At 43.9% G+C, this 57671-nt stretch carries 56 protein-coding genes and 4 tRNA genes (2 of these 60 running past the window's edge); 11 read left to right on the top strand and 49 right to left on the bottom strand.

Features of this window, described 5'->3' with window-relative positions; genetic code table 11:
* From rpsD to H1A14_RS11850, 46 genes are all read right to left on the bottom strand, one after another.
* A protein-coding gene (gene rpsD, locus H1A14_RS12075) for a 30S ribosomal protein S4 (RefSeq protein ID WP_194776506.1) crosses the window boundary here: on the bottom strand, window positions 1–581 show its 5' portion. 25 nt of this gene lie to the left of the window's left edge; only the first 581 of its 606 coding nucleotides appear in the window; the start codon lies at window positions 579–581; its stop codon lies off the left edge, out of view.
* Between the two features lie 18 nt (window positions 582–599).
* Window positions 600–998 (bottom strand): 30S ribosomal protein S11, encoded by a 399-nt coding sequence (gene rpsK / locus H1A14_RS12070; protein WP_194776505.1) that lies wholly within the window; start codon window positions 996–998, stop codon window positions 600–602.
* A gap of 15 nt (window positions 999–1013) precedes the next feature.
* Window positions 1014–1391 (bottom strand): 30S ribosomal protein S13, encoded by a 378-nt coding sequence (rpsM, locus tag H1A14_RS12065; protein ID WP_194776504.1) that lies wholly within the window; start codon window positions 1389–1391, stop codon window positions 1014–1016.
* A gap of 4 nt (window positions 1392–1395) precedes the next feature.
* Window positions 1396–1512, bottom strand: a complete 117-nt coding sequence (rpmJ, locus tag H1A14_RS12060; RefSeq protein ID WP_189586007.1) for a 50S ribosomal protein L36 — start codon at window positions 1510–1512, stop codon at window positions 1396–1398.
* Between the two features lie 8 nt (window positions 1513–1520).
* Window positions 1521–1739 (bottom strand): translation initiation factor IF-1, encoded by a 219-nt coding sequence (gene infA, locus H1A14_RS12055; protein WP_194776503.1) that lies wholly within the window; start codon window positions 1737–1739, stop codon window positions 1521–1523.
* 2 nt (window positions 1740–1741) lie between these two features.
* Window positions 1742–2515, bottom strand: coding sequence for a type I methionyl aminopeptidase (map, locus tag H1A14_RS12050; protein WP_194776502.1), 774 nt, complete (start codon window positions 2513–2515; stop codon window positions 1742–1744).
* Between the two features lie 2 nt (window positions 2516–2517).
* Window positions 2518–3834 (bottom strand): preprotein translocase subunit SecY, encoded by a 1317-nt coding sequence (secY, locus tag H1A14_RS12045; protein WP_194776501.1) that lies wholly within the window; start codon window positions 3832–3834, stop codon window positions 2518–2520.
* Window positions 3835–3837: 3 nt separating this feature from the next.
* A complete protein-coding gene (gene rplO, locus H1A14_RS12040; RefSeq protein ID WP_194776500.1) occupies window positions 3838–4284 on the bottom strand; it encodes a 50S ribosomal protein L15 in 447 nt (148 codons plus the stop codon).
* A gap of 2 nt (window positions 4285–4286) precedes the next feature.
* Window positions 4287–4466, bottom strand: a complete 180-nt coding sequence (gene rpmD / locus H1A14_RS12035) for a 50S ribosomal protein L30 (RefSeq protein ID WP_194776499.1) — start codon at window positions 4464–4466, stop codon at window positions 4287–4289.
* A gap of 4 nt (window positions 4467–4470) precedes the next feature.
* Complete coding sequence (gene rpsE / locus H1A14_RS12030) at window positions 4471–4989, bottom strand: 30S ribosomal protein S5 (RefSeq protein WP_194776498.1); 519 nt, start codon at window positions 4987–4989, stop codon at window positions 4471–4473.
* 9 nt (window positions 4990–4998) lie between these two features.
* Window positions 4999–5349 carry a 50S ribosomal protein L18 gene (rplR, locus tag H1A14_RS12025; protein WP_194776497.1) on the bottom strand — a complete coding sequence of 117 codons (351 nt, stop codon included), beginning with the start codon at window positions 5347–5349 and terminating at the stop codon, window positions 4999–5001.
* 6 nt (window positions 5350–5355) lie between these two features.
* Entirely contained in the window at window positions 5356–5913 is a 558-nt protein-coding gene (rplF, locus tag H1A14_RS12020; RefSeq protein WP_194776496.1) for a 50S ribosomal protein L6, read from the bottom strand.
* A gap of 9 nt (window positions 5914–5922) precedes the next feature.
* Complete coding sequence (gene rpsH / locus H1A14_RS12015; RefSeq protein WP_194776495.1) at window positions 5923–6318, bottom strand: 30S ribosomal protein S8; 396 nt, start codon at window positions 6316–6318, stop codon at window positions 5923–5925.
* 84 nt (window positions 6319–6402) lie between these two features.
* A complete protein-coding gene (gene rpsN, locus H1A14_RS12010; protein ID WP_194776494.1) occupies window positions 6403–6672 on the bottom strand; it encodes a 30S ribosomal protein S14 in 270 nt (89 codons plus the stop codon).
* A gap of 2 nt (window positions 6673–6674) precedes the next feature.
* Window positions 6675–7235 carry a 50S ribosomal protein L5 gene (gene rplE / locus H1A14_RS12005; RefSeq protein ID WP_194776493.1) on the bottom strand — a complete coding sequence of 187 codons (561 nt, stop codon included), beginning with the start codon at window positions 7233–7235 and terminating at the stop codon, window positions 6675–6677.
* A complete protein-coding gene (rplX, locus tag H1A14_RS12000; RefSeq protein WP_194776492.1) occupies window positions 7228–7572 on the bottom strand; it encodes a 50S ribosomal protein L24 in 345 nt (114 codons plus the stop codon). Before rplX ends, rplE begins: the two co-directional genes overlap by 8 nt.
* A gap of 2 nt (window positions 7573–7574) precedes the next feature.
* Window positions 7575–7943 (bottom strand): 50S ribosomal protein L14, encoded by a 369-nt coding sequence (gene rplN / locus H1A14_RS11995; RefSeq protein ID WP_194776491.1) that lies wholly within the window; start codon window positions 7941–7943, stop codon window positions 7575–7577.
* A 2-nt stretch (window positions 7944–7945) separates the two neighbouring features.
* Window positions 7946–8209: a 30S ribosomal protein S17 gene (gene rpsQ, locus H1A14_RS11990; protein WP_194776490.1), complete on the bottom strand. Its 264-nt coding sequence runs from the start codon at window positions 8207–8209 to the stop codon at window positions 7946–7948.
* A gap of 7 nt (window positions 8210–8216) precedes the next feature.
* Window positions 8217–8411: a 50S ribosomal protein L29 gene (rpmC, locus tag H1A14_RS11985; protein ID WP_194776489.1), complete on the bottom strand. Its 195-nt coding sequence runs from the start codon at window positions 8409–8411 to the stop codon at window positions 8217–8219.
* 9 nt (window positions 8412–8420) lie between these two features.
* Entirely contained in the window at window positions 8421–8840 is a 420-nt protein-coding gene (gene rplP, locus H1A14_RS11980) for a 50S ribosomal protein L16 (RefSeq protein WP_194776488.1), read from the bottom strand.
* A 23-nt stretch (window positions 8841–8863) separates the two neighbouring features.
* Window positions 8864–9598 (bottom strand): 30S ribosomal protein S3, encoded by a 735-nt coding sequence (gene rpsC, locus H1A14_RS11975; protein ID WP_194776487.1) that lies wholly within the window; start codon window positions 9596–9598, stop codon window positions 8864–8866.
* A gap of 9 nt (window positions 9599–9607) precedes the next feature.
* Window positions 9608–9997 carry a 50S ribosomal protein L22 gene (rplV, locus tag H1A14_RS11970; protein ID WP_194776486.1) on the bottom strand — a complete coding sequence of 130 codons (390 nt, stop codon included), beginning with the start codon at window positions 9995–9997 and terminating at the stop codon, window positions 9608–9610.
* A 2-nt stretch (window positions 9998–9999) separates the two neighbouring features.
* Window positions 10000–10278, bottom strand: coding sequence for a 30S ribosomal protein S19 (rpsS, locus tag H1A14_RS11965; protein ID WP_194776485.1), 279 nt, complete (start codon window positions 10276–10278; stop codon window positions 10000–10002).
* A gap of 2 nt (window positions 10279–10280) precedes the next feature.
* Window positions 10281–11102 (bottom strand): 50S ribosomal protein L2, encoded by an 822-nt coding sequence (gene rplB / locus H1A14_RS11960; protein WP_194776484.1) that lies wholly within the window; start codon window positions 11100–11102, stop codon window positions 10281–10283.
* 13 nt (window positions 11103–11115) lie between these two features.
* On the bottom strand, window positions 11116–11403 hold the full coding sequence (gene rplW / locus H1A14_RS11955; protein ID WP_194776483.1) for a 50S ribosomal protein L23: 288 nt from the start codon (window positions 11401–11403) through the stop codon (window positions 11116–11118).
* Between the two features lie 4 nt (window positions 11404–11407).
* Complete coding sequence (gene rplD / locus H1A14_RS11950; protein WP_194776482.1) at window positions 11408–12037, bottom strand: 50S ribosomal protein L4; 630 nt, start codon at window positions 12035–12037, stop codon at window positions 11408–11410.
* 4 nt (window positions 12038–12041) lie between these two features.
* Complete coding sequence (gene rplC / locus H1A14_RS11945; RefSeq protein WP_194776481.1) at window positions 12042–12674, bottom strand: 50S ribosomal protein L3; 633 nt, start codon at window positions 12672–12674, stop codon at window positions 12042–12044.
* Between the two features lie 256 nt (window positions 12675–12930).
* Complete coding sequence (gene rpsJ / locus H1A14_RS11940; RefSeq protein ID WP_194776480.1) at window positions 12931–13236, bottom strand: 30S ribosomal protein S10; 306 nt, start codon at window positions 13234–13236, stop codon at window positions 12931–12933.
* Between the two features lie 12 nt (window positions 13237–13248).
* A complete protein-coding gene (gene fusA / locus H1A14_RS11935) occupies window positions 13249–15366 on the bottom strand; it encodes an elongation factor G (RefSeq protein ID WP_194776479.1) in 2118 nt (705 codons plus the stop codon).
* 5 nt (window positions 15367–15371) lie between these two features.
* Window positions 15372–15839 (bottom strand): 30S ribosomal protein S7, encoded by a 468-nt coding sequence (gene rpsG, locus H1A14_RS11930; RefSeq protein WP_194776478.1) that lies wholly within the window; start codon window positions 15837–15839, stop codon window positions 15372–15374.
* A gap of 21 nt (window positions 15840–15860) precedes the next feature.
* The gene (gene rpsL, locus H1A14_RS11925) at window positions 15861–16244 is read right to left on the bottom strand and encodes a 30S ribosomal protein S12 (RefSeq protein ID WP_194776477.1); all 384 of its coding nucleotides are present in this window, start codon (window positions 16242–16244) and stop codon (window positions 15861–15863) included.
* A 100-nt stretch (window positions 16245–16344) separates the two neighbouring features.
* Window positions 16345–16671: a DUF3467 domain-containing protein gene (locus tag H1A14_RS11920; protein WP_194776476.1), complete on the bottom strand. Its 327-nt coding sequence runs from the start codon at window positions 16669–16671 to the stop codon at window positions 16345–16347.
* Between the two features lie 67 nt (window positions 16672–16738).
* The gene (gene rpoC, locus H1A14_RS11915) at window positions 16739–21049 is read right to left on the bottom strand and encodes a DNA-directed RNA polymerase subunit beta' (protein WP_194776475.1); all 4311 of its coding nucleotides are present in this window, start codon (window positions 21047–21049) and stop codon (window positions 16739–16741) included.
* Window positions 21050–21098: 49 nt separating this feature from the next.
* Entirely contained in the window at window positions 21099–24974 is a 3876-nt protein-coding gene (gene rpoB / locus H1A14_RS11910; protein WP_194776474.1) for a DNA-directed RNA polymerase subunit beta, read from the bottom strand.
* A 155-nt stretch (window positions 24975–25129) separates the two neighbouring features.
* Window positions 25130–25510, bottom strand: coding sequence for a 50S ribosomal protein L7/L12 (gene rplL / locus H1A14_RS11905; RefSeq protein ID WP_194776473.1), 381 nt, complete (start codon window positions 25508–25510; stop codon window positions 25130–25132).
* Between the two features lie 48 nt (window positions 25511–25558).
* The gene (gene rplJ / locus H1A14_RS11900; protein WP_194776472.1) at window positions 25559–26098 is read right to left on the bottom strand and encodes a 50S ribosomal protein L10; all 540 of its coding nucleotides are present in this window, start codon (window positions 26096–26098) and stop codon (window positions 25559–25561) included.
* A gap of 2 nt (window positions 26099–26100) precedes the next feature.
* Window positions 26101–26799, bottom strand: a complete 699-nt coding sequence (rplA, locus tag H1A14_RS11895) for a 50S ribosomal protein L1 (protein WP_194776471.1) — start codon at window positions 26797–26799, stop codon at window positions 26101–26103.
* Between the two features lie 10 nt (window positions 26800–26809).
* Window positions 26810–27253, bottom strand: coding sequence for a 50S ribosomal protein L11 (gene rplK / locus H1A14_RS11890; protein ID WP_194776470.1), 444 nt, complete (start codon window positions 27251–27253; stop codon window positions 26810–26812).
* A gap of 3 nt (window positions 27254–27256) precedes the next feature.
* Window positions 27257–27814 (bottom strand): transcription termination/antitermination protein NusG, encoded by a 558-nt coding sequence (nusG, locus tag H1A14_RS11885; RefSeq protein WP_194776469.1) that lies wholly within the window; start codon window positions 27812–27814, stop codon window positions 27257–27259.
* A gap of 17 nt (window positions 27815–27831) precedes the next feature.
* Window positions 27832–28020, bottom strand: a complete 189-nt coding sequence (gene secE / locus H1A14_RS11880; RefSeq protein WP_194776468.1) for a preprotein translocase subunit SecE — start codon at window positions 28018–28020, stop codon at window positions 27832–27834.
* An 18-nt stretch (window positions 28021–28038) separates the two neighbouring features.
* Window positions 28039–28109, bottom strand: a tRNA-Trp gene (locus tag H1A14_RS11875).
* Window positions 28110–28221: 112 nt separating this feature from the next.
* Complete coding sequence (tuf, locus tag H1A14_RS11870; RefSeq protein WP_194776467.1) at window positions 28222–29409, bottom strand: elongation factor Tu; 1188 nt, start codon at window positions 29407–29409, stop codon at window positions 28222–28224.
* Between the two features lie 63 nt (window positions 29410–29472).
* A tRNA-Thr gene (locus H1A14_RS11865) sits at window positions 29473–29544 on the bottom strand.
* 34 nt (window positions 29545–29578) lie between these two features.
* Window positions 29579–29651 (bottom strand) — tRNA-Gly (locus H1A14_RS11860).
* Between the two features lie 45 nt (window positions 29652–29696).
* Window positions 29697–29779: transfer RNA gene (locus H1A14_RS11855), tRNA-Tyr, on the bottom strand.
* 168 nt (window positions 29780–29947) lie between these two features.
* Window positions 29948–32521, bottom strand: a complete 2574-nt coding sequence (locus H1A14_RS11850) for a M1 family metallopeptidase (RefSeq protein ID WP_194776466.1) — start codon at window positions 32519–32521, stop codon at window positions 29948–29950.
* 48 nt (window positions 32522–32569) lie between these two features.
* Here H1A14_RS11850 and H1A14_RS11845 point away from each other — a divergent pair, with 48 nt between their 5' ends.
* The 3 genes from H1A14_RS11845 (at window position 32570) to frr (ending at window position 34450) form a co-directional block, all read left to right on the top strand.
* Window positions 32570–33064 carry an acetyl-CoA carboxylase biotin carboxyl carrier protein subunit gene (locus H1A14_RS11845; RefSeq protein ID WP_194776465.1) on the top strand — a complete coding sequence of 165 codons (495 nt, stop codon included), beginning with the start codon at window positions 32570–32572 and terminating at the stop codon, window positions 33062–33064.
* A gap of 105 nt (window positions 33065–33169) precedes the next feature.
* On the top strand, window positions 33170–33880 hold the full coding sequence (gene pyrH / locus H1A14_RS11840) for a UMP kinase (RefSeq protein ID WP_194776591.1): 711 nt from the start codon (window positions 33170–33172) through the stop codon (window positions 33878–33880).
* Between the two features lie 9 nt (window positions 33881–33889).
* Window positions 33890–34450, top strand: coding sequence for a ribosome recycling factor (gene frr / locus H1A14_RS11835; RefSeq protein ID WP_194776464.1), 561 nt, complete (start codon window positions 33890–33892; stop codon window positions 34448–34450).
* 419 nt (window positions 34451–34869) lie between these two features.
* Here the strand turns inward: frr and H1A14_RS11830 are convergent, their stop codons facing one another.
* Both H1A14_RS11830 and H1A14_RS11825 read right to left on the bottom strand, forming a co-directional pair.
* A complete protein-coding gene (locus tag H1A14_RS11830; RefSeq protein ID WP_194776463.1) occupies window positions 34870–35040 on the bottom strand; it encodes a hypothetical protein in 171 nt (56 codons plus the stop codon).
* A 238-nt stretch (window positions 35041–35278) separates the two neighbouring features.
* Window positions 35279–37945, bottom strand: coding sequence for a DUF5686 and carboxypeptidase regulatory-like domain-containing protein (locus tag H1A14_RS11825; RefSeq protein WP_194776462.1), 2667 nt, complete (start codon window positions 37943–37945; stop codon window positions 35279–35281).
* 897 nt (window positions 37946–38842) lie between these two features.
* Here H1A14_RS11825 and H1A14_RS11820 point away from each other — a divergent pair.
* The 8 genes from H1A14_RS11820 (at window position 38843) to H1A14_RS11785 (ending at window position 56880) form a co-directional block, all read left to right on the top strand.
* A complete protein-coding gene (locus H1A14_RS11820) occupies window positions 38843–41824 on the top strand; it encodes a TonB-dependent receptor domain-containing protein (RefSeq protein ID WP_194776461.1) in 2982 nt (993 codons plus the stop codon).
* Window positions 41825–41836: 12 nt separating this feature from the next.
* Window positions 41837–43330 carry a RagB/SusD family nutrient uptake outer membrane protein gene (locus H1A14_RS11815; RefSeq protein ID WP_194776460.1) on the top strand — a complete coding sequence of 498 codons (1494 nt, stop codon included), beginning with the start codon at window positions 41837–41839 and terminating at the stop codon, window positions 43328–43330.
* A gap of 149 nt (window positions 43331–43479) precedes the next feature.
* Complete coding sequence (locus H1A14_RS11810) at window positions 43480–46776, top strand: VCBS repeat-containing protein (RefSeq protein WP_194776459.1); 3297 nt, start codon at window positions 43480–43482, stop codon at window positions 46774–46776.
* A 29-nt stretch (window positions 46777–46805) separates the two neighbouring features.
* The gene (locus H1A14_RS11805) at window positions 46806–47402 is read left to right on the top strand and encodes a hypothetical protein (RefSeq protein ID WP_228527749.1); all 597 of its coding nucleotides are present in this window, start codon (window positions 46806–46808) and stop codon (window positions 47400–47402) included.
* Window positions 47386–50709 carry a VCBS repeat-containing protein gene (locus H1A14_RS11800; protein WP_194776457.1) on the top strand — a complete coding sequence of 1108 codons (3324 nt, stop codon included), beginning with the start codon at window positions 47386–47388 and terminating at the stop codon, window positions 50707–50709. The genes H1A14_RS11805 and H1A14_RS11800 overlap by 17 nt, the downstream gene beginning before the upstream one ends.
* Window positions 50710–50747: 38 nt before the next feature.
* The gene (locus tag H1A14_RS11795; protein WP_194776456.1) at window positions 50748–54029 is read left to right on the top strand and encodes a VCBS repeat-containing protein; all 3282 of its coding nucleotides are present in this window, start codon (window positions 50748–50750) and stop codon (window positions 54027–54029) included.
* 80 nt (window positions 54030–54109) lie between these two features.
* Entirely contained in the window at window positions 54110–55465 is a 1356-nt protein-coding gene (locus H1A14_RS11790) for a vanadium-dependent haloperoxidase (protein ID WP_194776455.1), read from the top strand.
* Window positions 55466–55635: 170 nt separating this feature from the next.
* Window positions 55636–56880, top strand: a complete 1245-nt coding sequence (locus tag H1A14_RS11785; protein ID WP_194776454.1) for an NAD(P)/FAD-dependent oxidoreductase — start codon at window positions 55636–55638, stop codon at window positions 56878–56880.
* Window positions 56881–56894: 14 nt separating this feature from the next.
* Here H1A14_RS11785 and H1A14_RS11780 read toward each other — a convergent pair whose 3' ends face one another.
* Window positions 56895–57671 carry the 3' portion of a M20/M25/M40 family metallo-hydrolase gene (locus H1A14_RS11780; RefSeq protein WP_317174885.1) on the bottom strand. The gene runs 189 nt beyond the window's last position, so only the last 777 of its 966 coding nucleotides appear in the window; its start codon lies off the right edge, out of view — the gene reads right to left on this strand; the stop codon is at window positions 56895–56897.

Genomic DNA, 57671 nt, shown 5'->3' with positions numbered 1-57671 from the left:
AGTTGTTCTTTGATGTTCTCAGGAATCTCATCCCTGGTAGGTATGTTAACAAACTTACCGGTAAGAGAACTGCTATCCCACTCTAACCAAGGATAGCGGTTATTGCCTTTACCTGCTAGGCTTTCTGTAACGATCAAAAGAGATTTGGAACGCTCCCTTACAGAAACCACATCGCCGGGCTTTAGTGTGTAAGAAGGAATGTTTACCACATCGCCGTTGACCAAGATGTGTTTGTGAGAAACCAGCTGTCTTGCGCCTCTTCTGGTTGGGGCAATGCCCAATCTGTAAATGGTGTTATCCAGTCTGGATTCAAGCAATTGAAGCAGGTTTTCACCCGTAATACCTTGTTTTCTGGAAGCAATGCCGAACATTTTGGCAAATTGTCTTTCCAAAACGCCATAGATATATTTGGCTTTTTGTTTTTCAGCCAACTGTATTGCGTATTCAGACTGTTTCTTTCTTCTTCCTCTGCCATGTTGGCCTGGAGGATAGTTTTTCTTTTGTAGCACTTTGCTATGACCTTCGATAGGTTCACCGAATTTTCTAGCAATTTTAGCTTTAGGACCTGTATATCTTGCCATTGTATTTCTACTTTAAAGTTAAACTCTTCTACGTTTGGGAGGACGACATCCGTTATGCGGAAGTGGTGTTACATCAATAATCGTAGTAACATCAAGGCCTACACCTTGTAGGGTTCTGATAGCAGATTCTCTACCTGCACCTGGGCCTTTTACATAGACCTCAATTTTTCTAAGTCCTAAGTCATAGGCTACTTGTCCGCAGTTTTGTGCAGCCATCTGAGCGGCATAAGGTGTGTTCTTTTTGGAACCCCTGAAGCCCATCTTTCCGGCAGATGCCCAAGAGATTACCTGACCGGAATTATTGGTAATAGAGATGATGATGTTGTTAAAGGAAGCTTTGATATGCACTTGGCCTACCGTTTCTACTTTAACAACTCTTTTTTTACCTTTAGCTTTTTCGTTTCTTTTCTGAGCCATAATCTAAATCAAGATTTATTTAGTTGCCTTTTTCTTGTTTGCAACGGTCTTTCTCTTACCTTTTCTAGTTCTAGCGTTGTTTTTGGTTTTTTGTCCACGAACAGGAAGCCCTTTTCTGTGTCTCAATCCCCTGTAACAACCTATATCCATCAATCTCTTGATGTTCAATTGGATCTCTGACTTCAAAACACCTTCTGTCTTGAATTCCTCAGCAATTAGATTCCTGATAGCGGTCGATTCATCATCGTCCCACTCACCTGCTTTTTTATCATAAGAGATACCTGCCTTTGTCAAAATGGCTCTGGCCGAACTTCTTCCTATTCCGAAGATATAGGTCAAGCCGATCTCTCCTCTTTTATTGTCTGGGATGTCAACACCTGCGATTCTTGCCATAATATTAACCTTGTCTTTGTTTAAACTTAGGATTTTTCTTGTTGATGACGTAAAGCTTTCCTTTTCTACGAATCACTTTACATTCAGCACTCCTCTTTTTGATAGATGCCTTAACTTTCATGATCTTTTTTATTTATACCGGTATACAATTCTACCCTTGGAAAGGTCATAGGGAGATAGCTCCAATTTGACCCGGTCACCTGGAAGAATTTTAATGTAATTCATTCTCATTTTACCCGAAATATGCGCAATCAATTGATGGCCATTTTCAAGTTCCACTTTAAACATTGCATTGGATAATGCTTCTATAATTGTACCATCTTGCTCAATAGATGCTTGTTTGGCCATATTTAGAATTTAAAATTTTCTTCTATGTACTGGTGTGTGGTGATGATTTCAGTTTTGTCCTCAAATACCACCACGGTATGTTCATAATGTGCCGAAGGTTTCCGATCTGCTGTCCGAATGGTCCAGCCATCCCTTTCCTGCACAATGTTTCTAGTACCCAAATTGACCATTGGCTCTATAGCCAACACCATACCATCCTTCAACAGGGGACCGCTACCTTTTTTCCCATAATTGGGTACTTCAGGCGCTTCATGCAGGTGCCGGCCAAGACCGTGACCTACCAATTCCCTCACCACCGTGTACCCTTTGGATTCCACAAATTTTTGAATGGCATTGCCAACATCTCCAATCCGGTTGCCAAAAACAGCTTTTTCAATACCTAGATATAAGGATTCCTTGGTTGCTTTGAGCAGGGATAAAACTTCAGGGGAAACTTCACCAACAGGGTAAGTATAAGCGCAATCGCTATGAAAACCTTGGTGAAAGACTCCACAATCTACTGAGATTATATCGCCATCTTTCAAAACATAATCACTTGGAAATCCATGAACCACCACCTCATTTACAGAAATGCAGAGGGAAGCTGGAAATCCATTGTATCCTTTAAAAGAAGGTACACCCTGATGATCCCGGATGTATTCTTCTGCTATCTTGTCCAAAAAGGAGGTCTTTACCCCCACTTTAACATTTTTGGCAACTTCCCCATGGGCTTTGCCTAGTATTTCGGCACTGTCTTTTATCAACTGGACTTCCTCAGAAGTCTTGTAATGTATCATTTTTATGCCACGGCGTAATTAGAGGGATTATTCCTCATGTTACCACTCTTCATCATGCCTTCGTAATGCCTCATCAACAAATAGCTTTCAATTTGTCTCAACGTATCCATGATCACCCCTACCATAATAAGGAGGGAGGTACCACCATAGAATTGGGCAAACTGAGCTCCTACTCCTGCTACTATGGCAAAGGCAGGCAAGATTGCCACTACGGAAAGAAGAATTGATCCCGGTAATGTGATCCTTGAAATGATGTTGTCAATAAAATCAGAGGTAGGTGCACCAGGTTTGATACCAGGTATAAATCCTCCGTTTCTTTTCATGTCTTCAGCAATCTGTTCTGGATTGACCGTGATGGCTGTGTAGAAGAACGTGAATAGAATGATCATGATAGCAAACACCAAGTTGTATTGCCAAGAAGTGAAATCAGAGAATGTGGTACCAATATAGTTGGCAATATCACTCTCAGAAGACCAAATTTGTGCGATCAAAGCAGGCAAGAACATCAGAGACTGAGCAAAGATAATCGGCATTACCCCAGAGGCATTCACCTTGATCGGAATATACTGTCTTTGTCCTCCATAGACTTTTCCGCCCACTACCTGTTTGGCATACTGAACCGGAATCCTTCTGGTGGCTTCTGTTAAAGCCACTGTACCCAGTACAACAAAGAACAGAACAGCTCCCTCAATCAGCAGCAACAACAATCCAGAAGTGCCTTTTGATATGGTTTCCGCTATAATTGCTCCGGGAAGGGCTGATATAATGCCTATCATAATCAGCATAGAAATACCATTACCGATACCCTTTTCTGTGATTTTCTCACCTAACCACATACAGAACATGGTTCCTGCGGATAGCAATACCAATGAACTGAACATGAAGAGCGGCTTGCTGACCATAATGGCTTCATTCGGTATGGTGGCAGAAAGATAGCCAACTCCTTGAGCCAAAGTGATCAGAATCGTAAGCACTCTTGTGATCTGATTGATTCTTTTTCTTCCGGATTCTCCTTCTTTCTGGAGTTTCTGGAAATAAGGTACTCCAACAGTCAATAGCTGCAACACGATGGAAGCAGATATGTAGGGCATGATCCCCAAACCAAAGATAGAGGCATTGCTAAATGCCCCTCCTAGGAAAGTATCGATCAGTCCGAATATACCTTCTGCAGAGTCAGACAATTTACTGGGATCTACGCCTGGCAATACGATGAAAGAACCAAGTCTGAACACCACTAGAAAACCTAGGGTATTGAGGATCCTGATCCTTAAATCTTCAATAGAAAAGATATTCTTAACTGTTGAGATAAACTTTTTCATTCTTTAAATCTTGTTAACAGTACCGCCTACTTTTTCGATAGCTTCTGCTGCGGCAGCTGAGAATTGGTGAGCACTTACATTCAATTTCGCTGTAAGTTCGCCTCTTCCTAGGATTTTTACAACATCTTTTTTACCAGCCAACCCATTTTCCACCAAAACATCAAATGTGATGGTATCAATACTGAGTTTTTCGGATAAAGCCTGTAGCGTATTCAGGTTGATAGGTTTGTTTTCAATCCTATTAAAGCTTTTAAACCCAAATTTAGGGATTCTTCTTTGAAGTGGCATCTGACCACCTTCAAATCCAAGCTTGGATTTATAACCAGATCTTGACTTAGCTCCTTTATGCCCTCTTGTAGACGTTCCACCCCTTCCAGAACCTTGTCCGCGACCGATTCTTTTACGGGTTTTTACAGAACCTTCATTAGGTTTTAATGTATGTAATTTCATGATTAGATTTCCTCCACTTTTACAAGGTGATTGACTTTTCTTACCATACCGACCATAGCAGGGGTATTTTCAATCTCCACAGACCTATTGATTTTACCAAGACCGAGTGCAATGATGGTAGCTTTTTGGTCTTTGGGTCTTTTGATGGTACTCTTGGTTTGCGTTACTCTTAGCTTAGCCATCTGTTTATCCGTTAAAAACTTTTGACATTTTCACACTTCGTTGCTGAGAAACCGCAATTGCATCCCTAAGTTGGACCAAAGCGTCAATGGTCGCCTTCACCACATTGTGTGGGTTGGAAGATCCCTTAGACTTGGCCAATACGTCAGTTACACCTGCACTTTCCAATACAGCTCTCATGGCTCCACCTGCAATCACACCGGTACCGGGTGCTGCTGGCTTAATCAATACGAAACCACCACCAAATTTTCCGATTTGCTCGTGAGGGATGGTACCTTTCAATACCGGAACCCTTACCAGGCTTTTCTTCGCATCTTCAATGCCTTTGGTGATTGCGTCAGTTACCTCATTAGCCTTACCTAGACCATAGCCCACTACTCCATTACCATCACCGACTACCACGATAGCAGAGAAAGAGAATCTTCTACCTCCTTTTACTACTTTGGCAACCCGATTGATCGCTACAACTTTTTCTTTGAGTTCTGTATCTGTTGCCCTAATGGGTTTTCTTTTAACTTGGGACATAATAATCTATTAAAATTTAAGGCCACCTTCCCTTGCACCTTCGGCAAGAGCTTTTACATTACCGTGATATAAGTAACCGCTTCTGTCAAACACCACTTCGGTGACACCATTTGCAGTCGCTCTTTCAGCCAATTTTTTTCCTACTTCCTTGGAAACAGACATGTTGGCGTTCATTGCCGCACCCAGTTCTTTGGAAGAAGCTTGGGCCAGTGTATGACCTTTAAGGTCATCCACCAATTGTGCGTATATACCAGTATTGCTTTTAAATACTGCCAATCGAGGTCTTGAATCTGTACCAGAAATCTTCCTTCTGATGCTTTTCTTGATTCTAAGTCTTCTTGAATTCTTATCAAAAGCCATCTCTAATTATTTTTTAGCAGCAGTTTTACCCGCTTTTCTTCTAACCAATTCACCTTTAAACCTTACACCTTTACCTTTGTAAGGCTCGACTTTTCTGAAGGATTTGATTTTGGCGGCAATTTGCCCAACCAATTCCTTGTCTACACCTTCTAATGTAACGGTAGGATTCTTACCTTTTGGGGTTTCTGTTGCCACACTTACTTCACTCGGTAGAGAAAAGAAAATGTTGTGGGAATACCCCAAAGCAAGTTCCAAAACCTGACCTTGGTTAGTGGCTTTGTAACCTACACCTACTAGCTCCAATTCCTTTTTGTACCCTTCACTTACGCCGATTACCATGTTGTTGACAAGGGATCGATACAAACCATGAAGTGACTTGTGTCTTTTGGACTCGGTAGGTCTTTTGAATACAATTTCGTTGTTTTCCACCTTGACGGCGATGTCGGGATTGATTTCCCTGACCAACGTACCTTTGGGACCTTTAACAGTGACAGTATTGTGTTCTGACACGTCTACAGTAACACCCGCCGGTATATTTATTGGTTTTTTACCTATTCTAGACATAACGGTTTTTTAATAAACGAAACAAAGTACTTCTCCACCAATGCCCTCATTTTTTGCTTCCTTGTCGGTCATTACACCTTTGGAAGTGGACAGGATGGCGATGCCTAAGCCGTTGATCACACGGGGCATGTCCTCGTGCTTAACATATTTTCTCAAACCTGGCTTGCTAATCCTTGAAAGATTCACTATTGCATTTTGCTTGGTGGCAGGATTGTACTTCAAAGCTATTTTGATGGTTCCCTGAGGACCCTCATCTTCAAATTTATAGTTCTGAATGTACCCCTTGTCATGAAGCACCTTAGTGATTTCCTTCTTAATATTAGAAGCAGGTATCTCAACGATACGGTGAGAAGCCTTGATGGCGTTTCTCAACCTGGTCAGATAATCAGCTATTGGATCAGTCATATTTATATTAGTCTAACTACATGCCCCCATTCGGGCGTGCAAAGTTACACAATGATTATTAGAATAAAAACTTTTATATGAATTTTACCAGCTGGATTTGGTAACACCTGGAATCTTGCCAGCTGAAGCCATCTCTCTGAAAGTGACCCTGTTGATGCCAAATTTTCTCATATATCCTTTTGGACGTCCTGTCAATTTACACCTGTTGTGCAGACGGACCGGTGAAGCATTTTTGGGAAGTTTGTCCAAAGCCTCATAATCACCAGCTGCCTTAAGATCTGCTCTTTTCTTGGCGTATTTGGCTACAAGACGTTCTCTTTTTCTCTCACGAGCTTTTATTGACTCTTTTGCCATAATTATTCTTGATTATTTTTGTTTACAAATGGCATTCCGAAGGATTTCAACAAAACGAAGGCCTCCTCATCAGTATCAGCAGTGGTGACGATAGTGATGTCCATACCGGATATCCTGTTCACCTTTTCTATGCTGATTTCAGGGAAAATGATTTGTTCGGTTACACCTAAAGTGTAATTTCCTCTTCCATCAAAACCTTTGTCATTGATTCCTTTAAAATCCCTGACCCTTGGCAATGCCACAGTCATCAACCTGTCAAGAAATTCATACATCCTCTCACCTCTCAAAGTAACTTTAGCACCAATAGGCATTCCATCTCTAAGTTTAAAATTGGAGATAGAAGTCTTGGCCTTGGTGGCTACAGCTCTTTGACCGGCAATAAGGGTCAATTCCTCAACACCTTGATCTACTAATTTTTTGTCCGCTACAGCTGCTCCGATACCTTTGTTGATCACAATTTTGGTCAGCTTCGGTACTTGCATCACAGACTTGTATTGAAATTTTTCCATTAATACTGGAATAACTTCCTTCTGGTATTTCTCTTTAATTCTTGGACTAGCCATTGATCACCTCCCCGGTTTTCTTAGAATATCTAGTTAATTTTCCGTTTTCACCTGGCTTTCTTCCTGTTCTGGTAGCTTCTCCTGTTTTAGGATCCACCAACATCAGGTTGCTCAAATGAATGGCAGCTTCTTTCTTCTCAATACCTCCCTGAGGATTGGTCGCAGTAGGTTTGATGTGTTTGGTCACCAAATTGAGCCCTTCTACGATCGCCCTGGTCTTTTTGACATCAACAGAAAGAATCTTACCTGATTTACCTTTGTCATCACCCGCCAATACCTTCACGGTATCACCGGTTTTGACATGAAACTTTGGTTTTTTATTGGTCTTGCTTTCCATGATTACAATACTTCTGGGGCTAAAGAAACGATCTTCATAAACTGCTTTTCCCTCAACTCTCTGGCCACAGGTCCGAATATACGGGTTCCTCTGGGCTCATCGTTGTTGTTCAAAAGAACAGCAGCATTATCTTCAAAACGAATGTAAGATCCGTCTTTTCTTCTGATCTCTTTTTTTGTTCTTACTATCACCGCTTTGGAAACGGTACCTTTTTTCATGTTGCTGGAAGAGAGGGCAGACTTGACAGTCACGACCACTTTATCACCTATAGAGGCATATTTTTTTCTGGTTCCTCCCAAAACACGGATCACAAGTACTTCTTTGGCACCTGAATTATCCGCTACGCCTAATCTCGATTCTTGTTGTATCATGATTATTTAGCCTTCTCTATTATTTCCACCAATCTCCAACGCTTGTTCTTGCTCAGCGGACGGGTTTCACTTATTTTTACGGTATCACCTTCGGTGCACTCGTTTTTCTCGTCATGAACCATAAATTTGGTAGTCTTGGCAACAAATTTACCGTAGATCGGGTGTTTTACCTTTCTCTCTACGGCAACAGTGATGGACTTGTCCATCTTGTTGCTGACTACTTTACCTATTCTTTCTTTACGAAGATTTCTCTCTGTAGTAGCCATTTGATTCTTATTTTGCTAGTTGTTTTGCCCTCAAAGCGGTCTTCAATCTTGCGATGAATCGCTTTGTTTCTCTTATTTTATTTGGATTCTCTATGGGAGAAACGGCATGAGCAAATCGCAATTTTGTCAAATTTTCCTGCTCAGCTACAATACGCTCGGCGATTTCACTGTCTGTGAGTGATCTTATTTCAGAGTTTTTCATAGTTTCAAATTATCCCACGTAATCTCTACGTACTACAAATTTTGTACTGACCGGAAGTTTTTGTTGCGCTAACCTTAAGGCTTCCTGCGCTGTTTCCAAGTCTACACCGGTTGCTTCAAAAAGAATGGTTCCAGGTTTGATCACTGCTACCCAATATTCAGGAGCACCTTTCCCTTTACCCATCCTTACTTCAGCGGGCTTTTTGGTAATCGGCTTGTCAGGAAAAATCCTGATCCAAACTTGGCCTTCTCTCTTCATTGCTCTGGTCATGGCAATACGTGCAGCTTCAATCTGTCGCGACGTAATCCATCCAGGTTCCATGGACTTGATGCCAAAGTTGCCGAAAGAAAGCGTATGCCCTCTCTGAGCGATCCCTTTGACCCTGCCCTTTTGCATTTTCCTATATTTAGTTCTTTTTGGCTGTAACATGATTTCTCACTTATTGGTGAAAATTAGTTATTTCTCTTTCTGCGTCTAGGACCATTGTTATCCCTACGTTTGCCTCCTCTTGCGGCGCCTTTTGGCTCGTTGCTCAATCCCGCATTTGGGGAAAGGTCACGCTTGCCATAGACTTCGCCTTTGAAGATCCAAACTTTGATCCCAATGATTCCATATACGGTTTGGGCTTCAGAAATGGCATAATCAATATCTGCTCTCAATGTGTGCAGAGGAATTCTTCCCTCTTTATACATTTCAGATCTTGCCATTTCAGCTCCGCCCAGACGACCGGAAAGCTTTATTTTGATTCCTTCGGCTCCCACTCTCATGGCAGCTGCGATGGATTGTTTCATGGCCCTTCTGAAAGAAATCCTGGCTTCAAGTTGTTGGGCTACAGATTCACCGACCAATTTGGCATCCAGTTCAGGACGCTTGATTTCAAAAATATTGATTTGAACGTCTTTGTTGGTCAGGTTTTTCAGCTCTTCTTTCAGCTTATCTACCTCTGCTCCTCCTTTACCGATCACCACACCCGGACGGGCTGTGTGAATGGTCAGGGTAATTCTTTTCAAAGTTCTTTCGATGATGACCTTGGAAATACCCCCTTTTGGAATCCTGGCATGTACGTACTTTCTGATTTGCTGGTCCTCATAGAGTTTCTCAGCAAAGTCTTTTCCTCCGTACCAGTTGGAATCCCAGCCTTTTATGATACCTAGTCTTAAACCAATTGGGTTAGATTTTTGTCCCATAGTTTGATTTTAATTAGCGTTTTCTTTAGTTTCTACTTCATCAGCGGTAACGGTGCTATTCAAGGCATCGACTATCAGCGTTACATGATTTGATCTTTTACGAATTCTATGGGCTCTTCCCTGCGGTGCAGGTCTCAACCTTTTTAGCATTCGTCCACCGTCTACGGTTAGGGTCTTGATATATAAATCGGCTTCTTCCAATTTTGCATCAGGGTTCTTAGCCTGCCAGTTGGCCACTGCGGAAAGCAGAAGTTTCTCCAATTTGGGAGCACCGTTATTAGGTGTAAACTTCAGAATGCTCAAAGCTTGGCCTACACGCTTCCCTCTTACAAGGTCAGCCACCAATCGCATTTTGCGGGGTGAAGTAGGGGCATTGTTTAATTTTGCTATTGCTTCCATGATTATCTCTTTCCTTTATCTTTTTTGGCAATGTGACCTCTAAAGTTTCTGGTAGGAGCAAATTCCCCCAGTTTATGGCCAACCATGTTATCGGTGACAAATACCGGGATAAACTTGTTGCCATTGTGCACAGCAAAAGTATGTCCGACGAAATCCGGCGAAATCATGGATCTCCTTGACCAGGTTTTGATCACGGATTTCTTTCCCGATTCGTTCATTACCTCTACTTTTTTGCCCAAGTGATGTGCGATATAAGGGCCTTTCTTTAACGAACGTGCCATAATTATTTCGGTCTACTGATGATGTACTTGTTTGAATATCTTTTGGGAGAGCGGGTTTTCTTACCTTTGGCAAGCAACCCTTTTCTCGACCTTGGGTGTCCACCTGATGAACGGCCCTCACCACCACCCATAGGGTGATCGACAGGGTTCATGGCTACACCTCTTGTCCTGGGCCTTCTGCCCAACCAACGCTTCCTACCGGCTTTTCCAAGCACCACGTTCATGTGATCTCCATTTGACACCACCCCTACAGTTGCCATACAGACACCCAACACCAACCTCATCTCGCCTGAAGGCAATTTGATGGTCACGTATTTTCCTTCTCTGGCCACTACCTGGGCATAGGTTCCTGCACTTCTTGCCAACACTGCTCCTTTACCGGGCTTAAGCTCGATATTGTGAACGATGGTACCCAAAGGTACATTGAACATGTGCATGGCGTTGCCCACTTCCGGGGCAACGGTCTCACCGGAAATCACCGTTTGTCCTACTTGCAAACCTTCCGGTGCGATGATATAAGCTTTGGCACCATCCACGTAATACAGTAAAGCTAAACGAGCAGTCCTGTTGGGATCATACTCAATGGCTTTTACCACACCGGGAACACCGAACTTATCTCTCTTAAAATCAACGATTCTAAGTCTTTTCTTATGGCCACCACCGATATACCTGGCGGTCATTTTTCCTGCGCTATTTCTACCACCTGACTTTTTGATAGGTGCCAGCAGGGATTTCTCGGGCTTTGACTTGGTAATCTCGTCAAAAGCCGGCGCCACCCTAAATCTGGTACCCGGAGTAACAGGCTTTAATTTTTTAACTGCCATGATTCTGATTCAATTAAATTTCTCCGTAAAAGTCTATGATTTCACCTTCAGCAACTTGTACGATAGCCTTTTTAAAGGAATTGGTGAAACCACTTACAATTTTATTTTTGGTGTATCTTGTTTTATGCTTTGCAGCATAACGCATCGTTCTTACGCCGACGACCTTCACACCATACATTTTCTCAACGGCTCTTTTGATTTCTGGCTTAGTTGCGGTTTTTTCTACCACAAACCCATAAACTCCTCGTTCGTTCATCGCAGAAATCTTTTCCGTAATCAAAGGCTTTTTTAGTATATCCATTGTCTTACTTCGATAAAAGGGTTTCTAACTTGTCCAAGGCACCTTCACACAATACCAGTTTGTCGGCATTCAACACCGCATAGGTATTGATGTCGCTTACAGCCAGGACATTGGTCTTAGGAATGTTTCTGCTGGACAGATACACGTTTTTGTCGTAATCCGGAAGAACAAGAAGTGTCTTTTGGCCAGTAAGATTCAGGCTGTTCAACAGAGCCAAATAGTCTTTGGTCTTTGGTGCATCAAAGCTGATGTTTTCCAATACCATGACACTTTCGTCCTTGGCTTTGTAGCTAAGGGCAGAAAATCTGGCCAATTGTTTTAATTTCTTATTCAGTTTGAAAGAGTAATCTCTCGGTCTTGGACCGAATACCCTTCCTCCACCTCTGAAAAGCGGAGACTTGATGGATCCTGCTCTCGCACCACCAGTTCCTTTTTGCTTTTTGATTTTTCGGGTAGAACCTGCTATTTCGTTTCTTTCTTTGGACTTGTGCGTTCCCTGTCTTTGGTTAGCCAGATACTGCTTTACATCCAAATAGATCGCATGATCATTGGGCTCGATAGCGAAAATATCATCTGAAAGGGTGATTTTTCTACCGGTATCTTCGCCGTTATGTTTAAATACTGCTAATTCCATTTGCTTACTTCTCTAGGATAACGAAAGAATTCTTTGCGCCCGGCACTGAGCCGCTCACAAGAATCAAATTCTTTTCAGGATAAATTTTGAGTACTCTGAGGTTCAATACTTTCACCCTGTTTCCGCCCATTCTTCCTGCCATACGCATTCCTTTGAATACCCTGGAAGGCCATGAACACGCTCCGATAGAGCCTGGGTGCCTCTGTCTGTTGTGCTGACCGTGGGTTTGTCCACCTACACCAGCAAAACCATGGCGTTTTACCACACCTTGGAATCCTTTTCCTTTAGAAGTGCCAATGGCATCAACAAAGTCACCTTCTACGAATACACCATCAGGATTTACGGTTTTGCCGAGGTCTACCTGACCTTCAAACTCAATCCTAAAATCCCTGAATTCTACAACTTTCTGCTTCGGCGTGGTGCCGGCCTTTTTGAAATGGCCCATCAGTGGCTTAGGCGTATTTTTTTCCTTACGCTCACCAAATGCCAGCTGAACAGCGTTGTACCCGTCTGATTCAACATTTTTTACTTGCGTAACTACGCAAGGACCAGCTTCTATTAGCGTGCATGCGACATTTCGTCCATCGGCACTAAAAATGCTAGTCATTCCTACTTTTTTTCCTATTATTCCAGACATCTTCTGTTGTATAATATTATTGTACACAGGCGTTTACGCACCTGTGCCCTTTTTAAAGGACTGCAAAGTTAGTAATTTATCATCAGCTAACAAATTACAACTTATATATTTTCAAACATTTACGTAAAATAATCTCCTTAAAAAGCAATTCAACCTAGGCATGGATCGAAAGAAATGAACTGCGTTTTTAAAAATGACAAAATAAAAACCCACACCGCATAAGGTGTAGGTTTTTCACTGATATGTTGTAGGCAGGTCAGACTTTGATTTCTACATCGACACCGCTAGGGAGTTCGATCTTCATCAAAGCATCTACCGTCTTACCGCTGTTGGAATAAATATCCACCAACCTTTTGTAAGTACAAAGTTGATACTGATCTCTGGCTTTCTTGTTCACGTGAGGAGACCTCAATACGGTGAACTTTTCTTTTTTGGTAGGCAATGGAATCGGTCCCACTACAATGGCACCGGTAGATTTCACTGCTTTTACGATCTTCTCAGATGACTTGTCCACCAGGCTGTGATCGTAAGACTTTAATTTTATTCTGATTTTCTGATTCATTTTCGATAGAATTTAGACTTTCTCGCCTTTTACTTTTGCAATCACAGTTTCCGCTATGTTGGTCGGAGTAGGCTCATAATGAGAGAAGGTCAAAGAAGCGGTAGCTCTACCAGAGGTGATGGTCCTCAAGTCAGTAACATAACCGAACAACTCAGACAAAGGGACATCAGCTTTGATTACGCTGGAAGTGCCTTTGGTATCCATTCCTTTCATCAATCCCCTTCTTCTGTTCAAATCTCCGGTAATGGGGCCGGTATATTCATCAGGAGAAACCACTTCCACCGCCATGATGGGTTCCAAAAGGGCTGGCTTACACTTTTTAGCTGCCTCTTTAAATCCGATTCTAGCTGCCAATTCAAAGGAAAGGGCATCGGAATCGACATCGTGGAAAGATCCGTGGAAAAGCCTTACTTTCATGGACTCAATGGGGTAACCCGCCAATGGACCGTTTTTCATGGCCTCGTTGAATCCTTTTTGGATCGCAGGGATAAATTCTTTCGGAATCACACCACCTACAATGCCATTGACAAAGTCCAAACCTTGTTTGATCTCACCTGTCTCAGGATCTTTGTCCTTGGGTCCAAGTTCAAATACGATATCGGCAAATTTTCCTTTACCACCGGTTTGCTTTTTGTAAACTTCTTTATGCTCAACCGAACTGAATAGAGCTTCTTTATATGCCACCTGAGGAGCACCTTGGTTGATTTCAACCTTGAACTCTCTTTTCAATCGGTCTATAATGATGTCTAAGTGAAGCTCACCCATACCTCTCAAGATGGTCTGACCGGTTTCGTGGTCAGTATTGACCTGAAGCGTAGGGTCTTCCTCTACTAGTTTGGCAATGGCCATACCCAGTTTATCCACATCAGCCTGCGTTTTAGGCTCGATGGCATAACCGATTACTGGCTCTGGGAATACCATGGATTCCAGAACTACTTTACGCTTTTCGTCACAAAGGGTATCACCGGTTTTGATGTCTTTAAACCCAACCACCGCAGCAATATCACCAGCTACCAATCTTTCGATTTGGTTCTGCTTGTTGGCATGCATCTGGAATACCCTTGAGATTCTTTCTTTATTTCCTGAACGGCTGTTGAAAATGTAAGAACCGGATTCCAGCTTGCCGGAATAAGCCCTTACAAAACATAGCCTACCCACAAATGGGTCGGTAGCAATTTTGAAAGCCAAACCGGTAAAAGGTTCGTTTTCATCAGGACTGATTTTAACGTCTTTTTCTGAATCCAAAGAAGTAGCAACGATATCATCTTTGTCCATAGGAGATGGCAACAGTTCCATCACCAGGTCCAACATGGTCTGTACTCCTTTGTTTTTGAAAGATGATCCGCAGACCATAGGGACAATTTTCATGTCGATGGTTGCCGCTCTTAGCGCTTTCAATATTTCAGCTTCTGTGATGGAATCGGGATCATCGAAGAATTTCTCCATCAATGACTCGTCGTAGTCAGCAACAGCTTCTAAAAGGTGCTCTCTATACTCGGCCACTTCTTCCTCCATATCTGCTGGAATGGGAACTTCCTCGTACGTCATGCCCAAGTCATCTTCGTTCCAGATGATGGCTCGGTTGTTGATCAGGTCAACTACCCCTCTGAATTTTTCTTCTGCACCAATGGGTAACTGCAAAGGCACCCCATTGCTACCCAATTTTTCTTTGACCTGCTTGCACACATCAAGAAAATCAGCACCTGCACGGTCCATCTTGTTGACAAATCCGATTCGGGCTACTTTATAATTATCTGCCAGACGCCAGTTGGTTTCAGACTGAGGCTCTACCCCGTCTACAGCGCTGAAAAGGAATACCAACCCATCCAAGACCCGGAGCGACCTGTTTACCTCTACGGTAAAATCCACGTGACCTGGTGTATCGATGATGTTGATTTGGTATTTTTGATCTCTGTAATTCCAAAAAACGGTGGTGGCAGCCGAAGTGATGGTAATCCCTCTTTCCTGCTCTTGTGCCATCCAGTCCATGGTAGCTGCTCCATCATGAACTTCACCTATTTTATGGCTTACGCCGGAATAAAAAAGGATTCTTTCAGTGGTAGTAGTTTTACCTGCATCAATGTGTGCAGCAATACCGATGTTCCTAGTGTACTTTAAATCTCTGGCCATTACTATTAAAATCTAAAATGTGAGAATGCTTTGTTGGCTTCTGCCATCCTGTGCGTATCATCTTTTTTCTTCACTGCCGCGCCTTCTCCTTTGGAAGCAGACATAATCTCTCCCGCTAATCTGTCCATCATGGTCTTCTCACCCCTTTTTCTTGCATAGGTGATCATCCATTTGATTCCAAGTGACGTTTTCCTTTCGGGTCTGACTTCCATTGGCACTTGGAATGTTGCTCCACCAACTCTTCTACTCTTTACCTCTACGGCAGGAGTGATGTTGGTAAGCGCTTTTTTCCAAACCTCAAGACCGTTCTCACCTGTTTTATCCTCTACTTTAGCTACCGCATCGTAGAAGATTTTGTAAGCAATACTCTTCTTCCCGTCTACCATAAGGCAGTTCACAAACTTGGTGACCAAAGTATCATTGAACTTCGGGTCAGGAAGAATATATCTCTTTTTTGGTTTCGCTTTTCTCATTATTTCTTAAATGTGTTTTTCTTATTTCTTGGCATCTTTAGGACGCTTCGCACCGTACTTGGAGCGACCTTGCTTACGGTCTTTTACTCCGGCAGTATCCAATGCACCTCGGATGATGTGATACCTCACACCTGGAAGGTCCTTAACACGACCACCCCTAATCAAAACTATGGAGTGCTCCTGCAAGTTGTGACCCTCACCAGGAATATAAGCATTCACCTCTTTTCCATTCGTCAATCTTACCCTGGCTACCTTCCTCATCGCGGAGTTCGGCTTCTTAGGCGTGGTAGTGTACACCCTGGTACACACACCCCTACGCTGAGGGCAAGCGTCAAGTGCTCTTGACTTTGACTTGGTCTCAAGGGTGTTTCTACCTTTTCTTACTAACTGTTGTATAGTAGGCATTAACTGATAAAATTTATTTTGCTTCTTTAAACTGTTAAATTTTGGACTGCAAAGGTAGTGAAATCAATAAAACAAACAAAATTAACGTGTTATATTTTTGTTAGGCTTCACCGGGACTTCCAAAGTTGAGCGGAAACTGCGGGGCAGCTCCTCCGGTTGGAATCTTGCCAAATGCTTGTTCGTATTTTTCAATGTTGTCCTTCAAGGCAGCCAATAACCTTTTGGCATGATCCGGGGTCATGATGATCCGTGATTTTACTTTGGCCTTGGGTACGCCTGGCATAAGTCTGATGAAGTCCACCACAAATTCCGAATTGCTGTGCGCGATCATGGCTAGATTGGAATAAATGCCTTCCGCCACTTCCTCAGGCAATTCTACATTGATCTGCTGATCTCCCCTTGGGGGTTGTTTTTTGTCCTCTTCCATATGCATTTGATTGAAAAAGGCCTGTAAATTACGCTTACAGGCCTTTATTGTATTAGAACCTAAAATCTTATCTGATCACCTCTTTGGCTCTCTTCATAGATTTTTCTTTCTCTGCGGTCAATTTGTCATATTCTTCCTGTGACCCTACGATCATTTTGTGGAAATGTCTCTGACCGGTTCCGGCAGGGATCAAATGGCCCACAATCACGTTTTCTTTCAGTCCCAGAAGTTCATCTCGCTTGCCTCGGATCGCAGCTTCACTCAATACTTTGGTGGTTTCCTGGAAGGAAGCTGCTGAAATAAAGCTTTCAGTTCCCAAAGACGCGGCAGTTATACCCTGTAAGGTAGGTTTGGAAACGGCTGTTTCTGCGTCCCTTACCTGCACTAGCTTGAGGTCTTTCCGTTTCAGACTGGAATTCTCATCTCTAAGCCTTCTAGCAGTGATGATCATACCTGGCTTTAAGGTGCTGGAATCTCCGGCATCCATAACCACTTTTTTGTCCAAGATGGTGTCGTTCTCTTCACGGAACGCCCACTTGTCTACAATCTGACCCTGAAGGAATCCAGTGTCCCCTGCATCCAAGATCTCAACTTTCTGCATCATTTGGGTTACGATAACCTCGATGTGCTTGTCATTGATTTTTACACCTTGTAGTCGGTAAACTTCCTGAATCTCATTGACCAGGTATTCCTGCACCGCCGTTGGGCCTTTGATGGAAAGGATGTCATTTGGAGTAATCGCTCCATCAGACAAAGCCTCACCTGCTCTGATGAAATCATTTTCCTGCACCAAAATATGCTTGGAAAGAGAAACCATGTATCTTTTCTTCACCCCATCTCTGGACTCAATGAAGATTTCACGGTTACCCCTCTTGATGCCACCATAGGTTACCACACCGTCGATTTCGGAAACCACAGCCGGATTGGATGGGTTTCTGGCCTCGAACAATTCAGTTACCCTAGGCAAACCACCGGTGATGTCTCTGGTTTTTCCAACAGAACGTGGGATTTTTACCAGGATCTGACCAGCTTTTACCTTTTCGCCCTGATCTACCGCCAAGTGGGCGCCGACAGGAACGTTATAGGACTTGCTTTCGTCTCCGTATTCCACCACCACTGCGGGGTTTTTGGTTTTGTCCTTGGTATCTATGATTACTTTTTCTCTATAGCCTGTCTGATCATCAGCCACTTCTTTGTAAGTGATGCCTTCAATGACTGCCTCAAAAGCAACCTCTCCATCGTATTCGGATAAAATCACAGCATTGTATGGATCCCAAGTACAGAGAGAATCTCCTTTGGCCAATTTCTGACCGTCCTTGACATTCAGTATCGCGCCGTAAGGCACGTGGTTCGACACCAGGGTCTTACCGGATTTTACATCATTGATTTTGATCTCACCGGATCTACCCATCACGATAGAAACTTTCTCACCATCCTTATTGGTAGTATCGATCCATTTCAATTCTTCGTCAAATTCGACCACTCCGTCAAATTTGGCATTGATACTTGCTTCAACGGAAATGTTGGACGCTGTACCCCCTACGTGGAAGGTTCTCAAGGTCAACTGAGTACCTGGTTCACCGATAGATTGAGCGGCGATTACACCTACAGATTCCCCTACTTGCACCATGTTACCGGTGGCCAGGTTGCGTCCATAACATTTGGCGCAGACACCTCTTCTGGTTTCACAGGTCAGTACAGATCTGATTTCAACTTCATCTATCGGAGATTCATCTACATTTCGGGCAATCTCATCCGTGATTTCCACACCTGCTGGTACGATCAATTCATCTGTGATCGGATGGTAAACATCGTGGACAGACACCCTACCCAGAATTCTTTCGGAAAGCGGTTCCACGATCTCGTCGTTGTCCCTCAATGGCTGAACGATCAATCCCCTCAAGGTGCCGCAGTCATCTTCAGAAATGATCATGTCTTGGGCTACATCCACAAGCCTTCTTGTCAAATAACCTGCATCAGCTGTTTTCAAAGCTGTATCAGCAAGTCCTTTTCGGGCACCGTGGGTGGAAATAAAGTATTCCAATACATCCAATCCTTCTTTAAAGTTGGAAAGAATCGGGTTTTCGATGATTTCTCCAACTGAACCCTGAAGGTTTTTCTGTGGCTTGGCCATCAGACCCCTCATACCGCCTAGCTGACGAATCTGCTCTCTGGAACCTCTCGCTCCTGAGTGCATCATCATGTATATCGCATTGAAACCTTGCTTATCCTCTTCCATCTGTCTCATCAGAATGTTGGTCAGATTAGAGTTGGTTCTGGTCCAGATGTCAATGACCTGGTTGTATCTTTCGTTGTCGGTGATCAAACCCATCAGATAGTTGTTCCATACCTGGTCAACCTCATCTTTGGCTTTGTTGATCAATGGATCTTTTTCCTCAGGAATGATCACATCATTCAGTCCCATAGATAACCCACCTTCATAAGCCATCTTGAAACCAAGATTTTTGATATCATCCAGGAATTGGGCTGTTCTTGCTACCCCACAGATTTTTACTACTGTAGCGATGATCTGCTGTAGCTTTTTCTTGGTCAACAGCTCATTTACAAATCCAACCTCTTTAGGAACAAACTGGTTGAAAATCAACCTACCGGCTACGGTATCGATGATTTTATCTTCCAATTCTCCGCTTTCCGTTCTTACAGAAACCTTACACTTGATGTTGGCATGAGGGGATACCCTTCCTTCATTTAAAGAAATAAGTACCTCTTCCTCTCCATAGAATGTCATTCCTTCACCATCCACTACCTCTTCAGGGGTGGATTTCTTTCCTTTGGTCACATAGTAAAGGCCCAACACCATATCCTGGGAAGGAACAGTAATCGGTGCCCCATTTGCAGGGTTCAGGATATTGTGTGAGGAAAGCATCAAAGTAGACGCTTCCAAAATGGCTTCATGTCCCAAAGGAACGTGTACAGCCATTTGGTCACCGTCAAAATCCGCGTTAAAGGCAGTACAGACGAGTGGGTGCAATTGAATGGCTTTGCCTTCGATAAGTTTAGGCTGGAAAGCCTGAATACCCAATCGGTGCAAAGTTGGCGCTCTGTTAAGCAATACCGGATGTCCTTTCAATACGTTTTCCAGGATGTCCCATACTACCGGATCTTTTCTGTCTACTATTTTCTTGGCTGATTTTACAGTTTTGACAATGCCTCTTTCAATCAGTTTTCTGATGATAAAAGGCTTGAACAATTCTGCCGCCATATTTTTAGGCAATCCGCATTCATGCAGCTTAAGTTCAGGGCCTACCACGATCACAGAACGACCGGAGTAATCCACCCTTTTACCCAACAGGTTTTGACGGAATCGGCCTTGCTTTCCTTTCAGCATGTCTGAAAGTGACTTCAATGCCCTGTTTCCATCGGATCTTACTGCATTTACTTTTCTTGAGTTATCGAATAAGGAATCCACCGCTTCCTGAAGCATCCTTTTTTCGTTTCTCAGAATCACTTCTGGCGCTTTGATGTCGATCAACCTTTTCAATCGGTTGTTTCGGATGATGACCCTTCTGTAAAGGTCATTCAAATCAGAAGTGGCAAATCTACCACCGTCCAATGGCACCAAAGGTCTTAATTCCGGTGGAATGACAGGAACCATCCTGACCACCATCCACTCCGGACGGTTTTCAATTCTGGTTCGGGCTTCTCTAAAGGCTTCCACTACTTTCAGCCTCTTCAAAGCTTCCGCTTTTCTTTGCTGTGAAGTATCAGTGGCAGCTTGGTGACGTAAGCTGTAAGAAAGATCATCCAAATCCAGTCTGGCCAACAACATCTCAATGGCTTCAGCACCCATTTTGGCGATGAATTTATTGGGATCTTCGTCGTCCATCATTTGGTTTTCCTTAGGAAGCTTGTCCATGATGTCCAAGTACTCGTCCTCAGTGAGGAAATCCAGGTATTGGATACCATCTTCAGCCTTCACGCCAGCTTGGATGACGGCATATCTTTCATAATAGACAATCTGATCCAGTTTCTTGGTAGGCAATCCCAACAAGTAACCGATTTTATTTGGCAGGGATTTGAAGTACCAGATGTGAGCGACAGGAACCACCAATTCGATATGGCCCATTCGTTCCCTTCTCACTTTCTTTTCTGTCACTTCTACACCACATCTGTCACAGATGATGCCTTTATATCTTATGCGCTTGTATTTTCCACAATGACATTCCCAGTCTTTCACAGGACCGAAAATTCGCTCACAGAACAAACCACCCATTTCAGGCTTATAGGTTCTGTAGTTGATGGTTTCCGGCTGCGTCACTTCACCATGGGAGCTGTCCAGAATGGATTCTGGGGAAGCTAAACTTATGGTGACTCTGGAAAAGTCGATGTTTAGTTTTTTATTTTTTCTGAACGCCATAATTTAATCAGTGAGTATGTGAAGGGCCTTTCGGCCCATTTTTTTTCAATTAGTCTAATGTAATCTCAAGGGCAAGACCTCTCAGTTCATGCACCAAAACGTTAAAGGATTCCGGAATGTTCGGTTTCGGAAGGTTCTCTCCTTTTACGATGGCTTCATAGGCCTTGGCCCTACCGATGACATCATCAGACTTCACTGTCAGGATCTCCTGCAACACATGAGAAGCACCGAATGCTTCCAATGCCCATACTTCCATCTCCCCGAATCGCTGTCCACCAAATTGGGCTTTACCACCCAAAGGCTGCTGCGTGATCAAGGAATATGGCCCGATGGACCTTGCGTGCATTTTGTCATCCACTAGGTGACCCAGTTTCAGCATGTAGGTAATTCCTACGGTTACAGGCTGGTCAAAGCGCTTACCGGATAGTCCATCATACAAGTAAGTTCTGCCATAAGGTGGAAGTTTTGCATCCTCCAGTTCCTTGGCTACTTCTTCCATGGTGGCCCCATCAAAGATCGGTGTTGCGTATTTCTTGTCCAGTTTCTGTCCAGCCCACGCCAATACCGTTTCGAAAATCTGACCGATGTTCATCCTGGATGGTACACCTAGCGGATTCAATACGATATCCATTGGGGTTCCGTCTTCCAGGAAAGGCATGTCTTCTTCTCTAACGATTCTGGCCACGATGCCTTTGTTACCGTGTCGACCTGCCATCTTATCGCCCACTTTCAGCTTCCGCTTCTTGGCGACATAGACTTTGGCCAGCTGTACGATTCCTGCAGGCAATTCATCTCCCACTTCGAGGGTGAACTTATCTCTTTTGAATCTGCCAGAAATCTCGTTTCTGGAGTTCACGTAATTTTTCACCAATTTCTGTACTAGAGAATTGATATGGGCGTCCTCTGTCCAATCATCCAAGATGATATCAGAAACCAGGTTCGCTTCCTCTGGCACATTGTAATTGCTTTCGTCACGGTAAGGATTTTTGGCAGGGAATAAATTCTGCTCAATGTTTTTTGCATTGAATTTCATTCCTTTGCTGATGATCTCATCACCGAATTTATGCCTTACGCCCTGAGAAGTTTTTCCATCCAGAATATCGATCAACTTGTTGATCATTCTGGCACGGATACCCAAAAGGTCCTTGGCATATTTAGACTTAAGCTTTTCAACTTCCGCCTTAGCTTTTACCCTTAGGTCCTTGTCTTTTTTAGGTCTGGAAAAGAGTTTGGTTTCGATCACCACACCGTTCAAGGAAGGAGAGGCCTTTAAAGAAGCATCTTTTACATCCCCTGCTTTGTCACCAAAAATGGCCCTTAGCAGTTTTTCTTCCGGAGTAGGGTCTGTTTCACCTTTAGGGGTGATTTTACCGATGATGATGTCTCCTTCTTTCAGTTCGGCACCGATTCTGATGATCCCGTTCTCATCCAGGTTTTTCACCGCTTCTTCAGAGACATTTGGAATTTCAGAGGTCAATTCCTCTTCACCCCTCTTGGTGTCCCTTACTTCAAGCTGAAATTCTTCGATGTGGATAGAAGTGAAGATGTCTTCCCTCACCACCCGTTCTGAAATTACAATGGCATCTTCAAAGTTATAACCCTGCCAAGGCATGTAGGCTACTCTCAGGTTTTTACCAAGCGCCAATTCACCTTTGGAAGTGGAATAACCTTCTACCAAGACTTGACCTTTTGTAACTTTTTCCCCTTTGAGCACCAAAGGAGAAAGGTTGATGGTCGTGTCTTGATTGGTTCTCCTGAATTTGATCAGGTCATATGTTTTATATTCATCACTGAAATTGACCAAAAGGTCATCTTCAGAAAGATCATATTTAACCACAATTTTTTTGGCATCCACATAGTCCACCACACCATTGGCTTCAGCAATGATCAGCGATCTCGAGTCGGTTGCGGCTTTGGCCTCAAGTCCTGTACCCACGATCGGAGATTCTGCTTTTAGCAACGGAACGGCCTGACGCTGCATGTTGGATCCCATCAGCGCCCGGTTGGCATCATCATGCTCCAAGAATGGAATAAGCGATGCTGCCACAGATACGATCTGATTTGGGGCCACGTCCATGTAGCTGATTTCCTTGGGTTCCAATACCGGGAAGTCACCCTCAAATCTGGCTTTTACCTTTTCGTTGACGAAATTTCCTTTTTCATCCAAAGGAGCATTGGCCTGAGCGATATTGTTGTCATCCTCTTCTTCTGCGGTCAGGAACACGATGTCTTCCTGATTCATATTTACTTTGCCTTCTGCTACTTTTCGGTAAGGGGTTTCCAAGAATCCCATGGCATTCACTTTGGCGTGAACGCAAAGGGAAGAAATCAAACCGATGTTTGGTCCTTCAGGGGTTTCGATGGTACAAAGTCGACCGTAGTGGGTGTAGTGCACATCCCTTACTTCAAATCCTGCTCTTTCTCTGGAAAGTCCACCGGGACCCAAAGCAGAAAGTCTTCTTTTGTGGGTCAGTTCCGCAAGCGGGTTGGTCTGATCCATGAACTGGGAAAGCTGATTGGTTCCAAAGAAGGAGTTGATCACAGAGGACAGCGTCCTTGCATTGATCAAATCTACCGGTTTGAAATCCTCATTGTCCCTTACGTTCATTCTTTCACGGATGGTACGGGCCATTCTGGCCAGTCCCACACCGAATTGACTGTACAACTGCTCGCCCACTGTTCTTACTCTCCTATTGCTCAAGTGGTCAATGTCATCGACTACTGCTTTGGAGTTGATCAAACCGATCAGGTATTTTACAATACTGATGATATCTTCAGTGGTAAGGACAATTTTCAGGGAATCAATGTTCAGCCCCAGCTTTTTGTTGATTCTATAACGACCTACCTCACCCAGATCATAACGCTTGTCTGAGAAGAACAATCCGTGGATTACTTCCCTTGCAGTCGCCTCATCAGGTGCTTCGGTATTTCTTAATTGCCTATAAATTACCTCTACGGCTTCTTTTTCAGAATTTGAGTTATCCTTCTGTAAGGTATTGTAGATGATAGAGTAATCAGCCACATTCACATCTTCCCTGTGCAGGATGACGCTTTTGGCACCTGATTCCAGGATCAGCTCTATGTCTTCGTCCGATAGGATGGAGTCTCTTTCCAACAACACTTCGTTTCTGTCAATAGAAACGACTTCACCGGTATCTTCATCCACAAAGTCTTCCACCCAGGTTTTCAATACCCGGGCAGCCAATTTTCTACCTGTGATTTTCTTCAGGGTAGATTTATTGGCAGGAACTTCTTCAGAAAGGCCAAAGAGATCCAATATTTCTTTATCTGAACCGTAACCAATAGCTCTAAGCAATGTCGTTACGGGGAATTTCTTTTTCCTGTCGATGTATGCGTACATGACATTGTTGATGTCAGTTGCAAATTCGATCCATGAGCCTTTGAAAGGAATGATCCTGGCAGAATACAGTTTGGTACCGTTCGTGTGCTTGCTTTGGGCAAAGAACACCCCGGGAGACCTGTGCAGCTGAGACACGATGACACGTTCGGCGCCATTGATGACAAAGGAACCTTTTTCGGTCATGTAGGGCAGGTTGCCCAAGAATACTTCCTGTTCGATGGTCTCGAAATCCTCATTGTCCTCATCATGGCAAAGGAGGCGTAGTTTGGCTTTGAGGGGCACTGAATAGGTCAGGCCTCTGTCAATACACTCTCCCACACTATATTTGGGGGGATCTACGGTGTAGTCAATAAATTCAAGGGTAAAGTTCTCTCTGGAGTCACTGATCGGGAAATTCTCGGAGAACACCTTGAACAGACCATCTTGCCTTCTTTTCTCTGCGGGAGTATCCAACTGGAAAAAATCTTTGAATGATTGAAGTTGGATGTCGAGAAAGTCTGGATAGTCTTTGACTACCTTAATGGATGAGAAACTTTTCCTTACGGTTTGATTCTGGATAGCCAAGGCAGTATTTGTTTATAGTGAAAATTTTTCTAGTATTAAGCTAATTAAAGCTTGGAATAGTGCAATTTTGTACCTGTGCACAAACAGGAAAAGACCTGACTTAAAAGTCAGGTCTTCTTTGGATAACCATTACCTAATTGGCAAGGTTATTCAAATTATTTAATCTCTACTTCAGCACCAGCTTCCTCAAGAGACTTCTTAAGTGCTTCAGCCTCGTCTTTTGCGATGCCTTCTTTGATGGCTTTAGGAGCAGAGTCTACTACTTCTTTAGCTTCTTTCAGGCCAAGACCGGTCAATTCTTTTACAAGTTTAACCACTGCCAATTTTGCTCCGCCTGCGGCTTTCAAAATAACGTCAAAAGAAGTTTTTTCTTCTTCAGCGGCTGCTTCACCAGCTCCTGCACCACCAGCTACTACTGTAGCTGCTGCAGCAGCAGGCTCGATGCCATACTCGTCCTTCAAAATAGCGGCTAACTCACTAACCTCTTTAACAGTCAAGTTTACCAACTGCTCAGCGAATGCTTTAAGATCTGCCATTGTATTATAAATTTAATTGTTGTTTGTTACTGATTGAATTGATTGAAATTATGATTCCCTTTCGGAGAGTGTTTTGACCAAACCTGCCAAGGTATGCTGACCGCTTTGTAGAGCGGAGATCACATTTTTGGCTGGAGATTGGAGCAATCCGATGACCTCTCCCAGAAGTTCTTCTTTAGATTTAAGTTTGGACAGTAATTCAAGGTTTTCTTCACCGATGAAAACGTCCGTATCTATAGAAGCTCCTTTGAGCGCAGGTTTGGTTGCTTTTTTCCCCAACTTTTTCCTAAAGTCAATTAGGATTTTGGCAGGAAGGTTTGAAGTTTCAGGAGAGAAAATGATTCCTGAAAATCCTTTAAGCGCTTGTTCTGATAAGGTTGAATAATCAGCTTCCTGATTTTCAAGCGCCTTTTTGATCAAGGTGTTTTTGTACACTTTGTACTCTACACCTTTTTCAAAACACACTTTTCTAAAGGCATTGATCTGAGCGACACTGAAACCGGATGCATCTGTAATATAGAAATGCGGGGTTTCCTTGAATTTCTCAGTAAGACCTTCGATTATTACTTGTTTCTCGTCTCTAGTCATGATTAAATTCCTTGAATACTCCCTTTATCTACGATGATGCCTGGCGACATGGTGCTCGACAAATGGATGCTTTTAAAATAAGTACCTTTGGAAGAAGCAGGCTTTAATTTAGAGATGGTCATCACCAATTCTTTCACATTTTCCTGAATTTTCTCAGGGGTAAAAGACACCTTGCCAACACTGGCATGGATGATTCCGAACTTGTCTACTTTAAAGTCTATCTTTCCAGCTTTAACTTCTCTAACTGCTTTGCCCACTTCCATGGTCACAGTTCCTGATTTTGGGTTGGGCATCAAGCCTCTTGGACCCAAAACTCTACCTAAACGACCCACTTTAGCCATGACACTAGGTGTAGTGATGATGACGTCAATGTCAGTCCACCCACCTTCAATCTTGGCGATATAATCGTCTAAACCAACATAGTCTGCACCAGCTTCTTTCGCTTCCTCTACTTTGTCAGGGGTACACAAAACCAAAACTTTGATTTCTTTTCCCGTTCCATGAGGCAAAGCCACCACTCCTCTTACCATTTGGTCTGCCTTCCGAGGATCCACGCCCAATCGGACATCAAGATCAACAGATGCATCAAACTTGGTAAGTGTGATGTCTTTGACGATTGAAGAAGCTTCAGCCAGGGAGTACTGTTGGCTTGCGTCGTACTTAGAAAGAGCTTCTTTTTGCTTTTTTGTTAACTTAGCCATTTTTTTGATTTTATTCCTCCCAAGGAGCTTTTCCTGAAACTGTGATTCCCATGCTTCTTGCTGTACCGGCGATCATTTTCATCGCTGATTCAATCTTGAAGGCATTCAGGTCAGGCATTTTCACCTCAGCAATTTCTTTTACCTGATCCCAGGATACAGAACCTACTTTCTTCCTGTTGGGCTCAGCAGAGCCACTTTTGATTTTGGCCGCCTCTATCAGCATGTTTGCTGCCGGAGGGGTTTTGACTACAAAATCAAACGTCTTATCCGAATAAATCGTGATAAGTACAGGAACAATTTGTCCCATTTTTTCCTGAGTTCTGGCATTGAACTGCTTACAGAACTCCATGATGTTCAAACCCTTGGATCCAAGGGCAGGACCAACCGGAGGAGATGGATTAGCCTGACCACCTTTCACCTGTAATTTCAGATAACCAGTGATTTCCTTAGCCATTTCCTAATCTTGTTTTTCTACTTGTATAAAGTTTAATTCTACTGGGGTATTTCGACCGAAAATCTTCACCATAACATTGAGTTTTTTCTTGTCTTCAAATACCTCTTCTATTGTTCCCGAGAAGCCACTGAAGGGACCATCCATTACTTTTATGGTCTCTCCTACTATAAATGGCGTATCCAGTTTCTCCGCAAACTCATCAATCTCCTCAACCCGACCTAAGATCCGGTTGACTTCTGACTGCCGTAATGGTTCAGGGGTTTTGGAAGCCCCCCCTTGGTTTGATCCTAAGAAACCGATAACACCCGGAATGCTTGTAATCACGTGATTGGCCTCACCGTTGGTCAGATCCGCATTGACCAAAACATAGCCCGGAAAGAAATTTCTCTCCCTGACCCGCTTTTTACCATTGCGCATCTCGTAAACCTTCTCTGCTGGTATCAAAACTTCAGGAATAAATTCATCAAGTTTTTGACGGGCAATTTCATTGTCGAGATAAGTCTTCGCTTTCTTCTCTTGCCCGGCTACCACCCGGAGTACGTACCATTTGTGTTCAGCCATCCGTAATTTATATTCTATTAAAATAAGTCATAAAACCACTTCATCAGGTTCTCGAAACCCAGATCAATTACCCCGATTACCAAGGCAAATATCAATGAGGCAACAAGAACCAATACAGCACTATTTTGTAAAGATGAATACTTCGGCCAAGTGACCTTGTTTTTCATCTCATCGATGGACTCGACAACAAAATTTTTTACATTCATGGTTATACTATTTGATTGCACGGGCAGAGAGATTCGAACTCCCATCAACGGTTTTGGAGACCGCTATTCTACCATTGAACTATGCCCGTAGAAATTTAAGCCCCCAAAAGGACTGCAAAATTACACAACTATGTCCAAAGAAACAAATGCGATCCCGAAAAACTTCAAGATCGCATTTGAATAAATATTGATAATGTGTGATTAGTCAAGAATTTCAGTAACCTGACCGGCTCCTACTGTTCTACCACCCTCACGGATCGCAAAACGAAGACCTTTTTCCAAAGCCACTTTGTTGATCAAAGTCACTTCAATGGTCACGTTATCACCTGGCATTACCATCTCCACATTTTCAGGAAGCATGATCTCACCGGTTACATCTGTGGTTCTCAAGTAGAACTGAGGACGGTATTTGTTAAAGAATGGAGTATGACGTCCACCTTCTTCTTTTGAAAGTACGTAAACTTCTGCTTTGAATAAAGCGTGTGGCTTTACAGAGTTTGGTTTACAGATGATCATTCCTCTTTTGATTTGGGATTTTTCGATGCCTCTAAGCAACAAACCAACGTTGTCACCAGCTTCACCTCTGTCCAAAATCTTACGGAACATTTCCACTCCAGTTACGGTAGACTTCAATCCCTGAGCTCCCATACCGATGATGTCCACTGGATCACCGGAGTTGATTACTCCTCTTTCGATTCTACCAGTAGCCACTGTACCACGACCAGTGATGGAGAACACGTCTTCCACTGGCATCAAAAAGTCCTTGTCGATCAAACGCTCAGGAAGCGGAATGTGCTCATCTACTGCATTCATCAATTCCATTACGGTATCTACCCACTTGGCTTCGCCATTCAAGGCACCAAGAGCTGATCCTTGGATCACAGGGATGTTGTCCCCGTCAAATTCATAGAAAGAAAGCAATTCTCTTACTTCCATGTCTACCAATTCAAGCAGTTCTGGATCATCCACCATGTCTACTTTATTCAAAAATACCACTAGAGCTGGTACACCTACCTGACGGGCAAGCAGGATATGCTCTCTTGTTTGAGGCATAGGTCCATCAGTAGCTGCTACTACCAATATTGCACCGTCCATCTGGGCAGCACCTGTTACCATGTTTTTAACGTAGTCAGCGTGACCAGGACAGTCTACGTGCGCGTAGTGTCTCTTCTCAGTCTGATACTCTACGTGAGATGTGTTGATAGTGATACCTCTTTCTTTTTCTTCGGGAGCATTGTCGATAGAAGAGAAATCTCTTAATTCAGAAAGACCCTTTTCCGCCAATACCTTAGTAATGGCAGCAGTCAATGTTGTCTTTCCATGGTCTACGTGACCAATCGTACCGATGTTTACGTGCGGTTTGGAACGGTCAAAGGTTGCTTTTGCCATGCGTGAAAATCCTCTGTTTTAGTTAGTGTTTGAAATAAATTTATTTAATTTTCAATGTATCTGAGCCAACGACGGGATTTGAACCCGTGACCTCTTCCTTACCAAGGAAGCACTCTACCCCTGAGCTACGTCGGCTGATTACATTACCCTTATGCTATTAAAAGCATAGAGCGGGAGACGAGGCTCGAACCCGCGACCTGCAGCTTGGAAGGCTGCCGCTCTACCAACTGAGCTACTCCCGCATTTTTACGAACTGCAAAATTAACACATTTTGCCGATAATAAAAGTGGGGGAAACAGGATTCGAACCTGTGAAGACATAAGTCAACGGATTTACAGTCCGTCCCAGTTGGCCGCTTTGGTATTCCCCCAACTGATTTTTTTGGTTTTTAACCGCTTTAAAGACCTTTTGCCTTCTTTAACGGATGGCAAAATTATACCCTTTTCTGAAACATTCAAAATTAAAAGAAAAAAATCCCCGAAAATTTTATTTTGCCATTTTCAAACGTTTCAGCTACAGAAGATTAGGGATTAAAGCACTAGATATCAAGGTAAAATTCCTGATACCTTTTGACCAACTCGTTGGTCTCGGATTCATACAAATTCTTCACTTTTTCAGGAATACCTTTTTTGTCAATAAAACCAAAAAGGGATTGGAAAGCGCCTAGCCTGATATAATAAGCCTGATGGTTTTTGGCCAGATCATACAGTTTGTCAATGGCCATGGTTTGGTTGGACTGCTTGACTTTTACAAAATAGTCCCCATAGTAGCCGATGAAATAATATAAGGATTCGCCCTGCAAGGCCTCCACCTTCTTCTGAAACCAAAGATCCTTGTCCGGCACTGCATTGCGGGTAAAATAATCGGCCAGAGGGACTAAAATCCGGATGTTGTTTTCATGCTCGAAGCGTTTGACCACTGCCTCCTTGTCCATTCCATGGTTGCCTTCCAGAAATGCCTCCAAAGCAGATCCAGCCACGTAATAGGAAGGATCATTGAGGAGTCGGTAAAACATCATCGCATATTTATCCGGATTGATCTTGTTGAGCAATTCAATGGCTGTGGAGCGAACGGAGTTTTTGGGGTCATATTCCGCCAACTGGAAAATTTTTTCTTCCCAGAAATCTGGAAGTTGCTGAATATCGTCAAAGGCTGAAAGCCGGGTCAGGGCAAGGTTGCGGTTGGCCCAGAACTTGTCTCCCATGGCGGCATACAACGCTTCCAAGGTCTGTACCTCGTCTTGGTAATGCTGGCTTAGACTGTCTAGGGCCTCATAGCGGGCAATTCCGAAATGGGATTCCAACGCTTGCTTCTTAAAATGGTCAGCATCTCGGTAGGTGATTTTCTGAGATAATACTTCCAAAGATTCATCAAAAAGCACCATATCCGTACCTGGACCATTTTCCAAAGCAAAATAATCCATTCCCCTTTCGAGCATAAAGGTTTTTTCAAAGCGCTCCCCTTTTTTATACCAGCTTACTTTGAAAGGAAGCTTATAAAGCGGGGCAGAAGCCATGTCTTGTCTTTGGGCAACGGTCAGCAGGATGTTATCAGGCTCACTCATGTCAAAGTCTACCTCGAGGATGGGATGACCTGCATCCAGAAACCATTGGTTGAAAAACCAATTCAGGTCTTTACCGGAGACCTTTTCAAAGGCCAGCCTCAGATCATGGATTTCCACACTGGAAAAAGCATTTTGCTTGAGATAAAGGCGCAAGCCTTCGAAGAAAGCCTCATCACCGAGGTATTTACGCAACATATGCAGCACCCTGCCACCTTTGGCATAGGAATGGCTGTCAAACATGTCTTCCGGGGTGTCATAGTAAAACCGGATCAAATCTTCTTTTTTTTCTTCTGATTCGGCCAGATATTGCTCCATTTCGGATACATGACCGATGTCTGCATCATCCCTTCCATATTTATACTCATCCCACAAGTATTCCGAATAATTGGCAAAGGCTTCATTTAATGGAAGATGAGACCAAGATTCAGTGGTGACATAATTGCCAAACCACTGGTGAAAAAGCTCATGGGCGATGATCCCATCCCAATCATGGTCAATGGCCTCCCTTTCATTCAGGTTAAGCCCCTCCATAAAAACTGAGATTGTGGTGTTTTCCATGGCTCCCGACACAAAATCCCTGACCACCACTTGGTCATACTTAGGCCAAGGAAACCGGACATCCAACAATTCAGAAAAAAAGCCAATCATTTCCGGCGTATTTTTAAAGACGAGTTTAGCCCCTTCCTTGAATTCTGGCTCTACCCAATAGCCCAGTGGTATGTCTTCCCATTGGTCCTCAATTTTGACAAAGTCCCCTACGACTACTGCCGCCAAATAAGGGGCATGGGGCAATTCCATTTTCCAGTGGTCCGTTCGGCTTCCGTCAGCGTGACCTGTTTGGCCTACCTTAATCCCGTTGCTGATGGTCACATATTTATTGGGCACATTTAACTTGATTTCCTGTGTGGCTCTCTCATTGGGGCTGTCAATGGTAGGATACCATTTTGAATTGTGCTCGGTCTCACCTTGTGTCCAAATCTGATCAGGCAATCCATCATTTCCTTTGGTATTGACAAAATAAAGCCCTTTGTTATCTGTAATTGCCTGACTGCCCATACCGCTCCCCTTTTCAGGATAAGCGGTATACCGCATCTTCAAATGAATGGTATCTTTGGCAGTGTATGTTTTGGGAAGATAGATTTCAACCTTTTGCTGATCATATCTGAAGGCCAACTCCCTAGCTTCTTTCGGATTGAGCAGTGAAATTTCATGAATCTCAAAGTCCTTAGCATCCAGATGCAGGATATTTTGTTCATAAAAAAACGGCTTTAAAGTAAGTTCTGCGACTCCTCTGACGTTTTTTTGTTCATAATCAAATCTAAGATCCAAAGATGTATGCAGTAAATCAAATTTCCTTTCCTCGGTTGACCTGTATTGAGCGATCAAGGCTTCTCTTTGTACCAAGTCCACGGTTTTTGCCAAAGGTTTTACCCTTTCCACCTGAGGCGTTTGGGTTTTTCCAACTTCTGAGATGGCGTTTTTTTTGGATTGACACTGGGTGAGAAAAAGAGCAACGAGCACCAAAACCAAGAGGTAATTCCTTTTCATAAAAGCCTTTTAAAGATTAATTGTATATTTAGCGCTAAAATTAGAAAAATGTATTCAGTAACAATAGGTCAAGAAAAATTAAATGTAGAAAAAAAAGAAGAGGGTTTTCGTGTTGACGGGGTTTTATTGGATCTAGATATCCATCAGATCAATGACCGCACCTTTCATGTGATCCATGAAAACCGATCTTACACTTTGGAATTGATAGAAATTGACCACCAAGAAAAACGATTGGAACTGAGGATCAACAACAAGAGTACAGTGCTCTCCATTCAAGATAAATTTGATATTTTGCTGGATAAATTGGGCATGAAATTGCCAGATCAAAGCATGGTCAAAGACATCAAAGCCCCCATGCCTGGATTGATTTTTGACATTAAAGTCAAGGTAGGAGACCAAGTCAGGCAGGGCGATGCAGTGTTGATATTGGAAGCCATGAAAATGGAAAATATTTTGAAATCTCCCGGAGATGGCATAGTCAAAGAGATCAAAGTCAAGCAAGGACAAAGCGTGGAAAAAAATCAGGTTTTAATTCAATTTTGATGAATGGATTTAATATTCTAAATACTAGAAATTATATTTGTCAAGTTTATAAATAGCAATCCAACAATTTTCAGCTAAACCAAGCCTCAATTAAAGTCCAAAATGATCAAGTACAAAAGAATTTTATTGAAACTCAGTGGTGAAGCCTTAATGGGCGAAAAAAGCTATGGCATAGACTCCAAAAGGCTTGAACAATACGCCAAACAAATCAAAAAAGTAAAGGATTTGGGGGTAGAAATCGCCATCGTGATCGGAGGAGGCAATATCTTTCGAGGAGTTCAGGCTGAAAATGTAGGCATAGACCGGGTACAGGGAGACTACATGGGCATGTTGGCCACACTCATCAATGCCATGGCACTACAGAGTGCCTTGGAGCAAAACGGCAACTATACCCGATTGATGTCCGGGATTAAAATCGAAAGCGTCTGCGAACCCTTTATCCGCCGCAGGGCCATCCGACACTTGGAAAAAGGAAGGATTGTGATCTTCGGCGCCGGAATCGGCAATCCTTATTTCACTACGGATTCCACGGCCAGTTTGAGGGCCATAGAAATAGAGGCTGAGGTGGTACTAAAAGGTACAAGGGTCGACGGGGTGTATACCTCCGATCCGGAAAAGGACAAAACCGCTACCCGTTACACCACCCTATCCTTTCAAGAGGCCTATGAAAAAAACCTCAACATCATGGACATGACGGCCTTTACCCTGTGTCAGGAAAATAACCTGCCGATCATTGTTTTTGACATGAACAAACCCGGCAACCTGGAAAAACTTGTAAAAGGTGAAAAAGTAGGCACCTTAATCACTTCAAAATAAGCTAAAGACATGGAAGAAATTGAATTGCAACTGGAAGAAACACAGGAATTGATGAAAAAAGCGGTAGAACATACCAGCAGTGAACTTTTGAAGATCCGTGCGGGCAAAGCCATGCCCAATCTTTTGGATGGGTTATTGGTTTCGTATTACGGCGCTCCTACACCCATCCAACAGGTGGCTTCCATAAACACGCCTGATGCAAGGACGCTGACCATCAAACCATGGGAAAGAAACCTGATCAGTGAAATCGAAAAAGCCATCGTCAATTCAGACCTGGGTCTTGCCCCTCAAAACAATGGCGAAATCGTCTTGCTTTCCATTCCTCCCCTTACCGAGGAAAGAAGAAAAACGTTGGCCAAGCAGGCCAAAATGGAATGTGAATCAGGCAAGATCAGTATCCGTACCGTCCGAAAAGACACCAACGATGCCTTAAAGAAACTGCAGAAAGAGGGCATCTCAGAAGATGAAATCAAAAGGGCAGAAGAACGGGTACAAAAATTCACCGATCAATATTCCACCAAAATCGATGAGCTTCTGGAGAAAAAAGAAGCGGAAATCATGAAGGTCTGAGGACCAAGCTATGTTTGCGATTAAAAAGCCATCCTTGGGGACAAGGATGGCTTTTTTTTGGGATTAAAATCTGGACGGTCGAATCTTATTTGGGAGGAATTTCTCCATTAAATACGAAGACTCCCTCCTTTGGCGGGCAGGCTTCGCTCCGCTCAAGGTGACGGTAAAAGGTGTGGCGGTTTTCAAAATTTCGAAGACCCTTCGCCAGATAGAAGTCTCAGACCGTACTAAAACGTCATGCTGAGAATGCAGTAGCCCGCCTGTAGTTTTGGGCAGGCTTCTCTCCGAAAATACAAGGATTATTCGCTCCGAAATAACGTAGACCTTTCGGCAGGCTCAAGGTGACAGTAAAAGGTGTGGCGGTTTTCAAAATTTCGAAGAACCTTCGCCAGATAGACGTCTCAGACCGTACTAAAGCGTCATGCTGAGCCTGCCAAAGCCCGCCTGTATTTTGGGGCAGGCCCGCCTGACGGACGGGCAGGCATCTCTCCGAAAATACGAAGATCATCTGCTCCGAAAGAACGTAGACCTTTCGGCAGGCTCAAGGTGACGGTAAAAAGTGTGGCAGGTGACGGAAAATGTTGCAACATAATTCCACATTTTAAAACATCACTAGGAATGTGGTTTTAGCCCATTCCCAAAAAAAAAAGGCTTCAAAGAAGCCAGTGAATTAAAAGAAGCGACAGCCATGAGCTGCCAATTCTTTTCCATTAATTAAACCTTACATCTTTAAATATAGATTGGATTGGATCTATTTCAAAATAATTTGGGATAATCGGCTGATTTGGGACCTTAAACCAAGAAAAGCATATTTGGTCCCTCAGCCCATCAATTTACAGTAATAAAAGTGGCAATCCCCAACCGGATTCCGGAAGTTGCATAGCTGCCATTTTCAAAACCCGCTCCAAATTCTACCCTGAAAATTCTAAACAAGTTGTCCAACGAATATCCCAACTCCCAATAATGTGGTGAATTCTCGGTCTTCAGGTAATTGAAAAAGATGTTTTCCCTGACTCCCGAAAAGCGGAGTTCAGGCAATTGGGTAAGCAAAAATTTCCTAAACTGATAGTGGACAATGGATCCCACATAACCCCCAGAAGTGCTGTATTGGTAATAATCCAGGAACCGGTAATTGCTCGCTGCTCCCATGTCCGAAAATATCGTCCTGTTGCCACCAAAATGCTTGAAATCCATAAAGTAAACCTGATTCTGGTTTAAGAAAGTCCCCCCATTGACCTTGAATTCCAGTTTGCCACTTACACCGAAGTTAAAGAAATGCTCCACCGTAGCATCCAAATGGTCAAAGTCGGCCGTAGCATCGGTAGGCAAAAACCCCGGGATCCCCTTTCGGTATTTCACTTTGATCAGTGGGGCGGTATTGGTCAATGGAATCTTCCTGCCATTTCGGATCATGTATTTCATTCCCGGTCTCCAATCAAATGAGGCATTTAGCGTCATGGCTTGATGGTTGGCAAAGGCAATGGGATCTGCCTCTATATTTTCAGGTCTGTTGGGTGAAAACTCCCTTCCTTCCCGATTATAAAAACTGTATCTGGAATTGTTGAACACTTCTCTTCTTTCGGCAAACTCCATGTTGACCCTATAAGTGAAAACATCATCCCGCCTTTGGATAAAATAGAAATTCACAAAGTCCTGCTCAAAAAGCTTCATAAAGTTTTGCCTGAGCAGGATGGAATAGCCTGCATTCACCCATTCCGAAATGGGATTTTCCCGATTGTATTGATAAATGAAGCTCCCCCCTGTCACCCCGAATCGGGTGGCATTCCGCTGCAAAGTGATTAACCGGTCAAGATTTAAGGTGCCATAGGCTTGCTGTGAGGCAAAACCATAGCGGAATTCAGGTCTGATTTCAAAGGTTTTCCTTAAAATGCTGACACTATCGGCCTGCTTTTCTTCCTTTCTCCACCTGTAATAAGCTTCCAATCCCACCTTAAAGCCCTCCACAGTATTGAAGGACATTTTGCCTGTATTAGGCACAAAACCTAAACTCCTGCCTTTGCCAAAAGCATAGTTTCCTCCGGTTAATACATCCAAGGGGTTAAATTTCCGCTTGGCTTTTTGGATGGTGGAATCATTGTCACTCATCTCTGCCGCCTCCGCGGTGGCAAGGCTATCGTCTCTGGAATACCCCTTGATTTCCTGATCGGTAAGCTTGACTGGCCTGATGCTGTCCCAGTAACTAAGGCCTCTCTTTCTGGCCAATGAATCTACTTTGTAGGCCGTTTCTAAAATGATGTCATTGTCTTTTCTTTCTTTCAAAGTCTCTTTTTCGTACTCATTGATCATCTTTCTGAAATCTTTTCGGGTCATCTTATCTGCATCGGCCAGTTGATCCAGGGCAGAAGCGTTCTTTTGAAAGGCTACCACATCTTCGGGCACCTCATCGATTTTTTCATCGATGATCTCTGTTTCCACTACCAAATCTTCATTCAAAGTGATCTGATAATCGCTGGTAGAGGCGAGATATCGAAACTCACCTGCAAAACCGAAAAATTTTCCGCCAAAATTATAGGTATGGGTGGTGGGCATCCATACATTTTCCGCCACGGGCGCGTATTGCTGATTGACCCTGATCTCAAATCCGAACAGGGAGGTCTTGAGATCCAGGCTGTGGATGGCCCAAAGGTCTTCGATGATGTACAGATATCCGTCAAAGACCCTTTCCCCTTTGGCTCTGGGAATCACCCTGATTTTGTTGACCAGCACATCCCCTTCAAAGAACGATCCCTCGTACCTGAATCGGTAATAGGCAAAAGCCGCCCTGGAAAGCGGCGAGATAGACTCATTGATTTTGTCATTGTAAAAACTGGCGCCAATGTAAGGAGCAGGTGAAGTGGCATTGTTGTCCCCGTTGGTCCTGATGCTGATTACCTTTTCTTCGATTTTATTCGGAAGGGTTACGGTGATCTCGGAAACAGATTCTGAAGTATAGGCTTCGTTCAAATTTAGCCCCTCTTCTTTGAGTTTCTTTTTCAGGAAAAACGGGGCATTGGTCAATTCCCCGGTACCTTTGATATAAACCCGCATGCTGTATTCCTGAACCTGCAAGCGATGGAATTTGGCTTTGGAGATGGCTCTTCTCATGATGGTAAGCGCAGGGTCTTCCTGTCCACTTCGCACAGTTACCTCTTGTAAAGCATACACCTGTTCGTCGAGATTGACATCCAGGTTTACCCAAGATTCATCAATTTCTACGGTTTTCAGCTGGGAGGCAAAGCCCATACTTTGAAAGACCACATCATACAATCCACTTGGAAGTCGGTATTCGTAATCCCCATTGAGATTGGTGGGCACGCCATTATTGAGGTTGCGGACAAAGACAGTGGCAAAAGGGATGGGATCTCCCGAGGAATTGGTTACTTTTCCCCGAATTCCTTGGGCCAAAAGGTCATGGTTAAAGTAGCCGAAGGATGACAAAAGCACTGCAAAGTAAATGACTAGGGATTTAAAAGTAAATCGAGCGGTTTTTTCCATAGGACCGGAAAGTTAAAACTTTAATGCGAAAAGGACCTCTTGGCAATGGCTGATTAACGTTTTTTAGGGATAAAAGTTGAAAACTGTAGGGGGAACAAAACCATCAATAGAATAAGCATTTATCATTGGATATGTTGGGTTGCCCGCTCTAAGAAAATTTGACAGGGAATTTCCTGATTTACAATAATTTGAATATCCGCTTCTTTGCCAGTAACCCAATATTCTTCTTCAAACGGATCGGAAGTCCGAAGTCGAAAGTCCCGCCTGTCGTCGGGCAGGCCCGCCTTTCGTCGGGCAGGGATGTACCGGACATTTAAGTTTGCTGGCGATAATTACATTGAATTACCTTTTTACTGACATCATTGCGTACATACATGTACAAAAAATTACAGATCATTTATTCAAAATCTTTTGACCAAAAATACACCTGGTTTGATTGTCTTTTTGACCAGAATTGATTTGATAAGGATCAACTCAATTTGTAAAGGAAAACCGGATGAACCCTTACTCTATTTATAAAGGAGTAAAAGGCTATAAACCAGCCTTTAAAATAGGTTTTTTGATAATAGGATGATTTAACAAATGAGGAGAATATGGCTTAAGATTATTAAAATAGGACGATTCTCAAAAACTATTGGGGTGAATTTTGATATTTTTAATAAAATCTAAAAATTTTAACATTTCGAAAGTATCAATCGATTTCGATTATCCATTCCTTAATTTTTTTTAACATTAATTAACAATACCGTAATTTTTCATGATTTCCTTTAAAAAATTGATACTGAAATACAGTGTTAGTTAAAAAGGAAATATTGCATATGTGGATTTAAACCATCAATTTAGAATTCAGTTATACCATTTAAACAATGAAAGTTTTTTTCAATAAACAAAAACCCTATGAGAAATAATTTACAAAAACTAAGGGTGTTTCTGCTGTTTTCAGCCCTGATGGTGGCATCAGTTCTGGCAGCAAACGCCCAAACCAGGGAAGTCACAGGAACGGTCCTGGATGGAACATTGAAGGACCCACTGCCCGGTGTATCGGTAGTGGTCAAAGGCACCACTAGAGGAACCGTAACGGATCTGGATGGTAATTTTAGGTTATCCGTACAATCCGGCGATGAGGCTTTGGTGTTCTCTTTTGTAGGGTTCGAAACCTATGAAGTGGCCATCGGCAATCAGTCTACCTTTAATATAGAGTTGGATGAAGATATCCAAAGCTTACAGGAAGCGGTGGTAATTGGGTATGGTACCCAAGATAAAAAGGAAATTACTTCTGCAGTAACCTCTGTAGGAAGAGAAGATTTTAACCGCGGTAACTTTACCAACCCAGCCCAGCTTTTGCAAGGTAAAGTGGCTGGTTTGTCTGTAACAAGGCCAGGTGGTAACCCAAATGCTTTACCTGAGGTAAGACTTAGGGGTATTTCCAGTTTTGGTGCCAACCAATCTCCATTGTATGTAATTGATGGGGTGATTGGAGGAACCATTGATATGGTGGATCCTAATGACATTGAAACCATCGATGTACTAAAGGATGCTTCCGCAGGTGCCATTTATGGAACAAGAGGTGCTGCAGGGGTAATTCTGATCACGACCAAAAAAGGAAGTTCCAAAGCAGGATTTGCCAATGTACAAGTCAACACTTTCGGTACCTACGAACAAGCCACCAATTTGATTCCTGTCCTCAGCCCTGAGGAGTTTGTGGCAAGAGGCGGTGTGGACTTTGGTTCCAGAACAGACTGGAGAGACGAAGTGACCCAAAGCCCCATCAATGCGACTACTAACGTCACTTTATCCGGGGGATTTGAGAATACCAATTACAGTGCATCTGTCAACTACCGGAACAATGACGGTATCGTAAAAGGAACCAATAGAGAAACCTTGAACACCAGGTTCAACCTGAATCATGGCGCTTTGAATAATCGGCTAAGATTTAACGTCAACTTGTTCCTCAATAATACTGATGCCACGGATGTAAATGGCGAGGCAGTAAGATATGCCACGATTTACAACCCAACAGCTCCAATCTTTGAGAACGGAGAGGAAAATGTGAACGATCAATTTGGTGGTTATTTCCAGAGACCATTGTTTGATTTTTACAATCCCGTAGCCATGATCAATCAGCAGCAATTCAATACCCAGGTAAAAACAGCCGTTATGGCTTACCGAGTCGAATATGACATCACTGATAAAATCACTGTTTCGGGCCAATATACCCAGGATAGGTTGAATACTTTAAGAGGTGCCTCCTTTTCAAGGCAGGATTTCCAGGTGGGTTTTGGTCGATTGGGTCAGGCAGAACAGGAAACCTTTGACCGATTTACCTCTATTGTTACTGGTACGATTCGTTACGAGGACGAAATCTTTGACGGTATGAACTTCACCCTACTTTTAGGAGGAGAATCTCAAATGTTCAACGAAAGGGGATTCACTGCAGCATCCACCCGATTCTTACAGGATCAGGGCTGGAATAATTTAGGTGCTGGGGGTTTACGATTAGGACCGGGTACTGAAATGAGCAGTTTTGCAAATCGAGCTGTATTGAATTCTGCCTTTGCAAGAGCCAACTTTAATTATAGAAATATTTATTTTCTATCGGCATCAGTGAGGTCTGAAACTTACAGTGGGTTTGGATCAGACAATCAAACCGGTTATTTCCCAGCAGTTTCTTTGGGTGCTGACTTGAGTCAGGCCTTGGATATGGGTATCTTCAATCAGTTTAAAATAAGGGGTAGCTTTGGTATTGCAGGTCAAAGGCCGCAGGAGCCAACCTTAGCTTTGGCCATCTTTCAAAACGGAAACAGAATACCTTTGGATCCAGATAATCCCAATTCAGTATTTGTCGGAATAAACCAAACCACCAATCCTAACCCACAACTGAAATGGGAAACCACTACAGAATATAACTTTGGATTAGACTACGGCATTTTTAATGGTAAAGTGACCGGTACCATGGATTATTGGAGAAGAAATGTTGCGGATCTGCTTTTCAATACCTTTATTGGTAGAGGCGTTCCAAACCCTTTCTTGCCCGGTGCTTTTAACAGGGTGGACAATACTTGGGCCAACGTAGCAGATTTTGAAAGTTCAGGCTTTGAGTTTCTGGCTAGTGTAAATAATATACAACTTGGATCTGTATCTTGGACTCCTTCTGTCAACTTCACCATCTATCAGCGCCCCAAGATTACAAGTTTGGGCGCCGGTGGCATTCAGCTACCTGAGTTGAGAGCAGGGGTGCCGGGAGCTCCCGGGCAAAACAACAACCCGATAGTTTGGAACAGGTTGGGTGAAAGAATTGGAGATTTCTATGGTCCAAGGACTTTGGGAGTTACCGAAGGTGGCGAATTGATCAATACCACCAACAATCCGGATGACTTTGAGCGTTTGGGCAATGCCTTGCCTACAGGTGATTTTGGATTTTCCAACACCTTCATTTACGGAAGCTGGGATTTGAACTTCCTGCTGAGAGGAAGTTGGGGACATATGATCTACAATTCCTTCCGTGGATTCTATGAGAATGCTGATGGTGCTTCCACCACTTGGAACAGTGTGATTACCAATAACACACCTACCAGTCCATTAGTCACTTCCACGCCTACCTTTTCTGATCTTTATTTGGAAAGAGGCGACTTTTTGAGATTGGACAACTTACAGATTGGATACAATGTGGCATCCAGAAGCAACAATATCAGCAATTTCAGGTTATATGCTGGGGTACAGAACTTGTTTACGATCACACAGTTTAGTGGTGTAGACCCAGAGGTAAGGTGGACAGACAGTGCTGATGACAATAATCCGCTTGCACCTGGTATAGAAAGAAGGAATACTTACTTCCTCCCCAGAATCTGGCAATTGGGTTTAACAATTAGCATCAAATAAATTGTATAAAACATGAAAATCATTAAAAATATAAAAATAGCATTGGCCAGTGGACTCCTCTTGTTCTCCACGAGTGCCTGTTGGGAATTGGAACAGGAAGTGTTGACAGGTATTCCCCAAGAAAATCTGATCATCACAGATGAATTGATTGAGGTACTTAAACAATCTGCTTACGGATCTGTGAGTGTAGGAGGAAGCTGGGGAGGCCATGATGGTATCTACGCTGTGCAGGAAGTAAGCTCAGATGAAATGGCCATCCCTCAAAAAGGAGCCGACTGGGAAGATGGAGGCATTTGGTTAAGGACGCATCGACACACCTGGTTGGCTGTGGACGGACCTTACAACAATGCCTGGGGGTACTGTTTCGGTATCGTTGGCGAAACGAACAACCTATTGGTTCAATTCCCCGATATTCCTGAATTGGCCGCAGAAATGAAAATACTAAGGGCATTGGCTTACTTGTGGTTAATTGATAATTTTGGAAATGTTCCCATCATTACCGAAACTTCATTGGGTTCTATCCCGCAAAGTCCAAGAGAGGAAGTATTTGCCTTTATCGAGGAAAGTATCCTTGAAAATGTTGATGTTTTAACTAGAGACAATGTTCGGATCAACCTGAACTATTGGACAGCGCACATGATTTTGGCCAAATTATACCTGAACGCGGAAGTGTACACAGGTAATGCAAGATGGGCAGATGCTGAGCGGATCCTCGACGTGATCATCAATGAAGGTCCTTACAGTTTGGCTCCGAACTTCTTTGCCAACTTCGTGACCAACAATGCCAATTCTCCGGAGAACATGTTTACCCTTCCATACGATTCCAATAACAATGGCGGATTCAACATCCACCAAATGTCATTCCACTATGGTAACCAACAGACTTTTGAATTGCAGGAGCAACCATGGAATGGCTATGCTGCTTTGGAAGAGTTTTACAACAGTTTTGATGATGGGGATGTCAGAAAAGGTTCGTTAAGAGAAGGCCCTCAGTTCCAGTCTGATGGAATCACCCCTGTAATCGACGACGCCTACGATGGTGATCCTGATGGTCCGGAGCTGGTATTCACCCCACAGATCAATGAGTTGGCTCCCAACGCCTTTAGACAGGCAGGTACAAGGGTCAATAAATTTGAAATTCAGTTGGGTGCTGGGCCGGATTTGAACAATGATTTCCCTGTGTTCAGGTATGCCGATGTCCTTTTGATGAAAGCAGAGGCTGCTTGGAGACAAGGCAACAATGCAGTGGCCCTTCAGTTTGTCAATCAAGTAAGGGAAAGAGCGAATGTTCCTAACCTTACCACTCTTGATGCCAACACACTTTTGGCTGAAAGAGGCAGAGAGATGTTTGCAGAAGGATGGAGAAGGTCTGATTTGATCCGCTTTGGCAGGTTCAACCAACCATGGTGGGAAAAAGGCACTTCACAGCCTTTCAGAAATATATTCCCAATTCCATTGAATGTAATTCAGGCCAATCCGATTTATCAGCAGAATCCTGGATATTAATCCCATTTTAAAATACCATAATTAAAAGAAGTGTGCGTAGGCACACTTCTTTTTTTCATCTTAGCCTAGTAGGATTTTGCTTAAAATCCTTACAATTGAAACCCAAATTACTTAACATTGCCTGAGCCTGGCCTTCTGGCATTTATCCCATGAAAACCGTCCTGATTTTCCTATCTATCATCTGCCTGTTGATGGGCTGTTCCCAAAAAACCGGAACAGATATGACGCTTTTTTCTCTGATGCCAGCTTCTCACACGGCTATTGACTTTCGAAATGATTTGAAATATGATGAAAAATTCAATCCTTATACTTTTCGTAATTTTTATAATGGTGCAGGTGTAGCCCTTGGGGACATCAACAATGATGGCTTGGTTGACATCTTTTTGGCAGGCAATCAAACCGGTAACAAACTTTACCTAAACAAAGGAAATTTCCAGTTTGAAGACATCACAGAAAAAGCCGGACTGGCTGTTCCCGGCATCTGGTCCACGGGCGTCAGCATGGCAGACGTGAACGGGGATGGATTACTCGATATCTACATCTGCAAATCCGGACCCTTGGAGGGACAAGAAAGACACAACGCACTTTATATCAACAACGGAGACCTTACATTCACCGAGATGGCCCATGCATATGGCATTGCGGATGAGGGATTGTCCCAACATGCCGTGTTTTTCGACTATGACAAAGACGGGGATTTGGACATGTATCTGCTCAACAATTCCGCCCGTTCCGTAGGTATTTATGATCTACGCAAAGGTCAGCGGGAGATAAGAGATCCTGAGGGAGGAAATAAATTGTACAGAAATGACGGTGACCACTTCACCGATGTGAGTGAGGAGGCGGGGATTTATGGCAGTGCCATTGGCTATGGTCTGGGAGTGACCGTAGCAGATCTGAATAAGGATGGCTGGCCTGACCTCTATGTCTCCAATGACTTTTTTGAAAAAGATTACCTCTACCTCAACAATCAGGATGGGACTTTTACGGAGTCTTTGGAAGAGATGATGACAGAAATCAGCATGGGAGCCATGGGCGCAGATATCGCCGACCTGGACAACAATGGCTGGCCGGACATCTATGTGACCGAAATGCTTCCGGAAAGCATGGCCCGTTTCAAAACCAAAACCCCCTTTGAAGACTGGGATAAATACCAAGCCAACTTGGATGCAGGCTATTACCATCAGTTTACCCGAAACACCCTCCAAAGGAATTTAGGCCCGATTCCTGGAACGGATCGCGTCCACTTTATTGATGTTGGCAGGCAGTCCGGGGTTCACGCGACAGACTGGAGTTGGGGAGCCTTGATCTTTGACATGGACAATGATGGGCTTCGGGACATTTTCGTGGCCAATGGCATCGTGAAAGACCTGACGGATTTTGATTTTGTAGACTACTATCAGGACAATCAGGAACTGGTGGCCCAATTCAGGAAAGACAGTGTGCTGATCACAAAAATGATTGAGGAATTTCCCTCCACACCAATCAGAAATTACCTTTTTAAAAACCATGGTGATTTCCATTTTGAGAATGTGGCTGCCGCTGCAGGCATGGATCAAGTGGGATTCTCTACCGGAGCCGCATATGCTGACCTTGACAATGACGGCGACCTTGACCTTGTTGTCAACAATCTCAATGGAGAAGTTTTTATTTTCAAAAACAACAGCCGGGAAATTTCAGGGAACCAAGCCATTCAATTTGACTTAAACGGAAATTTCGGAACCCAATTGACCCTGTATTCCGGAGACCGCCTTTTTTATGCAGAACACAATCCCGTCAAAGGCTACATGTCCTCCGTGGACCATCGGGTGCATGTGGGTTTGGGACAAATTGAAGTATTGGACAGCATCCATGTCTTGTGGCCCAATGGGCAGCAATCCATGCTCTATGATATTCCCTCAGACCAATTGCTCAAATTGAATCCACGGGATGCCTCCACCATTTCGCCTTTGCAGAAAAAGGTGGCTACTCCAAAATACCAAACCATTTCCTCGGATATTTTGGATTGGCAACATCAGGAAAGTCCTTTTATTGATTTTGACCGGGACCGACTTCGCTTTCATATGGTCAGCAATGAAGGACCCAAAATGGCCATCGGAGATGTCAACGGGGATGGACTGGATGATTTGGCCATCACTGGAGCCAAAGGTCAGCCTTCCGCCTTGTTTTTGCAAACGGCAAGCGGCAACTTCCTTCCCCACCAAACCGAACTTTTTGAAGCGGACCAATTGGCGGAAGATGTGGATGCGCTGTTTTTTGATGCCAATGGGAACGGTCACTTGGACCTCTATTTGGCAAGCGGTAGCATCGAGTTTGGCAACCGCACTCCCTATTATCAAGATCGCCTGTACCTGAATGATGGCAGGGGTAATTTTACGAAGTCGCAAGATGCCCTACCTTCCAGGAATGAAAGTACTTCTTTTGTTAAATCCTTTGACCACAATGAAGATGGAAAAATGGATCTGCTGGTCGGCACCCGGGCCATACCATTCGCCTATGGCATCCCCGGAGACGTGCGCATTCTGGAAAACCAAGGCAATGGACAATTTCAGGACAAAACCGAAACTTTGGCAACTGGTCTGAAAGAAATCGGCATGACCAGAGATGCTGCCATCCTAGACTTGGATGGAGATGGTCAGGAAGAGATTGTCTTGGTAGGTGAATGGATGGGCGTCAAAGTATTCAAAAAAAACAACGGAAGTTACGAGGATATTTCAGAATCAAGTGGTTTTAAGGATACTGAAGGTTTGTGGAACACCCTTCAGGTCCTGGATGCCAATGGAGACGGCAAGCCTGACCTGCTGATCGGAAACCATGGCCTCAATACCCGACTCAGCGCCAGCATCGATCATCCGCTGGAAATGCACATCAATGATTTTGACCAAAACGGAAGCATTGAACACCTGATCACCCAATATGAAAATGGGAAGGCTTATCCATTGGTTTTGAAAACAGCCCTTTTGAAACAGATTCCGGGATTAAGAAAACAACTGCTTCGCTATGATGATTATAAAGACAAAACCTTGGAAGATCTCTTCCCGGAAAATGTATTGAGCAGAAGTGTGGTGCTTCAAGCAAAAACTTTGGCCACTACCCTATATATAAATCAGGGAAATGGTAAATTTGAAAAATCAGACCTTCCTTCAATCATCCAAGCTAGCCCTGTCTATGCCATCCATTCCGAAACAGACGAAAATGGGCATCTATCCGTTTTCCTAGGGGGCAACCAAAGCCGCATCAAACCCGAACTTGGCATCAACATGGGCAGTTACGGTTGGCTGATGGAAAGGGATGAAAAGCAGACTTGGAAGGCACTTTCCGCCTCGGCATCGGGTATTTATATTGAGGGAGAAATCAGAGACATCAAACCGCTGACTATAAAAGGAAAAGAAATGTTGGTATTTCTGCGCAACAACAGGGAGCCAGTGATTTTGGAAAAAAAGTAAATGAATAATACATGGTACACGATATTTGGATGAGATCCATTTTAACTCAGATTTTGATTGGGATTCTTCTGATCTTTTTGTTCACCGCCTGTCAAATCCAAAGCGACTATGAAAAAGTCAAACAAAAGGAATTGGCATCAGGGGAGATTCACAATGAATTGTTCTTGGACATTCATTTCGGCATGACCAGAAAGGACTTCTATGTGACCTGCTGGGAACACAACAAAAATGGCATTTTAAGGGATGGCGCCAATGCCTTGCGGATACAGTACAAGCCTGAAGTCAGCTCCGGCAAAGAAGTAAATATGTTTTTTTACCCAAAATTTGAGGATGATAAGATCTATTATATGCCCATGGAGTTCAAATACCCCGCCTGGCTTCCTAACCACACTGATTTCACCAATGATCTCTTGTTGGAAGATGTGATCGCTTTGCTGGAATCATGGTATGGAGAGGGCTTTTTTGAAGTTACCAACAAACAAAAAACCCAGAAAGCATGGGTAAAAATCGACGGCAACAGACATATCAGGGTTTTTATACTTAACCTTTCGATTGTCAGGGCCGAAATCCTTGACCTGAACGTCAAAGATTATTCTGACTTGATGAACCATGACCAAAATCAATAAATATAGCTGGCTTGGCTTGTTAGTTGGCCTGTGGGCGGGTTGCCATACCAAAGAATCTCCTCCCCAGGATACCCTGTTTGAGAAGATTGGTTCCCAATCCTCCGGCATTACCTTCAGCAATGACCTGACCTTTACGGATGCATTTAATATTTTCACCTACAGGAATTATTACAATGGCGGTGGGGTGGCTTTAGGAGATGTCAATAATGATGGTCTCCTGGACATCTATTTCACTTCCAACATGGGTGAGAACAAGCTTTACCTGAATGAAGGTGATTTCAAATTCAAGGATGTCACCGAGGAAGCAGGTGTAGCCGGAACCCGCGCCTGGAGCACAGGAGTGGCCATGGCTGATGTGAATGGAGATGGTCTATTGGATATTTACGTGTGTAATTCCGGCGATATCCAAGGGGACAACAAACAGAACGAGCTCTTCATCAACAACGGTGACGGGACCTTTACTGAGCGTGCCGAAGAATTTGGATTGGCGGATCAGGGGTTTTCTACCCATGCCGTATTTTTCGATTATGACAATGACGGGGACCTTGATGTCTACCTTTTGAACAACAGTTACCAAGCCATCGGCAGCTTCAACAAAATGCAAAACGAACGCCCAAGGCGGGATCCGGTTGGTGGGGACAAGTTGTTCCGGAATGACGGTGGAAAATTTGTTGACGTTAGTGAGGAGGCGGGTATTTTCGGAAGCCTCATCGGATTTGGTTTGGGGATCACCATTGGAGACGTCAATCAGGATGGATGGATGGACATCTTTATTTCCAATGATTTTTTTGAAAAAGATTACCTGTACATCAACAATCAGGATGGGACCTTTACCGAATCCCTGGAAAACTACATGCGGTCCATTTCTGCAGCTTCCATGGGCGCAGACATCGCCGACATCAACAACAACGGCTTCTTGGACATCTTTGTCACTGACATGCTACCGGAACCGCTGGATCGGCTCAAGCAGGTGACTACGTTCGAGAGCTGGGACAGGTATCAGTTCAACAAAGAACATGGCTACCATTATCAACTTTCCCGCAACATGCTCCATGTCAACAACGGGGACGGGACCTTTTCAGAATTGGGCAGGTTAACCGGTATGGAGGCCACGGATTGGAGTTGGGGGGCCTTGATTTTTGACATGGACAATGACGGTAAAAAAGACCTCTTTGTAGCCAACGGCATCTATCAGGACATCACAGACCTGGATTACCTGAACTTTATAGACAATGAGGAAACCAAAAAGAAAATCATTTCCCAACAGGGGGTAAATTACCGGGCTTTGGTGGATCCCATACCAGTGACGCCGGTTCCAAATTATGCGTTCAAAAACGAAGGGGACCTTAAGTTTACCAATCTGGCCGTGGAATGGGGCTTGGGAAACCCCATTCATTCCAACGGTGCAGCTTATGGAGACCTCAACAATGACGGTAGCCTGGATCTGGTGATCAGCAACATCAATCAGGAAGCCTTGATTTTCAAGAACAAAAGCGGGGAATTTCATCCTGAACATCGTTTTTTGCAAATCCAATTGGAGGGAAAGGAAGGGAATACCCATGCCATAGGTGCACAGGTAAGGATCAAAGCAGGGGAAGACATTTTCTACCAGGAACAAATGCCCAACAGAGGATTTCAATCCTCTGTGGACCCTAAACTGACTTTTGGACTTGGTGCCCGTGAAACCCTTGATGAATTGACCATTCGCTGGCCGGATGGGAAGATAACCCATGAAAAAGATCTCCCCACCAACCAATTGCTCACTTTCAAGTGGGAGGAAGCGAATGAATCATCTCCAAATTTTGCGTTTTTTTCACCCAGGCCGACCCCTTTGTTCCAAAAAACAGAAACTTCAGAAAAACTGGATTTCCAACATATAGAAAACAACATCATTGATTTTGACCGCGACAGATTGACTTACCATATGTTTTCTACAGAAGGGCCAAAACTTGCAGCTGGTGATATCAATGGGGATGGTTTAGAGGATTTGTATATTGGAGGGGCCAAAGGCTTTCCCGGAGCACTCTTCATACAACAAGGCAACGGGAAATTTGTGAAATCAGAACAGGAATTTCTGGAAAAAGACCGCTTTTCTGAGGACACCGATGCGGTATTCTTCGATGCAAATGGCAATGGGCACCTGGATCTTTTTGTGACTTCAGGGGGCAATGAATCCGGGTTCGGCGCCTTGGATCTGGCAGATCGCCTTTACCTGAATGATGGCCAAGGCAACTTCACCAAATCAGAGGGAAATGCCTTTCCTGCTATTCGCGGAAGTTCTTCAGTCGTACAGGTTTTAGACATCAACGCAGATGGATATCCGGATTTGTTTGTGGGCGGCCGGCTGGTCCCTTTTGCTTATGGCATCCATGCCAGCAGCCATATTTACCTCAATGATGGAAAAGGCAATTTCAAAGAAGCTTCTTCAACCCATGCCCCGGAATTGAAAGACTTGGGAATGGTCACAGACGCCATAGCAGCTGATGTCAATGGAGATGGCAAAGACGACTTGGTTCTGGTTGGATACTGGATGGCTCCAAAGGTCTTTATTCAGCATGAAGGCAAATTGGTTCGACAGGAAAACAGCCAATTTGATGCGTACAAAGGCTGGTACCAAAGCATCGCCGTAGGTGATTTCAATGGGGACGGTTTACCTGATTTTGTCTTGGGCAATCACGGATTGAACACCAGGTTCAAAGCTTCACAAGAAAATCCCATCCGGATGTTTGTCAATGATTTTGACCAAAATGGCAGCATAGAACAAATTTATACACAAAAGTCGGGCGATACGCACATTCCATATACGCTAAAGCATGAATTGGACATGCAGGTGCCGAAGATTAAAAAGCGCTACCTGAAATACGCGGCCTTCAACAACCAAACTTTGGAGCAGATATTCAGCCCTGAAGAGTTGGCCAACTCGGTCATTCAGGAGGCCAATTTCTTTGAATCCGCCGTCATGCTCAATCAGGGAAATGGAAATTTTACCATTGCTTCACTGCCAAGAATGGCTCAGAAATCCTGGGTATATGCCATATCGGTTACCGATATCAATAAAGATGGCATCGACGACCTGATTCTGGGCGGCAACCTGTATGGGGTAAAGCCTCAGGCAGGAAAATACGATGCCAGTTATGGCGAAGTTCTTCTGGGAGAAGGCGATGGGAGTTTTGAGTACCTACCCAATAGAACGCATGGGCTGTCTCTGACAGGCGATATACGGGATTTCTACACCCTAGAGCAAAAGGGAGAGCGGTTCCTGGTGGTGGTTAAAAACAATGACGAATTGGACATGTGGCGCTACTAGGTCACCCTTGGAATTTGCTGCATCGATACATAAACACAATGCCTAAAAATACCTTTTGCCTCCTTGCAAGTATTTTGGTCCTTTTGATAGGCTGCCAAAAACCCGAAGAGGACACCCTTTTTACATTGATGTCTTCAGAGACGACAGGGATTGACTTCAACAACAGCCTGCAGTCAAGTCCTGAACTTAACATTCTGGAATACCTTTATTTTTACAATGGAGGCGGCGTCGCTGTAGGAGATATCAACAATGACGGCTTGGTGGATATCTATTTCAACTCCAATCAGGGGGAGAACAAGCTTTACCTCAACAAAGGCAATTTCAATTTTGAAGAGATCAGTCAAAGTGCCGGGGTGACCGGAGATGGCGGCTGGTCTACAGGCGTGACCATGGCAGACGTCAACGGGGATGGTTTGTTGGACATTTATGTCTGCCAGATTGGTGATTACAAAGGGCTCAAAGGAAAAAACAAACTCTACATCAACAACGGGGACTTGACCTTTACAGAAAAAGCCTCAGAATATGGCATAGACTTCATAGGATTTTCTACTCAGGCCCTCTTTTTTGACTATGACAATGATGGAGACCTGGATTTGTACTTACTTAACCATTCAATTAAAAAGCCAGAAGTCTTTTCTGCAGCCGATACCCGTGAAAACCGGGATGAAATGGGCGGGGATAGGCTGTTCAAAAACCTTGCTGCCCAAGGGGAAGAAAGGATGACTGATGTTACTGAGGAAGCAGGCATTTTCTCCAGCAGCTTGGGATTTGGATTGGGCATTGCAGCCGCAGACCTCAATGGCGATGGTTTTATGGACCTGTATGTGGCCAATGATTTTACCGAAGATGATTATTTGTACCTCAACAACGGGGACGGAACCTTTAGGGAAGCCTTGTCCGATGCCATACACCATACTTCTCGCTACAGCATGGGCAATGACATCAACGACTTTAACAACGACGGCTTTCCCGACATCTTTACCACAGACATGCTGCCAGAAAATCCTGAAATCTGGATGAAATCCGTAGGGGAGGACAAAGCTGAAGTCTTTGCCATCAAAAAGAATTTTGGGTACAAAGACCAGTATGTGAGAAACCACCTTCAGCTCAATCTAGGCAATGGTATGTTCAGTGAGATTGCCCTATTGACCGGCACCTATGCCACCGATTGGAGCTGGTCTCCTTTGATTTTTGACATGGACAATGATGGATACAAGGACCTCCACATTACCAATGGTATTGTCAAGCGACCCAATGATTTGGATTTCATACAATACAGCCAAGAGCCCACACCTGGATTAAGTGACGAGGAAATTGAAGCCCAACAGATAAAGATGCTGCCTACCGTGAAATTGCCCAATTACAGTTATCACAATCAGGGAGATTTTCGGTTTGAGAATAAATCCTCTATCTGGGGCCTGGATCAAGCCTCCTACTCCACCGGATCGGCCTATGCAGACTTGGACAATGACGGGGATTTGGATTTGATCATCAACAATGTGGATCAGCCTGCTTTTATATACAGAAACAACAGTTCTGAGCAATTGGGTTATCATTTCATTCAATTTCAATTGAATGCGGGGCCATTGAATCCATTTGGAATAGGGACCCAGGTCAGGATCTACCGAGCAGGTGAAATCCTTCATCAGACTGTGGCCAATACCCGAGGGTTCCAATCAGGTGTAGACCCAAGGCTGACGTTTGGATTGGGAAAGGAAGAAAAGATAGATTCCATCCAAGTCATCTGGCCTGGAAATCAGGTGGAGATTTTTGACCTGGACATAGGAAAAAACCATGTCCTGCGACAAGGAGATGGTCGGGAAGTTCCCTATGAATCACCTTTAACCCAACTGGCAGTTGAGGAGCCTGAAATATTTGAGTCCTGGAAACATCAGGAAAACAGGGAATTTAATCCCGAGAAAAGAGAGTACCTGCTGCCCAAGCACTACAGTTCCATGGGACCTGCTTTGGCTGTGGCCGATGTCAACGGAGACGGCTTGGATGACCTTTACCTGGGAGGGGCCAAAGGTCAGCCTGGAGCCCTTTTCCTCCAGCAGCCGAATGGAGAATTCACCCTAAAACCTACACCGATTTTTGAGCAACTCAAGCTGGCAGAAGACGTGGTGGCCGTTTTTTTTGATGCCAATCAAAATGGATTCCCGGATTTGTATGTAGGAAGTGGTGGGCAGGAATTGAACAGTGGTGAATTGTTTAACTATGACCGGCTCTTTCTCAATGACGGTCAGGGCAACCTTGTTTTTTCACCCAATGCTTTACCCCCTTTAGGGGAAAACACCGGCGCTTTGGCCATTCATGACGTAAATGGAGATGGATATCCGGATATCTTTGTAGGAGCCCAGGTCGTGACGGGAAATTATGGTGCTGCTCCTTATTCCTACCTTTTGATCAATGACGGCCAGGGAAAGTTCAGGGATGCTACTGAGCACTATTTTGGAGCAGGCTTTAGACCTGGTATGGTCAATGCAGCGCAGTGGGCCGACCTGGATGGGGATGGGGTGAAGGAATTGATACTAGCAGGAGACTGGATGCCTGTACAGGTTTATAAAAAAACAAGCGATGGAAAATTTAAAAGGACCCCTATCACCGGCCTGGATGACCGAGCAGGCTGGTACAATACGGTTTCGATAGAAGATGTCAATGGGGACGGGCACCTGGACATTTTGGTAGGGAATCTAGGCCTTAATTCCAAGCTCAAAGCCAGCAAGGAAAACCCCATTTACCTTTACCACCATGATTTTGATGGCAATGGGCAGGATGATCCGCTTATTTTTCATTATATGGGTGATCAATTGGTTCCCTTTGCTACGAGGGATGACCTGATCAAACAACTCCCGGTAATCAAAAAGCAACACGAAAGTTACTTCAGCTACGCTCAAATCAGAAAACCATCAGATTTGTTTGGGAATGATGTGCTTCGAGCCGCTCACGTACTTGAAGTCAACGAACTTCGGTCAGGGTATTTCCTCAATAATGGAAATGGGGATTTTGATTTCCACCCTTTTCCCATAAAGAGTCAATTTAGCCCGATCATGGCTTTACACTGGTATAAGGATAGCTCAGAATCCATGGTCTTAACCGCTGGGAACTTCTATGATTTTCGTCATGATTTGGGCAAATCAGCAGCAATGCCCTTTACCCGGATTTCCCTATCCAATGGCATGTCTACCATCTTCTCAAATTATGATGAAAAGACCAATTGGGGTCAATATAGAAGAATGGTAATGGTTAAAAAAGGAGGGAAAAAGTATCTATTGGCCGTCAGAAACGATGATCACCCAGTTTGGATTCCGCTTCCCTAAGGAATTTCTAGGTAGATATAGTTGTTGACAATAATAATAAATTCCGTTAAATTTCGGGTCCAGTGCAAATAACAATACCCATGATACAGTTCAGATTATCCGTTTTAAGCATTTTATTGGCCGGCATGTTGGTTTGGGGGGGTTGCAAAGAGAATACCGCCTACAAAGATGCGATGTTGGATAGTGATGCTCTGGCACAGGGCAATACCCAGATCACAGGGGTGATCATTCATGATATTTTTTCTCCACCGGTAGCCAGCAGAATTTATGCCTATGCCAATATCGCCGCTTACGAGGTGGCTGTTTTGGCTGATCCCCAGTACAAATCGATGATGGGCCAATTGAATGGTTTTGAGAAGAAAGAATTTGATACTTCCAAAGCGTGTCACTTCCCCCTGGCATCCATGACTGCATTTTATGAAGTGGGGACCAGTCTGATTTTTTCGGAAGAGAAAATGATCGCTCAGCAGGAAAAAATGTTTGAAAGAATCAAAAAGCAGGGAATTCCCAAAAAGGTATTTGAAAACTCCGTGGCCTTGGGCAAAGAGGTAGCCGCCCATGTCTTGGCCTATGCCTCCAAGGACAATTATCACCAAAGCCGCTCCTTCGAAAAATACACCATCAGAAACGATGACAATTCCTGGAAACCAACCCCACCTGCCTACATGGAAGGGATTGAACCTCATTGGAACAAAATCAGGCCTTTCCTTTTGGATTCAGCCAATCAGTTTATTCCTAAAGCCCCTACCCCATTTGATATCATCCCGGAAAGCGAATTTTATCAGGAAGCCTATGAAGTATTCAAGGTCGGAAAGGAATTGACCAAAGAACAATCCGATATTGCTTATTTCTGGGATTGCAACCCTTACAAAATGAATGTCAAAGGGCATGTGATGTTTGCCGAAAAGAAAATTACCCCTGGTGGACATTGGATCGGAATCGCCTCAATTGCTTCCAAGGCAAAAGGGCTTGATTGGAAAGCTGCCGCAGAAACACATGCGGTTACTGCCATCACACTATTCGATGGTTTTATTTCCTGCTGGGATGAAAAATACCGCAGTGTCTTGATAAGACCGGAAACCTACATCAACCTGCACATCGATGAGGATTGGTTGCCCTTGCTTCAGACCCCTCCATTTCCTGAGTACACCAGTGGTCACAGTGTGATTTCAACGGCTGCTTCTTTGGCCTTAGGCCATTTGCTCGGGGATGAGTTACATTTAGTGGATTCCACTGAAGTGGCTTATGGATTACCGATCAGAGAATTTGATTCTTTCAGCCAAGCAGCGGCAGAGGCTGCCATTAGCCGTTTTTACGGGGGGATTCATTATATCCCCGCCATCGATAATGGGGTAGACCAAGGAAGAATGGTAGGTAACCATGTCATCCAAAACATACATACCAGACAGGAAAACCTTGCTGCCAATAAGGATTGATTTCTTGAAGCAAATTCATATTCGGAATATCTGAAAACTCGCATCCCTTGTCATTTCGACTTTATCGCCTCTAGTCATTTCGACCGTAGCCCCTTGGTCATTTCGACCGAAGGGAGAAATCTATGATGCTTCAATCATTTTATTTCCCCTAAAACCCGCTAAATTGGAACATGAAACCAACCGTTATCATTGGCGGAGGCATAGTGGGACTTTTCACCGCTTACTATCTGCATAAACAGGGTATAGAGGTGATGATCCTGGACAAGGGAGACCTTCAGGTCAATTGTTCTACAGGCAATGCGGGCATGGTTGTGCCCAGTCACATCATGCCATTGGCCTCACCGGGGATGGTCAGCAAAGGACTCGGGTGGATGCTTTCTGCCAAAAGCCCTTTTTACATTCATCCCAAATGGGACCGAAAACTTTTTCATTGGTGCCTGCTTTTTTACCGTTCCGCCAATGAAAAAACAGTAGAGAAAAGCATTCCTTTTTTAAAAAACCTTGGGCTCTACAGTAAATCACTTTACCATGAGTTTAAAGAATCGCACTCAAAAACAGATATTGGATGGGTTGAAAAAGGCTTGATGATGCTTTACCAAACTTCTGCCGGAGAAAAAGAGGAAAATGAATTTGCTGTCTTGGCCAGGAAAAATGGCGTGCAAGCAGAAATCCTCAGCCCAACCGATATCCAAAAACTGGAACCCAATCAACAGGTCAATGCCCGGGGAGCCGTGCTCTTTCCCGGAGATGCCCATCTTAAACCCGCAGCCTTATACCAATTTCTTCAAAAATACCTGTTGAAAAACGGCGTAACCATCCAACCCAATTCGTTGGTAAGGGCTTTTGAAAGGAAAAACGGCACCATCAATAAGGTGATAACCCAAAACGAAGCCATTGATGTGGGAAAGATCATTCTTTGTGGTGGAGCTTGGTCAGCTGAATTGGCGGAAATAATGGGCTTTAAATTGCCCTTGATGGGAGGCAAAGGGTACAGTTTTATGCAAAAAAACCAACCCCAACTGCAACAGGCCAGCATCCTGACAGACATGAAGGTTTCGATGACCCCTTTCGGAGATGAGGTACGTTTTGGTGGTACCATGGAAATCGCCGGGACCAATGAAGCCATCAACCTCAGCCGGGTACGCGGTATTTTTGAAGCCATCAAGCGGTATTATCCTGACTTTGAGGCCACCTTTCCAAAACAAGAGGACATTTGGCATGGCCTTCGTCCCTGCACGCCTGACGGATTGCCTTACATCGGCCCCGCGCCAAACCTTGACAACGTTTGGGTGGGCTCCGGGCATGCCATGATGGGCGTCAGCCTTGCGCCAGCTACGGGAAAAATCTTGGCCAATCTGCTGAGCGGCCAATCCCCTCCTTTAAACATCGAAGGCTTTCGGGTTTCGAGATTTTAGTTGGGATTTGAGACTTATTTTCCGTGAAGGAGTCGGTACACCAATAAGGTACTTCTTTTGATCAGGTCAGGATACTCTTTTAAGTTGATGGTTTCATTTGGGGTATGGGCTCCTCTACCCGGAGCTCCTATTCCATCGAGACAATCCAAGTATTCGGCAAGGTAGGAAATGTCCCCTGCCCCTCTTGAACCGGGATCCCCGGGCCTTACTTCCCCAAAACCCAAATCCTGACTGACTTGGTCCAAGATGCCGGCCAATGCCAAGTTCCCCTCTGTCGGTGGCATAGATGGAATGCCATCTTGAAACACAATCCTAGCAGACGTGCCAGGCAGGTTTTGATCCACAATGGCCCGCATTTTTTCCCTTGCCCTTTCTTTTTGATCCTCTCCCAAAAACCTAAGATCACCGGTCACATAGGCTTTGCGGGAAACAATATTCGTTTTACCCAATGCCTCAGCTTTTCCACTTTGGGAGTCAAAAGAAATGTCAGAACCACCCACAATTTGTCCGGGATTAAAAGTCAGATAGGTTTCCCCTCCTAGTTCTTCTCTGAATTGGTTCAATATGCGGGATGCCTCATAAATGGCCCCATAGCCTACCCTTTCACTGAAGACACCCGAAGAATGTGCTTGATTGCCTTCCGTTTCCAAAGACCATGTACTGGCCCCACGCCTTGCAACAGTGGCAATGTTAAATCCTTGAGCAGTCTCATAACCTAAGGCAATATCACAGGACTGGGCTCTTCTGATAAAATCCCCCCGGCTCACCTCTTCAGGGTTTCCGGCATTTTC

It is taken from the genome of Pararhodonellum marinum (assembly GCF_015354735.1).
Classification (GTDB): Bacteria; Bacteroidota; Bacteroidia; order Cytophagales; family Cyclobacteriaceae; genus Pararhodonellum; species Pararhodonellum marinum.
Note: the sequence above shows the minus strand (reverse complement) of the source record. Positions and strands in the feature narration are given on the sequence as shown.

What these genes read in the sequence shown, in the direction of transcription:
- rpsL (WP_194776477.1), bottom strand. Translation starts at nt 16,244, where the DNA reads ATGCCTACTATACAACAGTTAGTAAGAAAAGGTAGAAACACCCTTGAG.
- H1A14_RS11810 (WP_194776459.1), top strand. Translation starts at nt 43,480, where the DNA reads ATGAAAACCGTCCTGATTTTCCTATCTATCATCTGCCTGTTGATGGGC.
- rpsG (WP_194776478.1), bottom strand. Translation starts at nt 15,839, where the DNA reads ATGAGAAAAGCGAAACCAAAAAAGAGATATATTCTTCCTGACCCGAAG.
- rplA (WP_194776471.1), bottom strand. Translation starts at nt 26,799, where the DNA reads ATGGCTAAGTTAACAAAAAAGCAAAAAGAAGCTCTTTCTAAGTACGAC.
- rplE (WP_194776493.1), bottom strand. Translation starts at nt 7,235, where the DNA reads ATGGCTAGTCCAAGAATTAAAGAGAAATACCAGAAGGAAGTTATTCCA.
- secY (WP_194776501.1), bottom strand. Translation starts at nt 3,834, where the DNA reads ATGAAAAAGTTTATCTCAACAGTTAAGAATATCTTTTCTATTGAAGAT.
- secE (WP_194776468.1), bottom strand. Translation starts at nt 28,020, where the DNA reads ATGAATGTAAAAAATTTTGTTGTCGAGTCCATCGATGAGATGAAAAAC.
- rplO (WP_194776500.1), bottom strand. Translation starts at nt 4,284, where the DNA reads ATGAAATTACATACATTAAAACCTAATGAAGGTTCTGTAAAAACCCGT.
- H1A14_RS11845 (WP_194776465.1), top strand. Translation starts at nt 32,570, where the DNA reads ATGTATTCAGTAACAATAGGTCAAGAAAAATTAAATGTAGAAAAAAAA.
- rplJ (WP_194776472.1), bottom strand. Translation starts at nt 26,098, where the DNA reads ATGACTAGAGACGAGAAACAAGTAATAATCGAAGGTCTTACTGAGAAA.
- rplX (WP_194776492.1), bottom strand. Translation starts at nt 7,572, where the DNA reads ATGGAAAGCAAGACCAATAAAAAACCAAAGTTTCATGTCAAAACCGGT.
- rpsE (WP_194776498.1), bottom strand. Translation starts at nt 4,989, where the DNA reads ATGTCCCAAGTTAAAAGAAAACCCATTAGGGCAACAGATACAGAACTC.
- nusG (WP_194776469.1), bottom strand. Translation starts at nt 27,814, where the DNA reads ATGGCTGAACACAAATGGTACGTACTCCGGGTGGTAGCCGGGCAAGAG.
- rplD (WP_194776482.1), bottom strand. Translation starts at nt 12,037, where the DNA reads ATGGAATTAGCAGTATTTAAACATAACGGCGAAGATACCGGTAGAAAA.
- H1A14_RS11815 (WP_194776460.1), top strand. Translation starts at nt 41,837, where the DNA reads ATGAAAATCATTAAAAATATAAAAATAGCATTGGCCAGTGGACTCCTC.
- H1A14_RS11795 (WP_194776456.1), top strand. Translation starts at nt 50,748, where the DNA reads ATGCCTAAAAATACCTTTTGCCTCCTTGCAAGTATTTTGGTCCTTTTG.
- H1A14_RS11825 (WP_194776462.1), bottom strand. Translation starts at nt 37,945, where the DNA reads ATGGAAAAAACCGCTCGATTTACTTTTAAATCCCTAGTCATTTACTTT.
- H1A14_RS11830 (WP_194776463.1), bottom strand. Translation starts at nt 35,040, where the DNA reads ATGTTGCAACATTTTCCGTCACCTGCCACACTTTTTACCGTCACCTTG.
- rpmJ (WP_189586007.1), bottom strand. Translation starts at nt 1,512, where the DNA reads ATGAAAGTTAAGGCATCTATCAAAAAGAGGAGTGCTGAATGTAAAGTG.
- H1A14_RS11790 (WP_194776455.1), top strand. Translation starts at nt 54,110, where the DNA reads ATGATACAGTTCAGATTATCCGTTTTAAGCATTTTATTGGCCGGCATG.
- rpsJ (WP_194776480.1), bottom strand. Translation starts at nt 13,236, where the DNA reads ATGAATCAGAAAATCAGAATAAAATTAAAGTCTTACGATCACAGCCTG.
- rplF (WP_194776496.1), bottom strand. Translation starts at nt 5,913, where the DNA reads ATGTCTAGAATAGGTAAAAAACCAATAAATATACCGGCGGGTGTTACT.
- rpmC (WP_194776489.1), bottom strand. Translation starts at nt 8,411, where the DNA reads ATGAAAAACTCTGAAATAAGATCACTCACAGACAGTGAAATCGCCGAG.
- rplC (WP_194776481.1), bottom strand. Translation starts at nt 12,674, where the DNA reads ATGTCTGGAATAATAGGAAAAAAAGTAGGAATGACTAGCATTTTTAGT.
- rpsK (WP_194776505.1), bottom strand. Translation starts at nt 998, where the DNA reads ATGGCTCAGAAAAGAAACGAAAAAGCTAAAGGTAAAAAAAGAGTTGTT.
- H1A14_RS11805 (WP_228527749.1), top strand. Translation starts at nt 46,806, where the DNA reads ATGAGATCCATTTTAACTCAGATTTTGATTGGGATTCTTCTGATCTTT.
- H1A14_RS11920 (WP_194776476.1), bottom strand. Translation starts at nt 16,671, where the DNA reads ATGGAAGAGGACAAAAAACAACCCCCAAGGGGAGATCAGCAGATCAAT.
- H1A14_RS11785 (WP_194776454.1), top strand. Translation starts at nt 55,636, where the DNA reads ATGAAACCAACCGTTATCATTGGCGGAGGCATAGTGGGACTTTTCACC.
- rplW (WP_194776483.1), bottom strand. Translation starts at nt 11,403, where the DNA reads ATGGATATACTAAAAAAGCCTTTGATTACGGAAAAGATTTCTGCGATG.
- fusA (WP_194776479.1), bottom strand. Translation starts at nt 15,366, where the DNA reads ATGGCCAGAGATTTAAAGTACACTAGGAACATCGGTATTGCTGCACAC.
- rplV (WP_194776486.1), bottom strand. Translation starts at nt 9,997, where the DNA reads ATGGAAGCAATAGCAAAATTAAACAATGCCCCTACTTCACCCCGCAAA.
- rpsH (WP_194776495.1), bottom strand. Translation starts at nt 6,318, where the DNA reads ATGACTGATCCAATAGCTGATTATCTGACCAGGTTGAGAAACGCCATC.
- rpsS (WP_194776485.1), bottom strand. Translation starts at nt 10,278, where the DNA reads ATGGCACGTTCGTTAAAGAAAGGCCCTTATATCGCACATCACTTGGGC.
- rplP (WP_194776488.1), bottom strand. Translation starts at nt 8,840, where the DNA reads ATGTTACAGCCAAAAAGAACTAAATATAGGAAAATGCAAAAGGGCAGG.
- H1A14_RS11820 (WP_194776461.1), top strand. Translation starts at nt 38,843, where the DNA reads ATGAGAAATAATTTACAAAAACTAAGGGTGTTTCTGCTGTTTTCAGCC.
- rpsC (WP_194776487.1), bottom strand. Translation starts at nt 9,598, where the DNA reads ATGGGACAAAAATCTAACCCAATTGGTTTAAGACTAGGTATCATAAAA.
- map (WP_194776502.1), bottom strand. Translation starts at nt 2,515, where the DNA reads ATGATACATTACAAGACTTCTGAGGAAGTCCAGTTGATAAAAGACAGT.
- rplB (WP_194776484.1), bottom strand. Translation starts at nt 11,102, where the DNA reads ATGGCAGTTAAAAAATTAAAGCCTGTTACTCCGGGTACCAGATTTAGG.
- rpsM (WP_194776504.1), bottom strand. Translation starts at nt 1,391, where the DNA reads ATGGCAAGAATCGCAGGTGTTGACATCCCAGACAATAAAAGAGGAGAG.
- rpsQ (WP_194776490.1), bottom strand. Translation starts at nt 8,209, where the DNA reads ATGGCTACTACAGAGAGAAATCTTCGTAAAGAAAGAATAGGTAAAGTA.
- rplL (WP_194776473.1), bottom strand. Translation starts at nt 25,510, where the DNA reads ATGGCAGATCTTAAAGCATTCGCTGAGCAGTTGGTAAACTTGACTGTT.
- infA (WP_194776503.1), bottom strand. Translation starts at nt 1,739, where the DNA reads ATGGCCAAACAAGCATCTATTGAGCAAGATGGTACAATTATAGAAGCA.
- tuf (WP_194776467.1), bottom strand. Translation starts at nt 29,409, where the DNA reads ATGGCAAAAGCAACCTTTGACCGTTCCAAACCGCACGTAAACATCGGT.
- rplN (WP_194776491.1), bottom strand. Translation starts at nt 7,943, where the DNA reads ATGATACAACAAGAATCGAGATTAGGCGTAGCGGATAATTCAGGTGCC.
- rpsN (WP_194776494.1), bottom strand. Translation starts at nt 6,672, where the DNA reads ATGGCAAAAGAGTCAATAAAAGCTCGTGAGAGAAAAAGAGAACGTCTT.
- frr (WP_194776464.1), top strand. Translation starts at nt 33,890, where the DNA reads ATGGAAGAAATTGAATTGCAACTGGAAGAAACACAGGAATTGATGAAA.
- rplR (WP_194776497.1), bottom strand. Translation starts at nt 5,349, where the DNA reads ATGGCTTTTGATAAGAATTCAAGAAGACTTAGAATCAAGAAAAGCATC.
- rplK (WP_194776470.1), bottom strand. Translation starts at nt 27,253, where the DNA reads ATGGCTAAGGAAATCACTGGTTATCTGAAATTACAGGTGAAAGGTGGT.
- H1A14_RS11800 (WP_194776457.1), top strand. Translation starts at nt 47,386, where the DNA reads ATGACCAAAATCAATAAATATAGCTGGCTTGGCTTGTTAGTTGGCCTG.
- rpmD (WP_194776499.1), bottom strand. Translation starts at nt 4,466, where the DNA reads ATGGCTAAGCTAAGAGTAACGCAAACCAAGAGTACCATCAAAAGACCC.
- H1A14_RS11850 (WP_194776466.1), bottom strand. Translation starts at nt 32,521, where the DNA reads ATGAAAAGGAATTACCTCTTGGTTTTGGTGCTCGTTGCTCTTTTTCTC.
- rpoC (WP_194776475.1), bottom strand. Translation starts at nt 21,049, where the DNA reads ATGGCGTTCAGAAAAAATAAAAAACTAAACATCGACTTTTCCAGAGTC.